Genomic DNA, 56,573 nt, shown 5'->3' on the forward strand with positions numbered 1-56,573 from the left:
CGGGCGAGCGCTGCCTGCGCCTAATCTGCTGCACGGCGTCTTCGATTCCATCCAGACCCGCGCGCACCGCCGCATAGAGGATCCGCCCGTCGGGGAGAATTTCAACGCCCCGCGCCCGCCGTGCAAACAATGTGACGCCCAAACGGTCCTCCATGCGTTTTATTTGATAGCTGACCGCAGGTTGCGTCATGCCGAGTTCACGCGCTGCAAGGGTCAGATTTTCCAATCGCCCGACCGCTTCGAAAACGCCAAGGCTGCCAAGATCCCAAGATGGAGAAATCATAAAGAGCCTTTATATCTTCGATAAAAAATGAATGGGTTTTTCCTTAGCGCAAATGGTGTTTTCCTGAAAGTCGAAATGAAAGCCATAACGGCTTTTGATTGTACGAGATGCGGAATGCATCCATCAACGAGGGGTCTCCGATGCGTTATTTGGCGATGACTGCACTGGCGTTTGCGGCGTTCACGGGGCTGGCGGGAACGGCTTATGCTGCCGACCCGGCTGCATGCGAAACCATCCGCCTGTCCGATCCGGGCTGGACCGATATCACCTCGACCAATTCCATCGCGAGCGTGCTGCTGACGGGGCTTGGCTATAAGCCCGATGTGAAGACGATGTCGGTCCCCATAGGCTATAAAGCGCTGAAGACCGGCAATCTCGATGTCTTCCTCGGTAACTGGATGCCAGCACAGCAGAAATTCCGCGACGATCTCGACAAGGCCAAAGCGGCTGAGGTGATCGTCAAGAATCTGGAGGGCGCGAAGTTCACGCTCGCAGTGCCGGATTATGTCGCGAGCGAAGGCATCAAGGATTTCGTCGACCTTGCCGCGCATGGCGATAAATTTGGCAAGGAGATTTACGGCATCGAGCCGGGCGCTCCTGCTAACCAGAATATCCAGAAGATCATCGAAGATCCAAAGTTCAAACTTGACGGCTGGAAGATCGTGGAATCCAGTGAGCAGGCCATGCTGGCGCAGGTGGACCGCAAGAACAAGGACAAGGGCTGGGTCGTGTTTCTTGCCTGGGCTCCGCATCCGATGAACACCAAGCTGAAGATTGAATATCTGTCCGGTGGCGATGATTATTTCGGCCCGAACTATGGTGGCGCCGAAGTCTACACGCTGGCTCGCACCGGCTGGTCGGCGAATTGCCCGAATGCTGCAACTTTCTTCAAGAATCTCACCTTCACCGTCGATATTGAAAACGAGCTGATGGGCAAGATTCTGGAGGATGGTGCGGAAGGCCCTGCGGCTGCGAAGCAATGGCTGAAAGCCCATCCAGAACAGATCGACAAGTGGCTGACCGGCGTGACCACGCTGAAGGGCGAACCCGGCGCTGCCGCCGTCAAGGCAAGTCTCGGTCTCTGATCGTCAGAGTAAAGGTTGCAAGGCGGGCATTTCGATGCCCGCCATTTCGCGTTTCACTTATGCCAGATGGTTCCGCCCAGATGAAAAAGCCGAATATCCTCATTCTCATCGTCGACCAGTTGAACGGGACGTTTTTCCCGGATGGTCCAGCCGACTTTCTGCATGTTCCGCATTTGCGCAAGCTTGCCGAGCGCTCCACCCGTTTTGCCAATTGCTACACGGCGAGCCCGCTTTGCGCTCCGGCGCGCGCTTCACTCATGTCGGGCCAATTGCCATTCCGCACCGGCGTTTATGACAATGCAGCCGAATTCTCGTCCGAAATTCCAACCTATGCGCATCATTTGCGCAATTCCGGTTATCAGACCTCGCTTTCCGGCAAGATGCATTTCGTCGGCCCGGATCAGTTGCACGGCTTCGAGCAGCGTCTGACGACGGATATCTACCCCGCCGATTTTGGCTGGACGCCGGATTATCGCAAACCGGGAGAGCGCATTGACTGGTGGTATCACAATCTGGGTTCCATCACCGGGGCCGGTTCTGCGGAAATCACCAACCAGCTCGAATATGATGATGAAGTCGCCTATCAGGCAGAGGCGAAGCTCTATGATCTGGCGCGGGGCCATGATGAGCGTCCGTGGTGTCTGACCGTCAGTTTCACCCATCCGCACGATCCTTACGTGGCGCGCAAGCGCTTCTTCGACCTTTATGCGGATATTCCCGAACTCGATCCGAAGATCGGTCCTCTGCCGGAAAGCGAAATCGATCCGCATAGCGAGCGGCTGCTTCGTGCCTGCAAAGCTGAGGACTATGAGCTGACGCGCGATCAGATCAGGGCGGCGCGGCAGGCTTATTTCGCCAATATTTCCTATGTCGATGAGAAAATCGGCGGTCTGCTGGACGTGATCGAGCGCTGCAACATGGCGGATGATACAATCGTCATTTTCACGTCCGACCATGGCGACATGCTGGGGGAACGCGGCATGTGGTTCAAGATGAGCTTTTTTGAGGGCTCTGCACGTGTGCCCTTGATGATCGCCGCGCCGCAAATGCCCGTAGGCCTGATCGTTACGCCAGTATCAACGCTGGACCTGCTGCCGACATTGGCCGATCTGGCCGGCATCGACCTGAACGGCATCATGCCCTGGACGGATGGCGTTTCGCTGCTGGAAGTTGCGGCTGGCACCAAGGAACGCGGCGCGGTGCCATGCGAATATGCGGCTGAAGGCACGGTCGCGCCAATGGTTTCGCTGCGCGACGGACAATGGAAGATCAATCTCTGTCCTGTTGATCCGCCGCAGTTGTTCAATCTCGCTGACGACCCGGATGAGCTGCAAAATCTGGCGGAGCGCCCGGAGCATCGCGCGATGCTCGAACAACTGACGGACAAGGCACGGGGGCGCTGGAACCTTGGTCTCTATGATGCAAATGTCCGCGCAAGCCAAGCCCGCCGCCATGTGGTCTATCCGGCCCTGCGCAACGGCGCTTATTACCCGTGGGATTACCAGCCGCTGCAAAAGGCATCCGAACGCTATATGCGAAACCACATGGACCTGAACGTGCTGGAGAATAACCAGCGTTTTCCACGCGGCTAGCATCAGGTCGAAGCCGGGCATCTCGTCCGGCTTCTTCTGTCATGGAGCTTACAAATCGACGGGGCGGCCTGAGGCTTCTTCCTCAAGCGTAACGGCGACATCGGCATTCGCCGAAAGCCTGACCTTTTCGCTTTCGATATCGGCGACGAAGCCCAGCTCGATATAGTGATGATGGTCGCTGTGTTGTCCGGAATTATCGCTCTTCTTCAGCTTGATTCGGTTTCCCTCGAGTCGATCCACTGTCCCGACATGCACACCGTCTGCGCCGATTACTTCCATATTCTCATGAATTCTGTGCTGCATAGCGATTTCCTCTGCTTTGGCTTCAGATGAATCTAGCAAATTGCCAATGGGATTGCCGTTCCTAAACTAGTGCGCCTTTTGCGTTTGGCCATGGCCACGGGTGGTGGAAAACTGGCCGGGCACTATCAGATGAGCACTAATCGTTAGGTAAACCTAGCCGTCTTTGTGCTCTGCCTGATCCCTGAGTATCTGCACAGCTCTTGCTCTGTAGTTGTCTTTCACTTCGTCGGAGACACCGCCGCCCACACTGGCACCGCTGACGATTTTGCCAACGGTTGAATCCCAGTCCAGATCGAGATCCGGATTTTCGCGATCAAACAATTGCTTCGCGAGTTCTTCAATCTCGAGCTGCTTTTCAAGTTCGCCACTCATGTTTCTCTCCTCCTGCAAATTGACATTCAGGGTAGTCGCCCGCTGCCATCTTCGTGATGGCGGACCATATATTTGCGAATGAGCAGATCGAGCGCATCTCTGGCCTCCGTCTCCGTCAAGCGCGCCTGAACGTGACCTTCGATTGAAACAACTTCACCGCTGAACTTATCAAAAACGGACCAAGTGCCGTCGCGCTCCCGCCGAACATCAAAACCGTTTTCAATCATGGGGTGCCTCCATTCGCTACATCTGCCGCCCGTCCTGTGCCTGTAGCTCTTTTTCTTGTTGAACTCGCCGAAGGATCGTAAAGGCCGCTTGGCGGCCTCCTCAGTTAACGCGATTTGCAGCCGACCTTTGAATGTGATGGGGTGCTGGGTTGCGCCATCCACCACTGACCAAGTGCCGTTCCCGCATCTCAATGTTTTATAGCTGGTTGTCATTCTTCCCTCTGGCCTGCTGTTCTGAGCCATTATCCGCTCCCGCATGTTCCAAGGCGCTTGTACACACTTGATCGTTCTGTTGTCCCAACACGCCGCAAAGCTCGTTGTTACAACACCGCTGGCGCCAAATTGTTTCTCTTGAACGGACATTATATGAACGCCTCATGAAACCCTGCGCGGTGAAAATCTGAGATAAGATAACGGGAAGACGGCCTTGTTGTTATTGCTTATCCCCAGTGTCGCCCTGTGGGGCGATCGATTTTCCGTTCGAGAAAAGAATGAGCGTAAGCAGCGCAAAGGCCATCACAATAACTGCAACGTCAAAGGCATTTACAGCGCAGGCAATGCCAATGGCGCCTGTCGCCCAAAGGCTGGCAGCGGTGGCGGTACCCTTCACCGATGAGCTTAAACGAAGGATGGCACCTCCACCGATAAAGCCCATGCCTGTGATGACGCCCTCAATAATGCGGGCGAGCGCTTCAGGATTGTCGGTCGTAATCCCTTCTGTTGCCTGGATAAAGCCGCAGCTGGCTACTGCCACGAGGGGAAATGTTCGAAGGCCAGCGCTTCGTTCTTCTCGTTCTCGATGCCAACCTATCGGCAGTGCCAGAATATACGCGGCTGCCAACGCGATGACGTGTGGCCAAACGTTGAAATTGTCGGACTTTAGCGCCTCTTGAAGTGCGGTTTGGAGCTGATCCATGTTTCTCGTTCGCTTAGAGGTGACGGCCTCATTAAACGAACGTGTTTGGATTACGTTCCGAAGCCATTCAAATGGCGCGGCGGGTTCAGCGAGGCGACAATGTGGCGCGGCGGCAGCTTTGGCACAGACCGGCGTTAGCTCTCAACTTTAATTATCACGCTATCTGTTGATTGTTTTCAACTTTTAAACCAAATTTATGATGAGTTGCGACCTTAGCGTTACTAAAAAATGGGAGAGTAATCCCACTTCCTCTCGCGAGATTTAAATCGTGGTGCTCTTTCGGACAATTAACGGCGATTCGATGACAGACTGCTGGTCCGAATCAAGAAGCTGTCCCATTTCACTCATCGTCAGTATCTCTATTGCTCGCTCGACCATTTTTTGGCCGTCATGCACGAGAGTGGTAAGATTGTAAGCGGCCCAACCCGCTTCCGCTATATTATCGTAACCACCAACGATGATGTCATCGGGGATACGAACGCCCACTTCTTGACGTAATGCGTCCATGGCGCCAAGCGCTAACAGATCGTTTGCACAATAGATTGCATCTGGCAGTTTTGTTGCTGAGCCTAGCATGTCTTTCAGCTGTCTAATTGCGGCGTAACCCGCTTCGTAGCGATAGTCGCCTTCCAAAATGAACGGTGCCTCAAATCCTGCTTCATCAAGGCGCTGACAAAAACCAAGCTGTCGATCAATGTTGGCCTGACTGTCAATTGGACCAGTTATATAGGCAAATTTGTGTGCGCCGCGCGCGATGAAGTGCTCTGCCATGACGCGCGATGCGCCCACGCTGTCACAGCTGATTGAATAAACCCAATCACCAGAAAAGCGGGTATTGAAGGAAATAACCGGTACACGCAATTGCGATAGCTGCTCTAGCGCCTCCGGGCTCAGAACTGCGAGTGCGCTGACGATTGCATCGACCCGGTACCCTGCAAGCATGGGTACTATGTCATCGAAGGTGTGGCCACTTTCGACATGTACCAGCAGAATGCGCCAGCCTTCCGCTTGAAGCATTTTGGAGAAGGTTTCGAGTACTGATGTGTAGAATGGATTGTAAAGCCCACCTATCACGACCGCGACCAGGCGCGAGCGATGGCTTAACATGATGCCTGGGATAAAGCTTGGGCGATAGCCAAGCTCTTCCGCAGCTGCCATGACCTTTTTGCGTGTTTCAGGAGACACGCTAGCCCCTGGCTTATAGGTTCTCGAAACCGCGGATTGCGAAACGCCCGCCAATCTTGCCACATCTGTAGAGGATGCGTAGGGCTTGTCACGTTTCATTCCATATCCTTTGTGGTTCATGTCCAGTTTTCTGAACAATCATATGATTTCGTTTTGCCATTATGCCCGAACGCTTTCAAGGATTTGAACACGCTTTCGAGCCGCAGGATAAAATTCCAAAAGTTTTCTATTGACGATGGATCATCTCTCTGCATAGCTATGCAATACTAGTGACTAGCTAGTCAATGCGTGTTTGGGAGGAAAAACGCATGAGCCTAATTCGTACGACGCCATTCAGCCGGCGGGCCTTTATTAAGGGTGCTGCAGGACTTGGTGCTCTCTCAGCTTTTGGTGGATTGTCTTCGCTGCGTGCGCTTGCCGAGCAGAAGCCGACGCTGGTCAATGCTATTCGTTCGCTGTCAAATCCGTATCACGCCGCATGGAACAAAGGCGGCGAGGCTTTTGCCAAGGCGCTTGGTCTCGAATATGTGACGCTTGTTACAGAAGGCGATAGCGAGAAGGGCATTGCGGATATTCGCGCAATTTTGGCACGCACCGGCGGCAATGCGGTTATCAATGTCGATCCAAACGACGCTGCCGATGCACGTCCAATCGTCGAAGCTTGCGCAGCCGCCAAGGCTCACGTGCTGACACAATGGAACAAGCCTGCCGATTTGCATCCGTGGGATCACGATCCATACTACGTCGCTCATGTGAGCTTCGACGGGCAGCGCTATGGCGCAGAAACCGCTGAAATCCTGATCAAGTCTATTGGTGGGAAAGGCGGAATTCTGGCCCTGGGTGGAACGCTGTCGAACACCGTTGCAATCGATCGTCGTCAAGGTCTGGAGAAGGCTCTCGCAGCTCACCAAGATGTACAGCTTCTTGATTTTCAGGTTGCCGATTGGCAGTCGAGCAAAGCGTTTGATGTTGTGAGCGCGTGGCTGACCCGTTTTGGTGATGACATCAAGGGTATCTGGTGCGCCAATGACGATATGGGCATCGGTGCGCTGGAAGCACTGCGTGCGGAAGGTCTTGCCGGACAGATACCCATCACAGGCGTTGATGGTATCGGAACAGCGGTCGAAGCCGTCAAGAATGGTGAATTTGCAGCGACTGTATCGTCCGATCCGTTCTGGCAGGGCGCTATGGGGCTGGCAATTCCATACAGCGCGCGGGCCGGCGTCTTTGATCCATCGAAAGAGCCCAAAGATCATCGCGAGTTCTACGGCACGGCTTTGGTCGTGACCAGGGACAATGTCGAAGATTTCTACGAAAACAATATCAAGAATACCCCAAATCTTGATTTCAAGGACCTTTGGGGGCGTGCAAGCGGACAGATTCGCGAGGGCTGATACGCCCCGCGGTCTGAAGTCTCCCGTCATACTCGGCGGAACATTGCCTGACAGGAAGAGCAGATGAGAATTGCGAGCCAGGATTTCAGTCCGGCTGACGCTAAAGGCGTAGCCATATCTAAAAACGGCGTTCAAGGCCGATTGCCAGGGCTGATGCGCCGGCTCGCGCCGCTCATCGTGTTGCTCGTGCTATGCATAGGTTTGGGACTGATTAGCCCGAACTTCTTCTCGGTCAATAATTTCGCCCGTATCGCATCAGCTTCGGCTATCCCGGTCGTGCTGACGCTGGGCGCAACATTCGTGATCCTGCTTGGCAGCATCGACCTTTCCGTAGAAGGCGTCATGGCATTGGCGGGCGTAGTGCTGGCATCCATGGTTGCGGCCGATAGCTCATGGCTTAGCAGTGTGCTTGGCGTGATTGCGGCAATTACTATTGGTGCTGCAATGGGAGCATTTTCAGGCCTGCTGCATGTCATCCTGCGCATACCATCTTTCATGGTGACGCTTGGCATGTGGTTCATCGGGCTTGGCATTGCCACTTTGATGGTCGGCGGCGGCACAATTGCTATTCGCGAAGCGGCGGTCCGCGGTTTCGCTCTTGAACGTTTTGCCGGTCTTCCTTTCACCGTCTGGATTGCACTTGCTGCTCTGTTCGTGGCATGGGTCGTGCAGAACCACACGCGTCTCGGTCGCCACATCTATGCGCTTGGCGGCGGCGAGGATATCGCGGTGCTGTCCGGCGTATCCGTGCTACGCACCAAGTTGCTCGTCTTTGCAATGGCAGGTGCATTTTACGGACTTGGCGCAGTGCTCGCTGCAGCCCAACTTGGCCAGGGCAATGCCGATATCGGCACTGGACGGCTGTTTACGACGATTACGGCGGTCGTTGTTGGCGGAACCTCGCTTTTGGGAGGGCAGGGCGGTGTCCTGCAATCCTTGATCGGTGTCCTCATTGTTTCTGTTCTTGCGAACGGCATGGTTTTGCTCGGCATTCCGCCATATCTGCAACAGGCCTTTCTCGGTCTGATGATCATCGGAGCCGTTGCTTATGCCACACGCCGCACACGCTTCAAGATTGTGAAATAAGCCATGTTGACGATCAGCGGACTGACAAAATCTTTTGGCAGTGTTCATGCCCTTAAGGGCGTGGATTTGGAAATTCGCCCGGGCGAAGTGGTTGGGCTTGTAGGCGAAAACGGCGCGGGTAAATCCACGCTCATGCGTATTCTCGCCGGCACACAGCGCCCAAGCACAGGCATGATCACCCGTAACGGAAGGCCTTTTGCCGTCAACTCGCCGCAACAGGCGAATGAGCAAGGCGTTGCAATGGTGTTTCAGGAGCAGTCGTTGCTGCTGAATCTTTCCATCGCGCAGAACATATTCTTAGGGCAAGAGCAGCGTTTCATCCGCTTTGGTCTGGTTAATTGGCGGAAGATGAATGAAGCCGCCGTCAAGCATTTGAAGCAGGTCGGTATTCGTGCTGATCCGGCGACGCTCGCAGGTGATCTTTCTTTTGCCGAGCGTCAAATGGTGGAACTCGCCAAGGCGCTTTCATGGGCGGATCGCGTTGAAGGCGATCTGATCATTTTGCTCGATGAGCCCACATCGGTTTTGGAGCAATCAGAAATCGACATCCTGTTTGAGCGTGTTCGGGCGCTTAAATCACGCGCAAGCTTCGTCTTTGTTTCGCACCGCCTCGATGAGGTGCTGGAAATCAGCGACCGCATCTATGTGATGAAAGACGGGCAGGGCGTTGCCACGATGGATGCGGAGGGTGTCAACGGCGCTGATCTTCACCGCATTATGGTTGGTCGCGAGATGCACACCGAATATTATCTGGAGTCGGAGCAAACCGAACCCAGTACGCGGATTGCGCTTGAAGCACGTAAGCTGTCCTGCACCGGCAAATATCATAATATCGATCTGACGCTTCGCGAGGGCGAGATACTTGGCATTGCAGGCGTCATTGGCTCTGGGCGTGAAGAACTGATCCGCAGCTTTTTCGGTTTTGAGACCCCGACATCCGGCGAGATGCTGCTGAAGGGTAAGGCGGTAAAACTTGCCAATCCGACAGAAGCGGTAGCACGAGGCATTGGCTATATTCCAAGTGAGCGCAGGCTCGAAGGCCTCGTCATGATGATGCCGATTGCTTCGAACATTACGCTGTCGCGCCTGGATGTTGTCGAAGGTCCCCTTGGCATCCAGCATGGTCGCGAGACTGCTCTGGCTGAAGACTGGATCAAGAAACTCTCCATTCGGGCGCCGGGACCTCATGCTGTGTGTCAGGCACTGAGCGGCGGCAACCAGCAAAAGGTGGTTCTGGCCAAGTGGCTGACAGCTGGTTCGCGCATTCTGATCCTTGATCATCCAACGCGCGGCGTCGATGTGGGCGCAAAGGAAGAAATCTTCCGTCTGATGCGTCAGTTAAGCCGCGAGGGCTATGCGATCATCCTCATCGCTGACACGCTCGAAGAGACCATCGGCCTTTCGCACAATATTCTTGTCATGCGCGATGGCGAAATTACCGCACGCATTCCTGCTCCGACTGGCGCCAAGCCGTCTCAGGTGCAGCTCGTTGAACATATGGTCTGATCATGAACGAGAAAACCGCTCTCCCCAACGCTTCCGGCGCGTCCCGTCTATTGAACGCAGCGCAGCTACGCCAATATGCGCCGCTTGCCTTTCTGGTCGTTATGGTGGTGCTTATCTCGGCCTACTCGCCGGGTTTTGCCAGCGTCAATACTGGGCTGGTTCTGCTAGCAGATACCATGGCGCTGTTCACACTTGCTGCTGGTCTGTCTTTTGTCATTGTGATTGGTGGCATAGATTTGAGCTTGCCTGCGGTCGCATCGCTTGCAAGCGTGGTGACGGCGATGCTTTTGCCAGAAATTGGGCTACTGGCCTTTCCAGTTGCGCTTCTCTGCGGCGTTGCTGCCGGTCTTTTCAGTGGCCTTGTCCATGTGCGCTTAAAAATTCCGTCCTTTATCGCAACACTTGCGACTGGCGGTGTGGTTTCCGGTATCGCGCTTTATATCTCCAAAGCACGTAGCATCGGCATCAGCGCGGTCGACCGTCCAATGCTTAACTGGATTGCCGGTACGACGTTTGGAATACCAAACATCATTCTTGTCGGGCTACTAATGTGCCTTATTGGCATATATATCCAGCGCTATACGCGCTTTGGTCGCTATTGCTATGCCATTGGTGCCGGTGAGCCTGCGGCAATTGCGGCCGGTATTCACGTGGATCGTCAGAAAATCTATGCATTTGTCCTGTCTGCATTCTACGCAGCAGTTGCGGGCATCATGCTTGCAGCGCGCATGACAAGCGGTTCACCAACGGGCGCTAGCCAGTTGCTTCTTCCAGCTATCGCCGCTGTCCTCGTTGGCGGAACACCGATCACCGGCGGGCTTGGCGGCGTCGGACGCACGCTGGTCGGAGCGCTCATCGTGTCGGTCGTGCGTATAGGCATGACATTTGTCGGTATCGACATCTTCGCACAGCAGATCGTCTTCGGCGCTGTTCTCATTCTCCCCGTCGCTGTCACCATGGATCGCGACAACATCCTCATCGCAAAATAAGCAGCCGTGCGGCTGTATCGCAGGAGTTATTATGGATCTGCAATTGAAGGGAAAGACCGCCGTAATCACCGGCGCGTCGGTCGGGATCGGTTTGGCCATTGCGGAAGGATTGGCGGCCGAAGGTACGAACCTTGTGCTGGTAGCGCGTGGCAAAGAACGTGTAGAAGCTGAAGCGCAGCGCATTGCTGAACAGTATGGCGTCAATGCTATCGGTGTGGCGGCAGATGTGTCGACCGTGGAAGGCACTAACGCTGTTATCGCCGCCGCAGCTTCCGCAGGCGGCGCCGATATTCTCATCAACAATGCGGGTACTGGTTCAAACGAGACCATCATGGATGCGCCGGACGAAAAGTGGCAATTCTATTGGGATTTGCACGTGATGGCGGCTGTGCGCCTTGCGCGTGGACTGGTGCCACAGATGAAGACCAAAGGTGGCGGCGTAGTGCTGCACAACGCTTCGATCTGTGCTGTACAACCGCTCTGGTATGAACCGATTTACAACGTCACCAAGTCCGCTTTGATGATGTTCTCGAAGACGCTTTCCACCGAAGTCATTGGGGACAATATTCGCGTCAACTGCGTTAACCCAGGTCTAATCCTAACGCCTGATTGGGTGAAGACTGCCAAGCAGCTCACAGCCGATAAGGGCGGCAACTGGGAAGGCTATCTTCAGGACGTCGCCAACGAACATGCTGCCGCCAAGCGCTTTGGTACGCCCGAAGAGCTCGCGCATTTCTTTGTCTTCCTATGCTCGCCCCGTGCAAGCTATAGTGTTGGTTCAACCTATTTTGTCGATGGAGGTATGCTCAAGACACTTTGAGAATTCTCTGCCTGGAGAAATGCTGGCCGGAATTGCTCCTACAATTCCGGCATTTTTTTATCCATTAGATCGGCTGCATCTTGCGCATATCACTGAGCAAGCGCTTCATGCGATGAATACGGTCATGCTGGTCCGTTGGACGGCGCATAGCAACGCTGGTGGAGAGAATATCGATAACAACCAAAGCGGCGATACGCGAGATGGTCGGGGTGTACATATTGGTGTTTTCAAGTGTCTCAACGATAAGCGAAACATCGCAATAGTTAGTCAACGGCGAGTCTGAACCTGTCATCCCAATGACAGAAGCACCGTTTTCGCGGGCGATGCGGGCGATTTCGATGATTGAACGTGTGGTACCAGTATTGGAGATGACGAACGCGACTGCGCCCGGCTTCATCATCGATGCCACCATCAATTGTTGGTGCGAATCCAGCTCGGCACCGCATGGCACACCGAATAGTGGAAATTTCTGCTGTGCATCGCGTGCTACGATGCCCGAAGCGCCGAAACCGAAAAACACAATTGAATTGCACTTTGTCAGGATATCGATTGCTTTGTGAAGAGCTTCCTTGTCCAATCGCGACCGCGCCCAGTCGAGGCTGGTCATTGTATAATCGAAAATCTTTTCCGCCACCACTTCTGGCTCATCCGTTTCAACCAGCACGGAATGCGTGGCGGGTGTACCGAGCGCCAGACTTTGCGCGAGCCTGATTTTCAGATCCTGGAAGCCGGAACAGCCGATGGCCGTCGCGAAACGCAATACCGTTGGCTGGCTGACGTCGGCAAGCGTTGCAGTTTCGCTGACGGTTGCATTCATGATGCGGTGAGGGTCGTCAAGGACAACGTCCGCGACTTTGCGATCCGATTTCCGCAGCTCCGGGCGCATTGTGCGAATGACTTCAATAATATTGCGACCATTCAGGCCACGCGTTTCACTACGCGCATCATTATCCATTCAAGAAAATCCCTCTGACGGCTCAAGAGCCGGATCGCTTTTTCAATATGTTAGCGTATCGGCTCCAAAACCGGAATCGATTTTTGGCAAGCATCACGCATGGTTTCAATAGGTTAGAGCACTGCTTACAAGAGCGACCTGAATGCGTGCACGGTGTATATGCAGATCACCACCAGATCGAGCCGCAGCGTCAATGTTTTCCGGCGCTTCGGTGTTGAAGTCGAACAATCCATAATGATGCGCGACCAGGTCCGTAGCGCCTATCTGCTGTGCCAGCGTGATTGCTTCTGCAAGTGTGAAGTTGCCTGGAACACCGTTATTCGAAAGTTCGGGACTGCGGCCATTTACCGGTAATAATGCCACGTGGGGATTATAAGCGGCAACTTCGGCTTCCAATCCATCAAACGGTATGCAGTCACCAGAATGCCAGATGCGTAGTGCTCCGCAATCAAACACATAACCTAAAAATTTATGATCGCCGTTCTGGTCTGTTTCCAGCGCCTCATGGGCCGCGCGGGTTGCGGCAATCTTGATTGGCCCCAGCAAATATGTCTCTTGAGCGCCGATCAATGCAAGGCGCTTTTCGTCGACGCCCGAGCGCGTTAGAGCCTGTTCTTTCGTCGCCCGGGGAACAAGCAAGGTTGCGTCCGGGTTCTGCGTGAGAAGCGCAGGCAAAGTGCCGGGATCCATATGGTCGGTATGGGCATGTGTGCATGCGACGAGATCGACAAAATGAATGCCGTCCGGCGCAACGGGAGGGGGCATCATGCGTATATGCGGTCTGCTCGTGCCCTTATATTTCTCGGCCAGGCTATCGGAAAGATAAGGGTCAATGACAATGCGTTTCTCGAAAGCCTCAAGAACAAAGCCCGCTTGTCCCAGCCATAGAATACGGATGCCGGGTGTAGCGGGTCGGCGCAGATAATCCTCCAGTGGAAGCGTTTCGGCAATTTCCTGCAAGCATCCCGGCATTTCGAAGTCCTTTAGTTTTTGAGTGCAGCGACCAGATTGTCCGCTGCAATCTTGGTGGCTCTGTCTACGCTTTCCGCAGTGAAACCACCGATATGGCTGGTTGCTATGACCCTTGGATGCGCAGCTAGCTCCAGGGAGAGCGGCGGCTCCTGCTCGAACACATCCGTTGCATAGTTTGACAGTTGGCCACTGTGCAAGGCGTCGATAACGGCGCGGTCGTCGATCAGTTTCGCGCGCGCCGTATTCACGAGGATGAGACCCGGTTTTGCTGCGGCCAACCGCTCGCGCGAGATCAGGGTCGAACCGTCGCGAGGTGCAGGGCAATGTAGCGTGATGATATCGGCTTGCGCGATGATATCATCCACCTCGGCAAAACTGAAAGCGCCTGTAGAGAGGCCAAGGTCGGGTTTGAGCGGATCATAGCCCAGAACCCTTGCGCCGACCGCGACAAGCATGCGCGCAACCTCGCCGCCAATCGCACCGCAACCGATCACGCCGACGGTGCGGCCACGAATTTCGATGCCGCGCTGGCGTGGCCATCCACCGGCTTTGATACCGGTATCTGCCTGGGGTATGGAGCGTAGCGCGCTGAAGATCAGGCCAATCGCCAATTCGGCAACCCCCAGCGCGTTTGCACCTTCTGCAATGAGCACTTTGATGCCGCGCTCGGTGAGCAATTCAACCGGAAGATTATCGGTGCCCACCCCGTTTCGGCTGATGGCTTTAAGCGCTCGTGCGGCTTCGATGACACGCGGTGAGACCGGTTCAACACCGGCGAGCCAGCCCGAAACATCGCTCACGAGACGAACAAGCTCATCCTCGTCCGGTGTTTTACCCGGCGTGGAGTAGACGATTTCGAAACCTGAATTGCGCAGGCTTTCGATATGCGGATGCGGCTCGGCTGTGAGCGAGCGTGGCGTAACGAGAATACGCTGTCCCATTGCTACCGTCCTGCCGCTTCGATGGCGATTTCCGAAATACGGTCGAAAGCAGGCCCGCTCGTTGGAATGTCGATATGGAAGACTTCCGCGATGACCTGTGTCCAGCCGTGGATAAAGTAGGTCCAGCCGTCGACCACATTGAGCGACTTGGCCTGTTCCTGCGCGCGCGCTTGATCAAGGAAAACGAGATTGCCGCGATAGTTGAGGTCCCAGACCACCGCCTTCTCAGGAAAGACCGCTGCATTGGATAAAGGCGAGCCGGGCGCGTCCTTGCCGAGGCCGGTCGCATTGATGATGAACGAACCAGGCTTGAGCCCGTTGAGAACCGCGTCGTTGTCTTCGGGGCGTGGAGCTAGAATATACTCTACCGCCACGTCGCTCGCGACTTCCGCATGGATGCGCTTGATTTCATCAAGACGATGCTGGCTGCGATTGGAAACAATGATACGGCCCGGCACATTCTTGCCGCGCGACTTGCGCATCAGATGCCATGTGATCGCGATGGTGGAACCGCCTGCGCCCATCGAGAAAAGATTTGCCCCGGTGCGCTCGAAATAGTCTGCGCCCAAAAAACCATCTATCGCGAGACCCGAGGAGATCGGATCCTTTGCATGGCAGATGAGTTTGCCGTCTTTTTTGGATATGCAGCTCGTCTCATCCATCAGCAGCGCATGCGGGTCGATCACGTCGAACATATCGCGGCAGGCGTGGAAGAGATCGATCTTGTGTGTGGTAACAAGCGCACCCATCGAAAGCGGATCGTTGCGAATGAACTCAACCGCTTCGCGGTAAGCCTCCGGATCGTCGTGCAACTTGAAGTCTATACCCTTGATGACAGCGTCTTCAAGGCCGAGATACTCGGCCCAGGCCGGAAACACCTTCATGATCGAGCTTTTGCCGGTGGTTACGCCGATAAAGTACAGCGTCGGCTGCGTAGCTGGCTGATACTTGCTCATGCGCGCTTCTCCAGCGCCTGGCGCGCCACATTCACAGCGCTGGCGGCATTTTTCTTGATTATATCAAAGCGGCCCTCGCGAATGTCGTCGGTCTTGGCGATCCAGGTGCCGCCGACGGCCACAACCTGCCTGATCGCGAGCCAGTCGCCGATCGTCTCTTGGGTGACGCCGCCGGTCGGAATGAAACGCACGCCGAGATGTGCGAATGGCGCGGCAATACCCGACAGCGCTTTCGGGCCGCCTGCAACCCCTGCCGGGAAGAACTTTGCCAGACGGACGCCCTGTGCTGTGGCGAGCGTCAGATCCGTTGGCGTCATGATGCCGGGGCAGAAAGGCAGACCAGCTTTGGATGCTGCCTCGACGATCCGTGGATCATAACCTGGCGCCAGACCAAAGCGCGCGCCGCTTTCGATAGCTTTGTCGAGATTGGCAGTGTCAAGAATCGTGCCCGCACCAATGCAAAGTTCTGGTCGTGCGTCGCGGATTGCAGCCAGTACCTCCGCAGCAGCTTCCGTGCGGAAGGTGATTTCTGCAACCGGCAAGCCGCCCTCAAGCAGAGCGTCGGCGAGAGGAACGGCGTCTTCCGCGCGTTCGATTGCGATAACAGGAACGACGCCAAGGCTAGCGATAAGGTCAATAGGATTGCTCATGGCAACATCCTTCAGATTGAATTTTCCACTGATTGTTTTCACGTGCTCAGGCATATTCACGCATGACGGCATCGACGGTTGCTGGATCGCGCGGTTTGTAGCGGGGGTTTTCGACGAGCTCCCAGCCGCCGCCTGTCTTGGCGATCACGCGATGGCGCATTCCATTGGACTTCTCAATGATTCCGTAGTCCTGGCCGCTGTCGGATGGATAGGCGAAGACCATCACGAGATCGGTGTCGCCCACGTTGATCGAACGATGGATCCAGAATGGCGGAACATAGCAAATCGTCTGAGCGGTGATTTCGATGATCCGGGTTTCGCCGTCTGGTGATTCGAGCTGCATCAAGCCCTGGCCGCTTTGGCCGTAGTAAATTTCCGGGCGGTCCGCCTTGGCATGAATATGACCGCGGGTGAGGAAGAATTCATTCCCGACACGTCCCGGATTCATGCGGGTGACACCATAGATCAGATCGCCGCTATGAGCGCCCGGTTTAAAGTCCTCAACGTCATAAACCACCGTGTTTCCGTGCGTTTCGCGCAAGGCTTCGAAAGCCTTCGCGTCGCCGTAGAGCCCTACGAGATCATTCAGGCGCTTTTCGTAGCGGCCGGTATTGCCGCTCATGCCGCCAGACTTCGGATTGACGACGCTCACTACAGGTTCGCGTAACATATATTCCTCCATTACGTAGTGAAATTACATAAAATATGATATGAGCACAATCAAGTGGGTAATGACGGATAAATTTTCGGTAAAAACGTTACAAAAATGTCGTTATAATTATTGACGATGCAAATTTGTGTAATTATGCTACCCAAATATCTAATAAGGTCGGTAGGAGCCGATCATTCCAGGAGGAGATTTCCGAATGCAGGGCTTGAAATCCGTAACGTTGAAAATGGCGCTTGTTGCGGCGTCGTCACTGTTGGCGCTCTCGGTTGCGCATGCGGCCGATTGCAAGATTGGCATTTCGATGAAGACGCTCGATGCGCCTTACTTTGCAGCGCAGGAAGTTTCGGCGAAGAAGCGGGCGGAAGAGCTGGGTTGCGAAGTCCTGACAGCCGACGGGCAGAACGATCTCAACAAACAGGTTTCGGATGTGGAGGATATGGTTGCGCAAGGTATCAACGCGCTCATTATCAATCCGCGTGACAGCAAGGGGCTTGTTCCGGCTGTGAACGCTGCGACTGCAGCTGGCGTAAAAGTTTTCGTGGTTGATTCCACGCTTGATCCGTCGGCCAATTTCGTCACGCTGGTTCAGTCATCTAATGCAAACAACGGTCAGCTTGTCGGTCAGTGGCTTGCAGACCAGACCAAGGGAAAAGACCTCAAGATCGCTCTGATCTCGGGCGATAAGGGCAATGAAGTTGGTCAGGAACGTCGGCTTGGCGTGCTGGCCGGTCTCGTTGAAGGCCAGTTGCGCAATGAAGGCCGCGTCCGCTTTGAAGTTGTCGGCCAGGGTTGGGGTATGTGGAACAACGAAGGCGGCCTAAAGGCCATGGAAGATCTTCTGACGGCCAATCCCGATATCAATGTGGTTCTTGGTGAGAATGACTCGATGGTTCTTGGTGCGCGTAAGGCGTTGGAACAGTCCAATCAGCTCGATGGTGTACTTCTTCTCGCAGCGGCCGATGGTCAGAAAGAAGCCATGGCGATGATCAAGGAAGGTAAATACGGTGCAACCGGTCTGAACGATCCGGCACTCGTAGCTGCGACCGCTGTTGACCTTGCGAAGAAGGCGGTTGATGGCACCTTGCCGGCTGATACGTCGAAGATCACCTATACGACGCCTGTCGCAATCACCAAGGACAACGTGGACAAGTATTACAAGCCAGACGCGGTGTTCTAAGATTATCTGCCTTCATAGTGCAGCCAGTCTGGTCGTAAAAGTCTGGCTGCACTATGGGATTGTCCGAGAAGGCGATTCAGTCCGATGCATGGCATCTGGCAGGTTTCGCAAGCGGTCGCGAGGTGACCATTTCTTACGGACTGAACTGAAATTCGGGTGGAGCGTCCTGGGTCTTGAAGATCTGGAATGATTGAAATGGAAAATCTTGTAGAGCTGTCCGGCATAGCGAAGTCTTTTGGCGGCGTTCATGCGCTTCGTGGTGTCGACTTCGCGCTTCGCGCAGGTGAAGTTCATGCTTTGCTCGGTGAGAATGGTGCCGGCAAATCGACATTGATGCGCGTTCTCGGCGGGGAGTTTTCGCCCACGCGTGGCGAAGTCCAAGTCGCGGGCGAAGTGCAGCATTTTCGCGGACCTATGGATGCGATGTCCAAAGGTATCGCCGTTATCCATCAGGAAATGGCGCTGGCAACCGATCTGACCGTTGCCGAGAACATCTTTATGTGGATGCTGCCATCGGTCATTTCCTGGCCCGATCTCAACAGCCGTGCCAAAGAACTTATTACGAGCCTTGGATTTTCCATTTCTCCCAGTGCTCTTGTCGGCGATCTTCCCATCGCGCATCAGCAGGTAGTTGAGATCGCGAAAGCCCTGTCGCGCAATGCCCGCGTGATGGTGTTTGATGAGCCGACTGCGGTGTTGTCCGCGCGCGATGCAAATCGTCTCCTCGACATCATCCGTACACTGCGCGAGCGCGGCGTCGGCGTCATTTATATCTCGCATCGCCTCGATGAAGTGTTCAGCATCGCCGATCGTATTACGATCATGAAGGACGGCGCCTCCATCACCACGACGGAATGTGCGTCTGTAACGGTCGATGATGTCATTCGTCTTATGGTCGGTCGCCCGCTGAAGGCGCTTTTCGGTGAGAATATTGAGCGAAAAGTTGGCAATGAAGTTCTGCGCATCGAAGAGCTCTCGGACGGCTCCCGTATCAAGGGCGTGTCACTGACGGTCAAGGCTGGTGAGATCATCGGTCTCGGGGGCTTGGTCGGGGCAGGGCGTACAGAACTTATGCGATTGGTTTTCGGTGCGGAGCGCGCGAAATCGGGACGGATTTTCATCCACGGCAAAGAAAAAATCATTCGTAATCCGCGTGAAGGCGTGAAGGCTGGTATCGGTCTTGTACCCGAAAGTCGCAAGGATCAGGGTTTGATCCTCGACTTCCCGATCCGCGTTAATTCCACCATGGCGAAGCTTGCCCCTTTGGTGAACTTTTTTGGTTTCGTAAAGGGCGGCGCGGAGCGTTCCACCGTTGAGGCGCTGTCAAAACGTCTGCGTCTAAAGGCGGGCAGTATCGAAGACCCGGCATCGAGCCTGTCGGGCGGCAATCAGCAGAAGGTTGTTCTTGCCAAGTGGTTTCATGCCGATGGCGACGTGCTGATTTTCGATGAGCCCACCCGTGGTGTCGATGTGGGCGCCAAGACGGAAATCTATTCGCTCATCAAATCGCTTGCGGCTGAGGGCCGGGCGGTCGTGGTGATTTCCTCCGAACATCTTGAGCTTTTCGGTCTTTGCGACCGGATCGTGGTCATGCGCGAAGGCGCCGTGACGGGTTCCTTGCAGCCGGAGGAATACTCTGAAGAAAATCTGTTGAAGCTTGCCATGGTCAATACGGCCAGAACTGTGCCTTCTGCAGCAGTTAATTGATTGGGTAAAACTGTGACCGAAGTTGTTGAAACGCCGAAGAAAAACTTCAATGCCGGAGCTCTTCTCAACCGGTATGGCACCGTTGCCATTCTGATTGCAGTTCTGATCGTTGCTGCGTCCTTGTCGAATGTGTTCCTGACTGAACGCAATATTATGAATGTGCTGCGTCAGGTGGCAGGCCCGAGCCTTATGGCGGTGGGGATGCTGTTTGTCATTCTGACGCGGGGGATCGATTTGTCGGTCGGGTCTGTGGCTGCACTGGGCAGTGTGTTGTCTGCCATACTCATCCAGCAATATGGAACAGGAATGGCTATCGGCGGTGTACTACTTGCCGGTGCTGCATGTGGTCTCGTATCCGGTATTCTGGTGGCTTATCTCAAGCTGCCGCCTTTCGTGACCACCCTTGCGGTCATGACCATCGCGCGCGGCCTTGCATTCATCTTCTCCTCCGGCCAGCCGATCATGATGGGTGAGGCCGGTTCGGCGGTAACAGCCTTCGGTTCAGGTACGCTGGGCAGCATCCCATATCCGGTCATCCTCATGATCGTTGTTTTTGTGATTGCCGGTGCGGTTCTCACCTTTACGCGCTTTGGTCGCCTGGTTAAGGCCATAGGCTCCAATTCTGAGGCCGTACGCCTGTCGGGTATCTCGGTCTCTTATTATACGCTGTCGGTCTATGTGATTTCCGGAGTTCTGGCTGCTGCTGCCGGTATCATCTCCACAAGTCGTACCGGTATCGGGTCGGCCAATATCAGCGTCGGTGCCGAGCTTGATGCAATCGCGGCGGTTGTTATCGGTGGCGCGAGCCTGATGGGCGGTCGCGGCGGTGCGTTTAACACCTTCATCGGCGTCATCATTCTTGGGATAATCGCAAATATGATGAACCTTGCTCGCGTTCCGGGTTATCATCAGCAGGTCTTCATGGGCTGCATCATCATTGGCGCGATGCTTCTGCAATATGCGTCAAGCTGGCTGCGCAAGTCGTAAGGCGACCACCCTTCCTCCCAAAACTTGATGACGTGTTCCATGCCAAATGAACTCTCACTTGCAATCGACGTCGGAACGGGCAGCGTACGTGCTGCCCTCATGGATAGCCGTGCAACGATAGTCGCGGTTGCCGCCCGTGAGCACGAACAGATTGTGCCGCAATTTGGCTGGTCGGAGCAGCGTCCAGCTGACTGGTGGCAGGGCGTGATCGCGTCGATCCGCGATGTACTGGACAGGGTGCCGGACGCGCGCGACAGGATCGTAGCCGTCGCTGCCTGTGGGCAGATGCATGGAACGGTGCTGGTTGGTGATAAGGGTGAACTGGTGCGCGACACTGCCCCCTTGTGGAACGACAAGCGGACCGTCGATTATGTAACTGCCTTTGAAGCAAAGCATCATCCGGCAGATTATCTGGAGCACAGCGCCAATCCCGCAGCGCCCTCATGGCCGGGCTTCAAATTGCAATGGTTGCGCGATCACGACGCACAGGCCTTCGCGCGCGCCGCCGCCGTCTTGATGCCTAAGGATTACATCAATCTGAAGCTCACTGGCAAAATTGCGATGGACCGCAATGATGGTGGCGCCAGCTTCCTGATGGACCCACGGACGGGTGACTGGTCGCAACATATGGTCGACTTGCTTGGCCTAAATCGCCAGCAGCTTGCACCATTGCGAAACCCCACTGAGATTCTCGGCAGTGTTACGGCAGAAGCAGCACGGGAGACAGGTCTTCGTGAAGGTACGCCGGTTCTGGTTGGCGGAGCGGATTATCCGGTCGCCTTGCTTGGTTCCGGTGTTTGCCGTCCGGGCGTCGGCTCGGAAGTGATGGGCACCTCTGCCATTATCACGGCGATTGCGGAAAAGCCCTTGCTCGACCCATCTGTCTGCAATGTCGGTACGGTAGAAGGAAACTGGGGCGCGTTCATGTTGCTTGAATCCGGCGGCGATGCAATGCGCTGGGCCCGCCGCGCGTTCCACGACAAACAGATTTCCTACGAGGAAATCGTGGCCAAGGCAGCAGAGGCGCCTGCGGGCTCCGACCGTCTATTCTTCATGCCCTATCTTACGGGCGAGCGCCTTGGCGAACATCGCAACGCGCGCGCACAGTATTTTGGCATTGGTGCTGCTCATGGTATTTCGCATCTCCATCGCGCGGTATTGGAGGGCGTGGCCTTTGCCGTGAAACGCCATATCAATATTCTCGACAGTATTTCCGGCTCCAGGCTTGAGCGCGTGATCGCCTCTGGTGGTGGTGCGAAGACGGAATTGTGGCTGAAAATCAAGGCAAGTGTCTATGGTATTCCCATTCTCGTGCCGAAGGAGGCCGAGTGCGGTCTGGTCGGTTGTGCGATCATGACAGCAGCTGCAACGGGGCGTTACTCAAGTGTTGAGGATGCTGCCGACGCGCTTGTGCAATATTCGACCGAGATCAGGCCAGATCCGCGATGGTCAGAAGTCTATGCTCCAATGCAGGCCTTCTTTGAGAAACTCTATACGCATAGCCAATCGCTCTATGACGATCTCGACGGGTTGCCGCAATGAGTGCGCATGCGGTTCTGTTCGATATGGACGGCACACTGATTGACAGTGAGCCCTTTCACTATGAAACGCTTCTAGGGGCGATTAACGCCCTCTCAGGCACGGTTCCGGAGAACTTCGAAAACCGCGTAACTGGCACAACTATCGCCGATTGCCATGCCATGCTCCGGAATGAGACGGGTATGACGGCCGATCTGGGAGCCTTTATCCAAGCGAAATATGCAGCTTATGTCAGTGGAGCGACCCGCTTGAAACTCCGCGCTGGCGCGGCGGAGGTGTTGGCCTATCTCGATGAGGCGGGCATTCCTTACGCGATTGTTTCCAATTCGGACCGTATGCTTATGGACGCAAATTTGCGGGCAGTCGGGTTGCAGCGCCCTGATTTCATCAGTGTATCGCGCAATGACGTTCGTGAAGGCAAGCCAGCGGCGGAGCCCTATTTGCGCGGTGCTTATCTGCTTGGCATCGAGCCGTCGCAGTGCATCGTTGTCGAAGACAGCGTGCCGGGCGCTTATGCAGGTCTTGCTGCCGGCATGACTGTTATCGGGTGGCCAGAGCCGCACCGCACTGATCTCATTTTCCCGAACGGCGTTGTAACCGCCGATCCTGAAAACCTTCTTTCCAGTTTGCAGCCGCTTTTAAACGCGGTTGCCCAATAGCAAGCCAGACAAGGATAGCATTTCCATGTTTCTCGAAAAGTTCAGAATTGACGGCAAAATTGCGGTCGTCACGGGCGCCGCGCGCGGCATAGGCCTTTCTGCCTCTGAAGCGCTGGCGGAAGCTGGTGCGAAGGTAGTGCTCACCGATATGAGCCAGGAACTGCTGGACAAGGCTCTCGCTGAACTCGCCGCCAAGGGCTACAGCGTCGAGGGCGAACTGCTGGATGTTACGGATGTTGAAGGCGTTCAGCGCGTGCATGATTTAATTATTGCGCGACATGGCCGCGTCGATATCCTCGTCAACAATGCCGGTATCGCGATCAGCAATCATCCTGCTGAAACCATGGCCGATGATGTCTGGAACAAGGTGATCGACGTCAATTTGAATGGCGTGTTCTGGTGCTGCCGCGCGTTCGGTAAGTCGATGCTGGAAAATGGCTCCGGCAATATCGTCAATGTGGGGTCCATGTCCGGTTTCGTGGTCAACCGCCCGCAGGAACAGGCGAACTACAACGCATCCAAGGCCGCAGTGCACCACCTGACACGTTCGCTGGCTGCTGAATGGGGCGCACGTGGGGTTCGCGTCAACTCGGTAGCGCCGACCTATATCGACACAGAAATGAACAAATATGTCTATGATGATCCTGAAATGTATCGTCATTGGGTTGGTGGCACACCAATGAACCGTCTTGGGCGCACGGACGAAGTCGCCTCTGTCATTCTTTTCCTTGCAAGCGAGGCATCAAGCCTCATGACCGGCTCGATCGTTCTGGCCGATGGAGGCTATGTATGTTGGTAAATGCAGTTTCAACCGTGCGCGGTGCGCGCTTTCCCGGTCGGTACATTCAAGGCGCAGGCGTTATCGCGCGTCTTGGAGAAGAGGCAGCAAGCTTCGGCGATAAGGCAGTCGTTCTTCTCGATAATGGTATTTTTGACATCCTGGAGCCAAAGGTCGATGCGGCTTTTGCCTCTGGTCCAGAGGCGCGCATCGTGCGCCATGGCGGCGAATGCTCCGAAAGCCAAATCGCGGCTCTCGTTGCACAAGCCCGTGAAGCAGGCGCGAAAGTCGTTATCGGGGTTGGCGGCGGCAAGGCGTTGGATACGGCGAAAGCTGCGGCGCGCGATCTTGCCCTCCCATCGATCATCTTCCCGACCATTGCGGCGTCCGATGCCCCATGCAGCGCGCTTGCCGTTGTCTATAATGACGATGGTTCGGTGGCTTATGATACGTTTCTGCCAAGCAACCCTAATCTGGTTCTGGTCGATACAGCGCTGATCGCACAGGCTCCGGCGCGCTTCCTCGCTGCTGGTATCGGTGATGCACTTGCCACCTTTTATGAAGCAGACTCCTGCCGCCAGTCCGGCGCTTTCAACTGCATGAAAATGCAAGGCGTCAGTCTTGCTTATGAAGTTGCACGTTTCTGCCGCGATACGATCTTTGAATTTGGCGCAGCGTCGCTCAAGGAGTGCGACGCCAAGCAGGCAGGTCCAGCGATGGAACGCGTGATCGAAGCGAATATCCTGCTTTCGGGCGTCGGCTTTGAATCAGGCGGGGTGGCGGCTGCTCATGCTATTCATCATGGCCTTTGCGAGTTGGATGATGTTCATCACCATCTACATGGTGAAAAAGTCGCCATCGGTGTTCTCGCTGGCCTCAAGCTGCACGGTGCGGAAGAAGAATTCCAGAAGGTTCGCGAATTTTGTCTTTCCGTGCGGTTACCAACCCGTCTTGCCGATATCGGCATCGAAGACGCGACGGACGAGAAACTGGAAATCGTCGCCAAGCGCGCCTGCCGCGCCGGTGAAATCATTCACAATGAGCCGATCAAGGTAACGCCGGATATGGTCGTCGCCGCATTAAAGCAGCTCATCTAGCGTTTATCGGGAGGTTATCATGCAGGAAGTTATTTCGTCTTTCGCCAAAGACCTGTTTGCAGGCAAGCGTGTTTTGGTTTCGGGCGCAACGAGTGGCATCGGTCTTGAAATGGCGCGCGGGTTTGCAGCGCTTGGTGCTTCTGTCGCGGCCAGCGGAAGCTCTGTAGCCAAGATCGAAAAGGCTGAGAAAGACGATGCCAACAAGGGCATTGAGTTCTATGAACTCGACGTACGTAGCAATGACGATGCCATTGCCTTCATGGAGAAGCAGACACGGATCGATGTGCTGATCAACGCGCAGGGCGTTGCCCGTGACACGTCAGAATGGGAGAACGATGTGTTCAACGATGTCATGGACATCAACTTGAACAGCATTTTCCGCCTCACCATGGCCGCATATCCAAAGCTGAAGGAAAGCAAGGGATCGGTGATCGCGATCGCTTCGATGTTGAGCTATCTCGCCGATACAGGTGTGCCAGCTTACACCGCAAGCAAGACCGGTATTCTTGGGCTTACGCGCGTTCTTGCGCATAAGTTTGGTCCAGATGGTGTGCGCGTGAACGCTATCGGACCGGGCTATCATCGCACGGATATGACGCGTGCTCTGTGGGAAAACCCAGCTACCGAGAAGCCTATCGCGCAGCGCGCAGCCCTAAAACGCTGGGGAGAAACAGAGGATTTGGTTGGCGCAGCTCTATTCCTTGCGTCGCCTGCGGCTTGTTTCATCACTGGTGTCACACTGCCCGTAGATGGTGGCTTTCATACTGGTTGTCTGTAAAAAGACGCCGCTAATCTTTACGTCATGGAATGATCATATCATGTTCCATGAGAAGACTATAAATAGCTAAATCAAGTAAATCCGGTAAGTCGGAATCCTTGGTCAAGTCTCGATGGTGTCATTGGCTAAGCCGGCGGCACTATCGGCGTTTCCTAGAAGAAACTTTTACTTTGTTTTCCATCTTTTTGTAATTTTAATACGCATTATTTTACTATTGAAGAGATATTTGTCTAGAAAACGCCAAATAATATCGTTGACATTTATTATTATGAATATTTACTACACTTATGACGATTTATATACCGCAGCCATTTCCGGGGCGGTGTAGATGGGCGGCAATGGGAGGTTGAAATGGGATTGTTTTCACGCCGTTTAGGGATTGGGCTTGTTGCGATTGCAGTGACATCCGCGGCAGGTTTGACTGCGGCAAGCGCACAAGCACCGGCTAGTGCTTGCGTTATCACAAAGACGGATACCAATCCGTTTTTCATAACTATGAAAAATGCTGCGATCGAAGAAGCCAAGAAGCAGAATATCAAGCTCTCAATGTATGCCGGTCGCGATGATGGTGACAGTATCAGCCAGATCGAAGCGCTTGAAACTTGCATTCTCGCGGGCGTGAAGGGCATCCTGATCGACCCATCGGACAGCAAAGCAGTGGTTCCGGCCATCCAGAAAGCTCGCGCAGCAGGTATCATGGTTGTTGCGTTCGACAGCCCTGTTGAACCTTATGATGCAGTGGATGCCACTTTTGCTACCGACAATTTCAAGGCAGGCGAATTGATCGGCCAATGGGTCAAGGCGAAGCTCGGGGACGAAGCTTCCAATGCGCGTATTGCGTTTCTTGATCTTAATGCCTCCCAGCCGACGCTGGATGTTCAACGCGATCAAGGGTTCATGACCGGCTTCGGGATTGACACCAAAAACGTTAATGTCATCGGCGATGAAGATGACAAGCGGATAATCGGTCACGACGTTACGAATGGTAATGAAGAGGGTGGCCGGTCTGCTATGGAAAATCTGCTCCAACGCGATCCGTCTCTCAACGTGGTCTATACGATCAATGAACCTGCTGCTGCGGGAGCGTTTGAAACACTGAAGTCGCTCGGCATGTCCGATAAGGTTTTGCTCGTTTCCATTGATGGTGGCTGTCAGGGTGTGAAGAATATTAAGGCTGGAACACTTGCTGCGACGTCACAGCAATATCCAGACCGAATGTCTATCCTGGGAATTCAGGCAATTCGCAAATGGGTTGATACTGGCGAGAAGCCGAAGCTTGAAGACGGTGCACATTTCTTCGATACGGGCGTTTCGCTTGTGACCGATGATGCGGTTGAGGGTGTCTCTTCAATCAGCGTTGCAGAAGCCCTGGAGAAGTGCTGGGGCTGAAAAACCTTCGCTATCCAAGAAGATTCGGGCGTGGCATCGGGTCTTCATGGGACCACGTAGTTCCAGCTTTCTGATAGGACCAATGTCAAATTGGCTCCGCGCTGGAAGAGTTCATGGGCAAGATCATGACACAAGTAGACGACTTTGAGAGCGTGATACGTAACAGTGATACACGCATTGCAAAATTCCAATCAAAGCGATCCTTTGGACGGTTTGTTCAAGATAGCGTCCACGGCAATCCAGCAATTATCCCGTTATTGATTCTGCTGTTGACCGTTACCGGCTTCGGCCTGTTGACGAGTGGCCGGTTTTTCTCGGCTTTCACTTTGACCCTTATTCTCCAACAAGTAGCGATCGTCGGAATTGTCGCTGCCGCGCAGAGCTTAGTCATTCTCACCAAAGGCATTGATCTCTCGGTTGGTGCAATCATGGTTCTCACGTCGGTTGTGATGGGGGCCTGTGTTTTTCGTTATGGCCTTCCGGCGCCAGTGGCAATTTTGATTGGGCTGGCTCTTGGTGCTTTCTGTGGTTACATCAACGGCATTCTTGTTTCCGTTGTGAAGCTACCAGCCTTTATCGTGACGCTTGGTACATGGCAGATATTCCTAGCCAGCAACTTCATTTACTCGGGCAATGAGACCATACCCAGTGCGCGAATATCGGAAACGGCACCATTGCTGCAGTTTTTCGGACAATCAGTGCAGCTTGGGGGGGCAGTCTTTACCTATGGTGTGATTGCCATGGTGTTACTCATAAGCTTGTTATGGTATGTGCTTAATCATACCGCATGGGGGCGGCATGTTTATGCCGTGGGCGACGATGCGGCTGCGGCAGAACTGGCAGGCGTTCGGGTTCGCCGCATGTTGATAAGCGTTTACATTCTCTCCGGTGTCATCTGTGCATTTGCGGGTTGGGTTTTGATAGGCCGTCTTGGGTCTGTCACGCCGACTGCTGGACAGTTCACCAATATTGAGTCGATCACTGCGGTTGTAATTGGCGGCACATCGTTATTTGGCGGGCGAGGTTCCATCCTTGGCACAATCTTCGGTGCGCTTACGGTAGGTTGTTTTTCGCTGGGGTTACGGCTGGTTGGAGCCGATCCACAATGGACTTACCTGCTCATCGGCGTTCTATCGATTGTCGCCGTTGCCATTGACCAAGGATTGAGAAAGGTCAATCTGTGATGTCTGCAAATCCGATTTTCAAAGCACGTGGTTTGACGAAACGCTACGGCCATGTTGTGGCACTGGATGGAGCGGATTTCGATCTCTATCCTAACGAAATCCTCGCGGTTATTGGGGATAATGGTGCGGGTAAGTCCTCATTAATCAAAGTTCTCTCTGGCGCGACGAAACCAGATGCAGGCGAGATCGAATTGATGGGAAAGTCAGTTCATTTCCGTTCAGCACTGGAAGCGCGCGAAGCGGGCGTTGAAACTGTGTACCAGAATTTGGCGCTTTCCCCGGCTCTGTCCATTGTGGATAATATGTTTCTTGGACGCGAAATCCGTAAAACTGGCTTTTCAGGCCGATTTCTTCGTCGCCTTGATCGCAAAAAAATGCGCGAAGTCGCTCGCGAAAAGCTCTCCGAACTGGGATTGATGACGATCCAGAATATTGACCAGCCGGTGGAAGGGCTCTCAGGAGGGCAAAGACAGGGAATCGCGGTCGCCCGTTCGGTCGCGTTCGCTTCGCAAGTTATCATTCTTGATGAACCGACGGCCGCTCTCGGTGTGAAGGAGTCGCGCAAAGTACTCGACCTCCTATTGGATGTTAAGAAACGCGGGCTGCCGATCGTACTGATCAGTCACAATATGCCGCATGTTTTTGAAGTTGCCGACCGTATTCATATTCAGCGGCTTGGAAAACGCGCGGCTGTCGTGAAACCATCAGAGATTTCCATGTCCGATGCAGTCGCCATCATGACTGGGGCTAAAACTTTATAAGCCTATATTATCGAACTGCGGGGAAAATAGCCGGGTGCTATCAAGTGTAGCACTCGGCCGGCGTCTGACTTAGTGAAGTCCAGGAATCGCAGCAACCAGACTGCGAGTGTAGGCATTGGCCGGATTGCCGAAAATTCGGCTCGGCGGACCAGATTCCACGACTGTACCGCGATGCATGACTAAAACATCATCGCAAATTTGGCTGGCAACCCGCAAGTCGTGCGTGATGAAGATAATCGCAAGGTCACGGTCCTTCTGCACTTTTTGCAATAATTCAAGAATCTGGGCCTGTATCGAGACGTCGAGAGCAGAAACCGCTTCGTCGGCAATTAGAATTTCTGGGTCTAGCATAAGGGCGCGTGCAATGCCGACGCGTTGTCTCTGCCCGCCTGAGAACTCGTGGGGAAATCGTTCCATGGCACCGCGATCAAGACCGACCAGTTCGAGTGTTTCCAGTGCACGCTTGCGAACCTCTTTGGGTTCTTGCCCATGGGTGACAGGACCCACCATCAGGGACATGCCGATCGTATGACGCGGATTGAGGGAAGCGAAGGGGTCTTGAAATACCATTTGGATGCGGGGGCGAAGCGGACGAAACTCCGCTTCCGATAGTGGAGCAATATCTTTCTCCTCGAAGAAAATGTTTCCGGAATCGACGTCCGTCAGTTTCATGAGAACGCGTCCGAGAGAGCTTTTTCCTGAGCCACTTTCGCCAACGACACCCAGAGTTTGTCCCCGCTTTAAAGTGAAACTTACTTCCTGAAGTGCTGGGACGACACGCTTTCGGCCAAACATGCCTGAACCAACGTGATAGGTCTTCGTCAGTTTGGATGCTTCAAGTATAATATCTGATTGTCCGGCAGCTGTTCTATCGTCTTCGCGCATATGAGGAACGGCTGCGATGAGACGCTGGGTGTAAGGGTGCTTCGGGTTCACGAGCACGTCTGCGGCAGAACCTTGTTCAACCAGATTGCCCTTTTCCATCACGATCACGCTGTCGGCGATTTCAGAAACCACGCCGAAGTCGTGCGTGATAAACATGACACTCATGCCTTTACGTTTTTGAATCTTGCGTATGAGGTCCAAAATCTGCGCTTGCGTCGTAACATCGAGTGCTGTCGTGGGTTCGTCAGCGATCAGGACATCGGGGTCGAGCGCCAAAGCCATTGCGATCATGACACGCTGACGCTGTCCACCTGACAGTCGGAGCGGATATTGGTGTTGAATGACCTCCGGGTCAGGCAGTCCAACTTCGGTCAGAAGTTCCACAATTTTGGCCTTGCGTTTCGCAGCGTCACCATAATCATGGGCGACAAGAACCTCCTCGATCTGGTCGCGAATAGTCATCAATGGGTTGAGGGACGACAAAGGATCTTGAAATATGATCGATACGGATTTTCCACGCAACAGCCTGCGCTGGCGCTCAGGCATTTTGAGGAGGTCCGACCCCCTGAAGTCGATTTCGCCTCCTGAAATTTGCATGGTGGATGGTAGCAGCCCCATGATCGTATTTGCGGTGACTGATTTTCCAGAACCGGATTCGCCGATGATGCAGAGGATTTCACCAGCCCGGAGCTCGAAGGAAATATCGCGAACAGCGAATTGCCTGTCCATGCCCTTGGGCAGCCCAATGCTTAAATTACGCACTGATAAAATAGCATTGACCGACTTGCTGTTGTCCGTAGCTGAACCTGTGCTCTGCATCATCGTTGTTCCCGAAAATCAATTGTAGTGCGAGGGGCTTGGAAGCCTCATTTTGTTGGGATGCTTTGCATCCTGGAGAGAGCCGCAAAATTTGCGGCCCTCGCGTCGTGAATGCTGTCAGCCTTGAATATAGACCACATGCGTTTCAGTGAATTCATACAGGCCATGTTTGCCGTCGGCGCCACCTATGCCGGATTTGCGGCGACCCGCGTGAAAGCCCTGCATCGCTTCAAAGTTTTCGCGATTGATATAAGTTTCACCGAATTTGAGTTCACGGCTGGCCTTCATCGCGGCATTGAGATTGGATGTGTAGATGGACGAAGTCAGGCCATAGTCGGAGTCATTGGCAAGCGCGATTGCTTCATCTAGGCTATCGACGATCTGGATTGGCAGCACGGGGCCAAACGTCTCTTTTCGCATGATGTCCATGTGGGACTGTGCGTTGACGATCAGTGTCGGTTCGTAGTGGAAGCCTGACGGGCGGTCTGCAATCTTGCCGCCAGTGACAATTTTTGCACCATCAGCTACCGCTATTTCGACGGCTCGGGAAACCTTGTCGAGACCGGCCTGATTGATCAGTGGGCCCATCTCTAGGTCGGTTTCTTGTGATGGGTCGCCATATCGAGTGGCTTCAAAGAGAGCTTTGAGCTTTTCCACCAGCGCGTCGTGAACCGGACGCTCCACATAGACCCGCTCGGCACAGTTGCAAACCTGTCCGGTATTGATGACACGTGAAGCGTAGATGGCTTTGGCTGCGAGATCGAGATCGGCGTCGGCCAGAACAATCGCCGGCGCTTTGCCACCCAGTTCGAGATTAACGCGTGTCAGATTTTTTCCTGCGGCCTGCATGATGTGCGAACCGGTCGCAACGCTGCCAGTAAAGGTGATTAGATCCACGTCCGGGTGATTGACGAGCGCTTCGCCCGAAGATGCGCCGCGACCGCCCACCAAGTTGAACACACCCGCGGGCAGATCGGTTTCGGCCACGAGTTGCGCGAAGATGAAGGCGTTGATGGGCGTTTCTTCGCTGGGCTTGATGACAATCGTATTTCCCGTAGTGAGCGCGGGGGCCAGTTTGCGCGCGATGAGGAAAAACGGAAAGTTCCAGGGCAAGATACCTGCGACCACGCCGATTGGCTTGCGCAGCAATAGCATTGTCTCGTTCGGGCGATCACTGGTCAGGATTTCGCCTTCGAGACGGCGTGCCCATTCTGCCATATAGTCGATATAGTCGGCGGTAAAGTCAACTTCGACCTGGGCGAGGCCAGCCGTCTTGCCTTGTTCCTTGATGATGACATCGGCAAGCTCAATGCGGTGTTCCCGAATCTTCGCCGAAATCTGGCGCAGGTATTGAGCGCGTTCGATAGCGGGAAGTTTCTCCCAGGAGGTTAGCGCCTTGCGGGCCGCTTTGACAGCGTGATCGACATCAGCTTCCGATGCATCTGGAACGCGCCCCAGCAGGTCGCCCGTCGCGGGATTGAACACATCGATGTAATTGTCGGCGATGCCAGTAAAGGCACCATCGACATAGTTTTGATAATCGAGAGGCTGCGAGGAAAAATTTGCGGAAACAGATCGTTTGGATGCCATGATTGAACTCCTCCAGAGAATTAGTCTTCTGCCTGGTCGTTTTAAGCGACACTGCTTTGAGTCCCGGTAGATCTTTGCATATCTGCCGGGACTCAAAACTCACAGGTCAGGGCTTGGGAACGACGGTTGCCACCTTGCGCAGAGGGGTGAGTACGTCGAGCGTTATGGCCACACCTTTGGCGATACGCACGATTGAGCCTTTTGAAACCTTGACCGGTTCAGAACCGTCGAGGCTGCACATGGCTTCGCCTTCGATGATGACGAATGTTTCATCAAGATCACGCGCTGGATAGGCGTAAAGTCCGGGCTCCGCCTTCCATACAGCGACCTTGGTGCCGTTTTCGATATCGTCTTCCCAAATCATACGCGCATCGGAACCGCTATCGCGACCTTCCGCAGGGCGGCTCGGTTTGAAATCGATGTCATCGGCGGTGTGGGAGATTGTAAGGCGCATGAATCCAGTCCTTTGGTTGATTGGTGGTTGAAAGTGTCTCAGCCCTGGTCCGAACGCGCATCCAATGCGTCTCGCAGCCCGTCGCCGACAAAGTTGAAACCGGCAACGGCGACAGTGATGGCTACACCCGGCACGATTGCGAGCCATGGCGCCGAGGTAAGGTATTGCTGTGCGCCATTGAGCATGTTGCCCCAACTTGGAAGGGGAGGCTGAATGCCATAACCCAAGAAACTGATATAAGCTTCCAGAAGGATGGCCCGCGCAATGGTAAGTGTTGCGGCTACGATGATCGGCCCGACGATATTGGGCAGAATTTCCCGAAACATGATCCAGCGTCCACGCAGCCCCAGCATTTTGGCCGCGAGGATGAAGTCGCGATCACGCAGCGAGCGCGTTTCCGCTTCCACAATACGTGCAACTTCCATCCAGCTGGTTACTGCGATGATGACGGTAATCATCAGTGGGCTTGGCTTGATGAACGCAGCGAGAGCCAGCAGTAGAAATATGGAAGGGAAGGACAGGAAGGCATCGACGACGCGCATTAATGCCGTTCCCAAAAACCGTCCATAATAGCCCGAAACGACTCCGACCACGGCTCCGATACAGGTTGAGAGTACCATTGCCGAAAAGCCGACCAGTAACGATATTCGTCCTGCCTGAAATAGTCGTGCGGCTATATCGCGCCCGAGAGGGTCTGTTCCGAAAATATGTGCACCTGTACCGGGCGGGGCGAAGCGCGCTCTCAAGTCAATGTAGAGTTCGTCGAACGGTAACAGATAAGGCCCGATGATACAGGCAAGCGTGAGCAGTAAGATCATGCCAAGGCCCACGAGAGCCAATCTGTTCTTCATAAAGCGCCGAACCACGCGGCTTTTCCACCAGCGAGGATGATCGAGATTGGGAATGGCTTGTACTGATGTGTTCATTGTGTTCCCTCAATCCAGTCTGACGCGCGGGTCGACAAAGGCCACAAGCAGATCGGCGACGAAGTTGCCGATCAGAACGAGAACGGCTGAAAACATCAGCAAGCCCATCACGACCGGGTAGTCGTTGTATCCAAGGCTATCGAGGAATAGACGCCCCATACCCGGCCATGTGAACACGGTTTCGGTAACCAGTGCGCCACCCAGAATGGTGGGCAACTGAACACCGGCAAGGGTGATCATGGGAACCATGGCATTGCCGAGTACATGTTTGATCAGGATGCGTCGGGACGTCAGGCCCTTGGCTTTCGCGGTACGAATGAAGTCCTGGTGGATGACATCTAGCGTGGCGCTGCGCATATAGCGGCTCCAAATCGCCACATTGACGAGTGCCAATACCAAACTGGGCAAGATCAGATGCTTGACGTAGTCAAGAAACGATCCGTCACCGATAGTGAACATGTTGCCGGCCGGCAACCATTGCAGTTTCAGCGAAAAAATATAAATCGCCACAAGACCGAACCAGAAAGTCGGAATCGACAGGGCAATCATCGCCGCAATGGTTGCGATGTAGTCGAAGACCGAGCCGCGTTTGAGGGCCGTGTGAACGCCTAGCCATGTTCCAATCAGAATAGAGAGAAGGGTCGATCCACCCATCAGCAGCAAGGTTGCCCAAAGGTGTTCGGTTATGATCTGAAGCACGGGTCGGCCATCGCGATAAGAACTGCCCCAATCACCCTGCAAAAGTCTCCACAGCCAGTCTAGGTACTGAACGGGAAGAGGGCGGTTTAGTCCCATCTGTTCTGCAATTCTGTCCAGAGCTTCCTTGGTCATGCCGGGTGTCAGTGTGTATTGTGACAGGGGACCGCCGGGTGCGAGATTAAGCACCATAAAGCCGATGACAGAAACGATGACGAGCAGTATCAAGCTCTGCCAGAGTCGTCGTAGAGTGTAAAAAAACATAGATACCTCCGCCGGAAGCGGGCGAATTATCCGGCACGTCGACTAATAGGTCGGGGGGCGGGCCGGGTCGCTTGGTGTTATTCTTGCCGGAGCATGAACAAACGGTGTGTTCATGCTCCGAAGCAATGAAGGCGCGGTGAGAAGGATCAGGCCCAGCGCCAGCTGCGGATGTTCCAGGTGTCGATGCGATTATTGATGTTGCCCTGGAAACCTTCCATGCCAGCTTTACGTCCGCGAACGGTTGCATATTGGAACATCGGCAGCATCGGGAGGTCCTTGCGGATCAGTTCCTGGATCTTGAGATAGACCGCGCGGCGCTCTTCCGGGACAAACAGTTGCCCGCCTTTATCGAGCAAGGCGTCAACTTCGCTGTTGGAATAGACCCAGGTGTTCTGACCCGTACCGCCTTTTGCTGGCGAGGCTGTGGATCGGAAAAAGTCGGAGCAGTCCGGATCTGGCCCGGTTAGTGGTGTTAGTCCCACCAGCACGGAATCGAATTTCGACATCATCCAATATTCGCCCCACATGACAGCTGGGGGCAGATTGCTGATGCTCATATCAATGCCGATTTCCCGGAACGATTGCTGAATGAACTGCTGAGCTTGCTCACGGAGATGATTGCCGGATGTGGTCGAATTGCTGAATGCCAAGCGTACTCCATCTTTTTCGCGGATACCGTCCGCACCTGGCTTCCAACCGGCCTGGTCGAGCAATTCCTTGGCTTTGTCTATATTGTATTCATGCGCCGGCAGATCGCCATTGTAGTAATAGGATTCCTTAGGCATGTAGGACTCGGTGACCTGCGGCAAGCCATAATAAAGCGCATCGATGATGGATGTCTTGTCGAGGGCGAAATACATGGCCTCGCGAACGGCAGCATCTTTGAAGAATGGCCGATCCATGTTGAGGGTCAGCGACTCGATGACAGCTGTTCCGAATATTTCGACATTTTTACCCGGCAGATCTTTTGCTTCTGCATAATGGTCGGGTGTGATCCACTGTAGTCCTGCAACGTCGATATCACCGGTCTTGAACTGAGTATACAGAACAGTCAGGTCGGGAATGTACTTGATGATGACTCGTTCCAAATATGGACCATCACCAAAATAGTCGGCATTGGCTTCCAGTTCGATATTGTCGCCAGCAACGCGGTTTTTCCATTTGAATGCGCCCGTGCCGATGGGCGCGTTGTTAAATGGAGCTGTATTCTTGTCCGCGACCCCGTCAAACGCATGCTTGGGAACGATGAAGGTCGATGCCAGAATTGCTGCATAGGGCGCGAGAGGCTTCTCCATGCGCCAGGTAATTTCGGTTGGCGATACAACGGTAAGATCACGGATTAGTTCGTGTCCTGTACGGCGCCAGCTGCGGAAATCCTTATCCGTCAAAAGTTCGAGGGTGAACTTCACATCTTCTGCAGTAAAAGGCTTGCCGTCGTGCCATTTGACGTCATCACGAAGCGTGATTTTCCAGTTCAGGCCATCAGCTGAAATGCCGCCGTTTTCAACGGTCGGAACTTCCTTCGCCAGAAGCGGATAAAATTTGCCCTCGGCGTCTACGTCGAAGAGTGCGTCAAAGACTGCAAAATGCACACCTTCATCTACTTCCACATGAAGAAGATGTGGATTGAAGACCGTTGGCTCTTGAGAAAACCCGACGACGACCTGCCCTTTTCGGGCTTCTTGCGCCAGCGCTTTGCTGCCAAAGAGGCCGGGGGTCGCAACTGTCGCCAGTCCCGCTGCACCCAGCATCATCAGTGCTTGGCGCCGGGTCGGTCGGGTAAAACTGTTATTGTTTTCTGACATTTAATTTCCCCTTGTTTCGCTGTTCTGCCGTTATTTTTGGCGGTTTCGGCATGGTTTTCACTTGACCGTCCCTGCCCAACGGTCGGCACTCACACTCAAAATCCGCTGATGAGTTCGATCTTCGAACCGTCCGAGAACCGGTTGAAACGGAAGTCTTTGGCATCGACCAGATGAGGACGACCGAGCACCATGTCGGCCATCAGTTTTCCTGCCGCAGGTCCAATCCCAAAGCCGTGACCCGAAAATCCGGTTGCGATGAAGAAGCCCGGAATCTGTTCCAGCGGAGAAATGACAGGCACGGCGTCGGGCGTGACGTCCATATATCCGGCCCAGCGTTGGGCGATCTCAGCCTTTTCGAATGCCGGGAATGCCTTTTTGACGTGGGACAGCGCATTGTCTGAAAGGCGCTGATTGGGTTTTGGATCGAGCACGCGATTGTATTCGAACGGACTTGGCTCATCCAAAGCCCATTTATTGGGGAGCCGCGCCTCGTCGAGGAACCGGTAACCGAGGCGAAGATTGAGCGAGCGCCATTCCTTCTTGAGTGCCGGAAGAAAATCCAAAGCGTATCGAAAGGATTTTGGCACGATGGGAACGACGTTTTCATGGCCCGAAGCAATGGTGTAGCCACCGTCCTGGCGTTTGCGTAACGCAAAGTGGCTGGACCAGATGGCTTGCTCGGGTCCACCTTCGATCGGCTTGGTGCGCAGGACCGAATTCATGACTTTGAGCTGCGGCAGGCTGATGCTTTTGTTGCCAAGGAAAAGATTGGACCAAGCGCCGCCGGCAAGAACAACGGCCTGACACTTGATGTAGCCGCGTTCAGTAACAACGCCGCAGATTTTGCCACCGGCGGTGTCGATACCTCGCACGGCGCATTCGGTCATGACGTGCGCACCGCGATCACGTGCAGCTTCCGCTATCGCGGGCGCTGCCCTTTGCGGTTCAGCTCGACCATCGGCTGCCGTATAGAGCGCACCTTTGATGGAAAGCTTCGAGCCGGGGAACATCCTGTCGAATTCCTGGCGTGAGATCATGCGCGATTCAAGTTGATAGCCCTGCAGATTCTCATTCCAGCGTTCGTGCTGGGCGTAATCCTGATCGGTTGCACAGGTAAAAATGATACCGGCGCGCTTGTAACCGGTGTCGCGTTGGATACGTTTATCGAGCGTTTGCCAGATGCGGATCGCCTCTGCCATCAGTGGCACTTCCCGCGGATCACGGCGTGATATGCGCACCCACCCCCAGTTGCGACTTGATTGTTCGTGACCGATGCCACCCTTTTCACAAAGTGCGACACGCAGTCCACTGTCGACAAGTTCGAGCGCGGTGGAAGCACCTATAATTCCACCGCCGATGACAACGACATCGACTTCCGAAGGAAGTTCGGTATCTCCATGAAATGGAACAATAAAGGGTCCCGGCATCTGAAAACTCTCTTATGTGGGCTGTCAAATAGAACGTGGCCAATGTGCTTTTTTCTATGCACGGGCGCCGGTTCGTCGTTCGAGTGCGTTAAAGTGCTGTCATTTCCAATTCTCGCGCAGCCGGATGTAGGCGCGCTTGAGGATGTCCATGAGGATCTTCTGCTCGTTTTCGGGAATGATCTTGAAGAAATCTTCCGACTGCTGCGTAACGATGGTGCGCACTTTTTGCGCAAGCGCGGCGCCTTTTTCAGTCGCGTAAAGTTCTTGTGCACGGCTGTCTTCTTGCGATGTTCTTCGCTCGATCAAACCCTGCTTTTCGAAATGATCAAGAATGCGCCCCATAGCGGAACGATCTTTCATCGCAAGTTCGGCCACGACAGAGGGGCGAATGCCGGGATGACTGTCTATAAGAAAAAGAGCCGTTATTTTCCCTTTTCCTTTCGCAACCTCGAGTTTTTCAAGGCGTTCATCAAGATCACGCGAAACAGAAGAATCTATAACGCGAATATAGAAGCTCAGAGTATTCTCCAGAACATCGATATCAACGTGATCTATTTCGGTTGGAGGCGCAACGTATCCTTTTGAGGTAGCTTTTTTTGCCACTCAATTCCCCAATTCTATTATTCTTCTATAGATGTTCCATTCGGTTTCCATCAGCTAATTACATTTAGTGGATAAATGCAACTATTATAATGGACAAACACAACTATTTTTTTAAGAGTGGAGCGAGCACATAAGTTCGGAAGTGCCGTTGCGGGCCAGGCTATGTCGGTCTTGCGGCGGAATCTAAAGCTGAAAATCGCGACGAGGGGTCGCTGGAAATAACCAATAATCATCGGATCTGCCGAAGCAGGTTCTTGAAAGGGCCGGTGCAGGCCGGATGGGAAACGCAATGGGTAAATTCTCGCCATTTGATACCACGCTTTGGTTCGCTACAGCGGCAAGCGCTCCAACAACACAGCGCTTACAGGAGCAGATTCAAGCCGATGTTTGTATTGTCGGTGCCGGCTTCACAGGTTTAACAACAGCGCTGGAGCTAGCGCGCGAAGGTATGAGTATTGTTTTACTTGAGGCGCAAGAGGCTGGCTTTGGTGGCTCGGGGCGAAATGCAGGTCACTGTACACCGACCTTCAGTTACTACAGTCTTCCCAAGCTTCGTAAGATGCTCGGTGAACCTTGGGCTGAGCGTTTGATAGAACGGCAAACCCGTGCCAATGATCGGGTTAAAGATATTATATCGCGCTATAACATTGATTGTGAGTGGGTTCAGAATGGCTACGTCATGGGGGCGTTGCGGCCCGGTGCAATGGCGGGAATAGAATATAAAAATCAAATCTATTCTGAAGTCGGCGCCCAGTGCCGAGTGCTGGGCAAAGATGAGATCGAGGCTATGACGGGCAGCCAGAGATTTTATGGTGGCTGGTACCACGCAGAGGGCGGGCACATGAATCCGCTATCTTATGCGAGGGGGTTGGCGAGAGCGGTGTTACAGGAGGGCGGTCGCATTTACACTGGTTCCGCTGTTGGGGACGTCAGTCGGAGGAATGGCAAGTGGGTGGTCAAAACTGGTAGTGGGTCCGTGATGGCCGATAAGGTCATTTTCGCAACCGGTGCCTATACTGTGGGCGGGTGGAAAAACCTAGACCGCAGTTTTCGGATCATGAAGGTCTTTGTGGCAGCCACGCAGCCGCTTGAGCCCGAAACACGCAGACAGGTTCTGCCGAACAACACAACCATGCACGATGGGCGCGGCGATATTTATGTTTACAAATACAACCGAGAAGGGCGCATTGTTGCTTCGATGTTTCCGATGGGGAAGCGCGGTGTCGATCCTGTCTATACCCGTCAGGTCATGACCGACCGCCTCACGTTTCTGCATCCGCAAATCAAAGAGCCAATTCGCTGGGAATATTTCTGGTTCGGTGAGCTCGATATGCAGCAGCGAACGGTTCCGCGCCTTTACGATCTTGCGCCGGGCATTGTCGCCTGCACCGGGCTGTCAGGACGCGGCGTGCCGACGGGCTCAATGCTTGGCGGCATTCTGTCCGAATGGGCTCTGGGTAAGCCGGATCGCGAGTTGTCATTGAAGCTTGAGCCGCTGCATCGGGCACCGTTTTATATGTCCTTCGCGCCCCAGATGCAGTTGCGCTATTTCCGATTTAGCGACACGCGTGCCGCCCGCAAGGAAGGCGCGGTTCTTCCCCCTCATGCCTGAGATCAAGGAAAATACGACATGGAAAAGAAACGAACGGTTTTGATTTCCGGAGCCAATCGCGGCATCGGCGCAGCAACGGCAAAGGCGTTTCTGGCGGCTGGCTGGAATGTGTCACTTGGTATGAGAAATCCTGAGACGCCCCACTGGGCTGATGAGACCGCAACGCACATTCACACCTATGATGCCAGTGATCCGGAAATTGCAGATTTATGGGCCAAGGCCGTAGTTGAGCGCTTTGGACGGATAGATGCGGTCGTAGCAAATGCCGGAATTATGATACGGACATCCGTCGTTGAGGCCAGCGATGAGGATTTCTCTGCTCTGATAGACGTGAATGTCAGTGCGCCGCGACGGCTTGTTAAAGCTTGTTGGAGTGAACTGGTTAAAACAGGAATGGGAAGAGTTATTATCATTTCTTCCCTATCGGGCAAACGTGTGAAGTCGGCTGCTTCCGGTGCATACTCGGTTTCTAAATTTGCCGCACTTGGCTTGTCCCATGCGATACGTCATGCAGGTTTTGAACACGGGGTACGTTCGACTGCAATTTGTCCAGGACTGGTGGCGACCGACATGGGTAATGCCCTCGCAGTGAAGTCCGATGAACTAACCCGCCCGGAAGATATCGCAACTTCTATAGTGCACATCGTTGGTTTACCAAACAGCGCAAGCGTCTCGGAGTTCTGGGTTAATTGTCTTCTTGATGAATCTTACTGAAGATCGAATCTCAAAAAAGGAATCTATATCCGCGTTCAGATAAGCTCGCTGTTCTATCCCAGTCTCACATATGGCAAAAACCCCATTTTGCCATATGTCACGAAGTCGTCTTCCATTGCCCAATCGATTTAGCGGTAGCTTTTCCCGATTGGCGATCTTTAAAGAAATCGACTCGCTTTTGAGTGCCTTGCAATAAGCTCAAAAACCGGAGGCAGGTGGCCATCCCACAACAAAAGAGAATGGAATCCTACCTCGGTTTCGTCGCAATCGCTGCAGTCAAACTGTGGATACTCTTTGTCTACGAGCGCTGGCCAGCCTGTCGACAAACGCTGTTTGCCTGAACAACCGGAGATACTCTCTCTGATAGGGCTCATCAAAGGTCTCCACTATGCAGGAATTGCTTTGGTTGTCTGTCAGTCAGGCCAAGCCAACGCCGACGAACTGCTCTTTCCCGGCCGCATAAGCGCATAATCGGGCCGTGTGTCCGCCAACGTCTTCTTCAGTGCTTCTGCGACGATTTCGGCTTCGCCTTCATGCAGGTTGCAGGGGTCGAGATAGAAATGGTCGCGCTCGACTTCGTGATTGCGCACGATGATCGGCGGTTCGGCGAGCGACAGCGCTTTTGCGAAGCCCGCCGCCGAGAAGCCGGATTCGGGCGTGACGCGAATTTCCAGTCGGTCGAGCGGATTGTCGGTCGGGTCGGGCACAATGTCGGCTTTGATGCCCTTCTGGTCCTCGAGTGTGGCGCGCCAGAGCTTCAGCGCCGCTGTTTCCCGTTCGCGGATGCCCGCGTGATCGCGGCTTTCCCAGGCTTCCAGCGCTGCGATCACTCCGGCAATGCTTTCCTTGCCGACCTTCATGCCGCGGCCTATGCCGCGATTTTGCAAGAAGGCCGCGCGCACCAGATCCTTCCGGCCCGCCACGACGCCGGTGGTCGGTCCGCCCAGAAACTTGTGGCCGCTATAGATGACAATATCGGCTCCCGCCTTGAGGAACCGTTGAAGGTCGTATTCGGAGGCCGCATCCACGATCACGGGCACGCCTTTGAGGTGGCAAATTTCGGCGAATTGCTCCAGCGACAGCATGCCGTATTGGACGGTATGGTGGGAGACGACATAGAGGGCCGCCGCCGTCTTGTCGGTAATTGCGTTCGCGACATGGTAATCATGTGTGACACTGACGGTCCCAGCTTGTATGACTTTGCCTCCCGCAAGCCGGATCGATTGGTCGATATTGCCGCCGAAATTCACAAGATGACCGAGCTGGACGATGATCTCATCCTTAGCGCCGGGAGCGACGTCAGGCAGACGTTCGATGGCGAGGAGATCGGTTCCGGTGATCGCGCCAGCCAGCGCCAGCGATATGCCGCTGGCGCAGGACGCGGTGACGAAGCCTGCTTCGCCACCGGTCAGTCGCGCGACGACGTTGCTCGCGGTGCGGTGAAGGTCGTCCATCTCAACGAATTGTGGCGCGATCTCGGCCATGGCGCGGATGGCTTCAGGAACGATGATGGACGCGCCAAGCGCTGTCATCGTGCCGGAGACATTGATGATTGGGCGCAGGCCGAAGCGTTCGCGGATCGTCTGGTTGGGACGTGGAGGATTAGTCTTATCCATTGCCGTGTCTTTCATCGTGTTCTTTAGGAAAGATTTCGACGATCGCTTCTATTTCGACCGTGATGTTGTTGGGCAGCGAGGCGACGCCGATGGACGAACGGGCGTGCACACCGTCGTCGCCGAAGACCTCGACCAGAAAATCCGAACAGCCGTTGATGACGCGCGGATGTTCTTCGAAATCGTCGACCGCGTTGACGAAGCCGAACAGTTTCACGACCCGCTTCACGCGTCGCAAGTCGCCCAGATGCGCCGTCAGCACCGCGAGTAGGTTCAGGCCGACAAGACGGGCGTGTTGGTTCGCCGTTTCGGTGCTCACGTCGCGGCCAACCTTGCCTTTGTGCAGGACTCCTTCATGGTCCATCGGTCCCTGACCGGAAATATAGAGCATGTTACCGACCTCCAGCACGTTGCGAAACGTGCCAATCGGTTTGGGAGCAGAGGGAAGCTCGCGTTCTAGCGCGGCGTTGGGGCGATAACGGGGCATGCGCTCGCGGGTCCTAGTTGAAATGAGAGGTTCTGAAACGCGACAGAAAGGTGTTCAGCCGGTGGTTCTGGCCAGCCTGCGCCATCAGTTGCGCAGGGGCGCCTTCAGCCGCAACCCGGCCTTCGTCCATGAAGACGATGCGGTCGCTGGCATCGCGGGCGAAGGCGATCTCGTGGGTCACCATCAGCATCGTCATGCCCTCCTGCGCCAGCTGGCGCACCACGTCGAGCACCTCACCGACCAGTTCCGGATCGAGCGCCGAGGTGATTTCGTCCAGCAGCAGGATTTTCGGCTCCATGGCCACTGCGCGGGCGATGCCCACCCGCTGCTGCTGGCCGCCCGACAGTTCGGACGGCAGGTTGTCCATGCGGTGACCGAGACCGACGCGCTTGAGCCAGTGTTCGGCGATGGCGCGCGCTTCCGGCTTCGGCTTCCCGCGCACTTTCGTCAGGCCCAGCATGACATTTTGCGCCGCCGTCAGGTGGGGAAAGAGGTTGAAACCCTGAAACACCATGCCGGTTTCGGCGCGCATCCGGGCAAGGTCGGTTTCGCCTCGGCGCTTCCGGTTGCCAGTGTCAGAATAGCCTACTTCCCGCCCTTCGATTTGGATCGATCCGGTATCGTAAGTCTCCAGAAAATTCACGCAGCGCAGCAGCGTGGTCTTGCCGCTGCCTGACGGGCCGATCACTGCAACGACCTCTCCCTTCTTCACCTGCATGTCGATGCCCTTTAGCACCGATACGGCGCCGAAGGCTTTTTCCAGACGCTCAATTCTGAGAAGCGGCTTGTCAATTGCAGTCATGGCTTTAGTCCCGGATATAGGCGTAGCGTCGCTCTACTGAGCGGCTGACCAGCGAGAGTGAATAATTGATTGCGAAATAAATGAACGCGCCGAGCAGGTAGAGCGCCATGGCCTCATAAGTGCGACCGATGACTTCGTTGATCGACTGCATGAGATCGACCACGCCGAGGAGCGAAACAAGTGCGCTACCCTTGACCGCATCGGTGACGCCGTTGATCCATGGAGGTAAGAAGCGGCGGATGGCCTGCGGGAAAATCACGTAACGCAGGCGTGATACGAAGGTCAGGCCGATAGCCTTGGCGGCTTCCATCTGCCCCTTCGGGATCGAGACAATGGCGCCACGCACATATTCGATGACCTGCGCGGCCTTGAATAGTGTCAGCGCCACCACACCCGCCCAAAAGGAATTGATCGAAACGCCGAGCGGCGGAAAACCGTAATAGACCACGAAGATCAAAACGAGGATCGGAATGCCGCGTATGCAGTCGCTGAATAGGCGTATGAGCCATTGTAGAGGGCGTGGGCCATAGATTAACCCGACGCCGAGGATGACGCCGGAGACCAGCGAAAAAAGGACGACAAGCGCGGACACGAGCAATGTGATTGCGAGACCTTTGCCGAGGAAGGGAAGGGCGTAGAGGATGGATGACATGGTTCAGCGCTCCGCCCTGAAGCGGCGTTCAAGCTGGCGTAGGCCGAGTAGAATGCCATATCCTGTTATGAGATACATCACCGTCGTCACGATATAGACCTCGACGATCCGGAACGTATTGAAATTGATCCACTGCGCGCCGTAGGTGAGTTCAGGCACGGCGATCACCGACGCCACGGACGTATCCTTAAACAGCGAGATGAAGGTGTTGGACAGAGCGGGAAGCGTAATGCGCGTCATGGTTGGCAGACGCACGTAAAGCAGCCGCTGCCATGGCGTCAGGCCGATGGCCTTGCCGGCGTCAATCTGGCCGCGTGGAACCGCTTCCAGCCCAGAGCGAAATACCTCAACCAAATAAGCCCCGGCATAAAGCGACAGCGTGACGACAAAGGAAACGGTCGGGCTATAGGCGATGTTGACGACAGTAGGGATGCCATAAAAGACGATATAGACCAGCAGGATTAGCGGTACGTTGCGCAAAACCTCAACATAGGCCGAGATCAGCGCGCGCGCGACCTTGCCGGCCGACACATACCAGATGGCGAGCGCCAACCCGATGATCCCGCCGATCAGGATCGATAACACCGCAAGCTCAAGGCTGAGTACAAGGCCCTGCCACAGCTTGTCGAAATGTCGCCAGATCAAGTTGAAATTGATGTGATAGTTCATGGGCGGGCGCTTGCCTCCCGGCGCATTGAATCAGGATGGTTTCGGGTGCAAACCGCTTTCCGTTCCAGCTCCTTTCGGGAACGCGGATCGCAATGTGCGGGGGGCGCGCCCCAAAATGCTCGACCGCGGATACGGTCGGGCGCTCCGGACTCAGATGGACGGGAAGCCCGGCTTGCGTTCTGGCGGCTCCATGCCGAAATATTCCTTGAAGCCAGCATCGTACAAGGCGTTGTCATGGCCGAACATAGCAATAGAGAAAGCGGTGTTTACGAATGTCAGCCAGTCGATGTCGCCCTGGCGCACACCGCCGCCGTAGAGCATGGCGTTCCATTGCTTGCCAGCGTCGAAATAACGGTCCGGGTTTTTGGCGACCAGCCAGCGCACGTTTGACAGGTCGACGGCGGAGGCATCGGCTCGATTGGAGTCCAGCGCTTGGAACACATTGGCCTGCGTGTCGATCTGCATGACCTGCGCCTCCGGCAGCACTGCGTGTACCGTCGTTTCTGCGTCCACATTTTGCAGGATCGCGATGCGCGCGCCGCTTCCCTTGGCCTTCAGTTGATCGAATGTCTTGGCTGCGGCGTCCGGTTTGGTCAGAAGGGCGACGCCTTCGACGTAATAGGGACGCGTGAAATTAATGAGCTGGGCGCGTGCGCCGGAGATTGTCATGAACTGGAGCGTGATGTCGACCTTGCCGGTGACGATGTTGGGAATGCGCTGCTGTGCGTCTTGCTTCACGAATTCGACCTTGGTCGGGTCGTCAAACAGGGCCTTGGCGATGATGCGGCCCATGGTGATGTCCATGCCGACCAATTCGCCGGCGTCGTTTTCGAAGTGCCACGGAGCATTGGTACTACCGGTGCCGACGATCAGGTGTCCTCGATCCAGAACGGTGCGCAGCAGGCTGTCGCTCGCCGACTGCGCTGCCGCTTCCTTCGCATTCAGCGTCACGGCGGCAGCCGCTCCGAGCGCTACTCCACCCAGGCCGAGTTTAAGAAATTCACGCCGCTCATTACCTGCAGTCATTGTTGCCTCCACGTAAGTTTGTCTATCTGTTCCCTTGATATCTGCTGTAGTCTTATATATTGGACTACAATCTTATATTTAGGACGATATTATAAGACATGCGGTTTGGCAACCGTCATGGCACCAGAAAGGACCAAGGCATGAGTTCCGTGGAGATTGCAGCCAGCACACGCGTGGCACGGGGAGGGCGCGAACGCGGGATAGACCGCATTCTCAAGCTCTTTTCATATTTACAGGACCATGGCGGACCTGCGCGCCTGGCGGATTTGCCCAGGGCGCTCGACGCGCCGAAATCTACGATCTACGATCTGGTGAATATTCTGAGCGAGGCGGGCCTGCTCGAAATCAGGGACGCGCAGGTCTATTTCGGCAAAGTAATGCAACTTTATGGCGCGAGCTACCTGCGCGCCAACGATATCGTGGCGCGCGGTCGCGAGATGGTGGATCAACTGGTCAAGGAAACGGGTGAGACGTGCGAACTCTGCATCCGCCTGCGAGGCAAGCAGGTCATCATCCATGCCCGGCCCGGCTCTCGACCGCTGCGTATCAGCTCGGAAGTCGGGTCGCAGATACCGATCCCGTGGACGGCTTCGGGTCGATTGATGCTATCTGACTTATCGGGGGAAGAAATCGAAACAGTGCTGGAGGCCGAAGACCGTCTGCAACCAAATGGACACGCGGTAGATATCACCGCCTTCATCGCCGAGTGCCATGCGCATCGCAAACAGCAACTGGCTCGCACCGTCGGTGCCATCAACAATTTCACGCAATGTCTGGCGTCCCCTTTGGTCAATGCGCGTGGTGCGGTGGAGGCGACGATCTGCTTCGTTCTGCCCATCGATTTGTCGGAGGTCGAGCGCCAGAGGTTGGAAGCCCGACTTATTGAGGCCGCAAGCGAAATTTCCATCGCGGCCCACGGATGAGGTGAGAGGTGGCTCGGGAAATCTGTACAGCTAGGATAATTGGAATTTCTACCTGAGCTCGGCTTAGATACCTCCACGCCTACAAGATCGTGTCGGAGGCTCGCGTCGGAATTGGCTGCTATTTGAGCTTTTATAATAGCCGACGCCCACATTCATCTCTTGACCGGCAGACACCAGATCAGGTCTACTTCAACGCGCTGACGCCGATGATAGTGGCGGCATAATCGAGGCGGAAATCCACTTAGCAAAACGCCAGAAACTCTTCGGACAAACAGAGCCATCTCTGTTGGTAGCGCCAAAATCAATGTGTCCTCGGTGCCAGTCTGATTAGTCATCTAATTAGCTCCGTAGAGCCTACTAAAACCCGTGTCGCTTTAAAAAATCAACTGTCAATTGAGCAGTGGTCTGCGGGGATGTGGCTCCGAAAAATGTTCCAATCTTCATCCGTGATTTAGCTGTATCAGATCGGCTTGATGTTTATTCATGGCGTGTCCGAGAACTGTAAAAACGATTCATATTACACTGCCTATTGGCTTTAGTCTGGATTGATGACGCTGTAGATCATCGGTTAAGCTCAGAGATTAAGACGTTTAAACTGTTGAAAAATAACAAAAAGAGGGTCGATAAAGCGCCCATAAGAATGAAAAAATTTTGATGAAACGTTTTATTGACAGGTGCTTCCCTCGCAGTTATGGTCACAAGGTAGCTGGCAGTCAGGAGGAGACTTCGCGTTGGTAACAGGCGAAGCGACGATGCGGCTACACAATGGGAGGAGAAAACATGTCATTGCGTCTTGGTCGCCTTTTGGGCGGCGTTCTACTTGCGTCTGCAGCGTATACGAGCGTGGCGTCTGCTGCCTGTGAACTGAAGATCGGTACCCCGGCCGTTTTGTCGGGTCCGGCAGCCCAATGGGGCATTGCCTTGCGCGACGCCGTCAATTTTGTCGCCAAGGAAACAACCGACGAAAAGCGTCTGGTTATTGATGGAGCTCCCTGTTCGGTTTCCACTGTTGTGATTGACTCCAAATATACAGCTGAAGGCGCAGCGTCGGCGATGAATCAGCTTGCTGCTCAGGGGATCAAGGTCATTGTGGGGAGTGTCGGCTCGCCGGAAGTGACCGGTATGAAGCCTGTTGCAGCACGCAATCGCATGGTTGCTATGGTTGATAGTTTCGCCAAGAACGCAATTGGTCCTCAATGGCCGAGCATATTCCACATCGGTCCCGGACCGTCTGGTTGGGCCGGTCCCATCATTGATGCCGGTCGCGAGCGTTTCAAGTTCGACAGCGTAGCGATTGTGGCTCCGAATGATCAGGGTGGTACCGATGTTGCTGGCGTGAATGCGCAGATATTCAAGGAGAAGGGCGTTAATGTCTCCGAAGAATACTACCAGCGCGGAACCAGCAATTTTGCGCCGATCGTCACGCGTATAATGAGCGCAAATCCTGGGGCTCTGGATCTCGCTTCATCGCCAGCGGGCGATGCTGGCATCATCGTAAAACAATTGCGTCAGGCTGGCTTCGAGGGACCTATTTTCCGCCTGGGTGGTCCTGGTTTTGATGAAATTGCCCGCGTAGCCGGTGGCGTTGACGTGCTGAAGGATTTCCTCTGGTACGAGCCGATCTATATGGACGAGAACACGCAAGCTTTGGAAGACAAGTACAAGAAGCTGATGGGTTCACCACGCCCGGAAAATAGCGACTTCTTCCGATGGGTCTTTGCTGCCCGCATGATGATTAAAGCTGCGCAAGCTGCCGGTTCTGTCGATGATTCCGAGAAGATCGCTGCCGAAATGCGCAAGCTTTCCGTGGAAGACGAGAACATTGGCAAGGGTCATTGGATCGGCCAGTCCTTCTTCGGTATCAATCAGGAAATGTCTTATCCGTTCGCTATCGGCATCGTTCAGGATGGCAAGAAGCAACCTCTGCTGCGCGCGGAAGCAGTCAGCGAAAAGTAAGGCACCGTATCATGGAAAGCTTCATCACGACGGGGCTGATTGGTATCAGTCTCGGCTCACAATATACTTTGCTTGCGCTTGGGTTCACACTGATTTTCGGGATCCTCGGCGTGGTGAATTTCGCTCACGGCGGCTTCTATGTAATGGGCGGCTACGTCGCCTATTACTGCACTACAATGCTCGGATTGCCTTATCCTGTGGCGGTGTTGATAGCCCTTGTGGCGACGGCAGCGCTCGGTTGGTTGTTCGAAGTAATCATTCTTGAAAGAGTAATTGAAGATCATCAGGCGACATTGATGGTCACGATGGGCTTCTATCTCGTCCTGGCCACTGCGATCCTAGTAATTTTCGGGGCTGAATCGCCGCAATTCTCTTTCCCTGTAACCGGGGTCTGGCGTTTTGGTGGCATCTATTTCCCCTATGCCAATATGATCGTGCTCGCCGCATGTCTCGTGGCTATCGCATTGGTCTATTGGCTGATCTATCGCACCAATGTCGGGCGTGGTATGCGAGCAATGGCCGAAGACCGGGCGGTAGCCAGCGCGCTCGGCATGCGGACCAAGGCGCTCTTTCCTTTTGCATTTGCTCTCGCCACCGGGCTTGCTGGGGTGACGGGTGCGCTGGTCACGCCAATCCTGTCACTCGCACCGCATGTTGGAGATGCGACGCTCGCTTATTCGTTCATTACCGTCATTCTGGGTGGCCTTGGGAGTGTCACCGGCGCCACCGTCGCTGCCTTCATTGTCGGTATGGTTGAAGCTTATGCTGCCGTCTATCTCGGCGGATCTAAAGGTGCGCTCACGCTTTTTGCAATCGTCATGGTGACGCTTGTGGTTCGCCCACAGGGACTTTTCGGCAAGGAGGTCCGCCGTTCATGAGCCGCACCACCATTTCCTCAGACATCACCATTGGACGTCAGCCATTCTTCAGTATTCCTGATTGGATTACACTCGGCCTGGTGCTTCTGTCCTTTATCGTGCCACTTGTCAGCACCAATCCGCAGGTCTTGTCTCAGACCAATTTGATCCTGATCGCGGCAACGGCGGCACTCGGCGTCTATATTATGCAACGGCTCGATCTGATGAGCTTCGCCGTTCCAGCTTTCATGGCTGTCGGTGGCTATACCGTTGCCATATTGAGCCTGAGGCTTGGCATTACCGACATTTTTGTCCTCTCGGTCGCAGCCTTTCTCGTGCCGGTGCTCTGTGCAATTCCGCTCGGCTCGTTGATATTGCGATTAAAGGGCGTCTATTTCGTGCTGGTCACTTTTGTGCTGACCGAAATCGTCCAGCTCCTGCTGTTTGAAGCTGAGCCGTTGACGGGTGGAGCAAACGGACTCGTCGGCATGTCACCGGTGACTCTATTCGGCATGGACCTGTGGGACAATTCCCACGTTGTGCTCACCACCTGCGCACTCGCCTTCGCCGGTTTCCTGATCACTGCCGCCTTCACACGTTGGTATCGCTACGAATTTGCAGCCATTGAGACCAACGATGTGCTGGCGGAAAGCCTCGGCCTCCCGGTCTGGAAATATAAGGCGATGGCGTTCTGCGTTGCAGCTGGCGTGTCGGGCTTCGCAGGCTTTGCGCTCGTCAACATGCTCTTGACCGCCCATCCCACGTCCTTCGCTCCAATGTCATCAATCACCTACATCACTTACGCGATCGTTGGTGGAAAGCGGACCATTTTGGGCTCGCTTGTGGGTGCTATCGTTCTGGTCTCGGCGACCAATTACTTCGCACTTTCCGGTGAACTGTCACCTGGTCTCTTCGGTGTGCTGATCATTGTTGTGACGCTTGTGGCGCGCGGCGGTCTGGTCGGTATCGCAATCACGCTCATCAAGCGTCTGCGCGGCACAGATGGTGGCTCGGTTGGGAAAGATCGGACTAAAGCGGCGGTGCATGAAGGCAATCTTGCTATTGGGGAGAATGGTCGATGAACCAAACTTCAACAGATGCCCTGAAAGCGGATCGCATCTCCAAGGCATTCGGCGGACTGAAGGTCTTCACCGATGTCAGTTTCACCTTGCCAGCTGGCGGACTTCTCGGCGTCATCGGACCGAACGGTGCTGGCAAGACCACGATGATCAATATCATCTCGGGTCGACTGAAGCCAAGCTCGGGCCGTGTTCTTCTTGGCGACACGCAGATCGACGGCAAGCCTGTCTATGAGAATGCTGGTCGAGGTCTGGTGCGCAGCTTCCAGCAGACCGCAACCTTCAATGGCTACACCGTCGAGGACAATCTTCTTTCGGCGCTCCGCTTTTCAAAGAGAGGGCGGTCGGCACTCGAACAGCTGTCTCCGCTGCTTGATCAGTTTGGTCTCGTCGAAAACTGGACGCGCAGTGCGGAAATTCTTCCCTACGGACTTCAGAAGATGCTGGGTCTCACCATGGCACTTGCAACACAGCCAAAGGTGCTTCTGCTCGATGAACCGGCGGCAGGGTTGGAAAAATCCGAGCGCACCAACATCGATACATATGTGCGTTTCGCTCAAGAAGCCTTCGGCTGCGGTGTGCTTCTGGTTGAGCACGATATGGAGTTGATCAAACGTCTGTGTCCGTCGGTCATTGTTCTCGATGGCGGCAAGCTCATTGCAGAAGGGCCGCCGGAAACGGTGCTGACAAATCCGGATGTAATCAATGCCTATCTTGGGGGCAGCGATGAGGAGGAAGACGATGCTCAGCATTCGTGATTTGCATGTGACCTATAGCGGCACGCACGCATTGTCTGGTGTCGATATCGCAGTCGAAGCCGGCCAGACAGTACTTCTCATCGGGGCCAATGGTGCGGGGAAGTCCAGTCTGATCAATGCTGTTATCGGGCTCGTCAGAGCGACTCGTGGCCAGATCAGTTTCGATGGCCGTGATATTTCCGGACTTTCGAGTGACGCGCGCGCCAGGCTTGGTATTGGCTACTCACCCGAGGGACGACGCGTTTTTCCAACCATGAGTGTCAAGGACAACGTGCTGGCTGGCGCCGGTTCGCTTGGCACACGTGATCAGTCGAAGGCCTGGGATCGTCTTGTGGCGAGTTTCCCTTTTCTGGCTGAACGTCAGGCCCAGCCAGCAGGTCAACTTTCGGGTGGCCAACAGCAATTGGTGGCGATTGCCAGAGCGATGTGCGGTGGCCCGAAACTATTGCTTTTGGATGAGCCGTTTCTGGGTCTCGCCCCGGTCTGGATCCAACAGATTTCGACCGCTGTACGTCAGATGCAAGAGGACGGTATCGCAGTGCTCATGACCGAGCAGATGGCGCGGCCAGCACTCAAACTTGCGCATAGCGGACACATCATGCGCGGCGGTCTCATCCGCCGTTCGGGAACGACCAATGAAATCAGAGGTGCCGCACTGGCGGAAGAATATCTCTGATCCGTTTGGTCTCCGAAATTCGACAGGAGAATTATTTTGGGTAAATCCGCACCACTTCACGGTCTTACCGTTCTCGAGCTGGGGCACAGCGTGGCCGCTCCCTATGCAGGCCTTATTCTGGCAGAGTTGGGAGCACGGGTAATCAAGATTGAAAACCCTTCCACTGGGGATTATGCGCGCGGTTGGGGTCCCCCCTTCTTCAAAGAAGACGCCACCGCATTTCACGCTCTAAACCGGGGAAAGGAAAGTCTCACACTCGATTTTTCAGACCCAGAACAATGTGCGCATCTCAAGAAGCTGATCCTTGGAGCTGATGCTGTTATCCAGAACCTGAGACCTGGTCTGCTTACCAAATTTGGTATTGATGTCGACGAGATGCGGCGGCAGGCGCCTGGTATGATCTGGTGTGATATCGGCGCTTTTGGCAAAACTGGCCCGCTGTCGCGCAAGCTTGGTTATGATCCGCTGGCGCAGGCTTCGTCTGGCATCATGTCCATCACTGGCGAGGCGGATCGTCCTCCCGTCCGGGTCGGTGTGTCGCTCGTGGATATGGGGTCGGGGATGTGGACCGTCATCGGCCTGCTGGCAGCCCTTCTTGAGCGCAATAAAAATGGCGAAGGCGCACATATAGCAACCTCTCTGTTTGAGACCGGGCTTGCCTGGATGACCATTCCGCTTGCCGCGCATGCGGTTGCAGGCGAAGTGCGCAAGCCTCATGGTTCCGGCCTAGCTGAAATTGTGCCCTATCAGGCGTTCGAGGCAGATGACGGCTGGGTGATGATCGCAGCGGGCAATGACCGGTTGTTTGCAAAACTCTGCCAGGCGTTACCGGGGCTGGAGCATCTGGCTAAAGATCAGAGGTTTGCGCAAAACCGCGACAGAGTGTTGCTGCGCGACGAGTTGATACCACAGATCGCGGCCGCGGTGGCGAAACTCACGGTCAGCGAACTCGGCGAAAAACTCGATGCTGTCAGTGTGCCGAATTGCCCGCTTTTGACCATCGACAAGGTTTGGACCCATCCGCAGACCGAGGCTGTCGGTATTGTAGCGGAAGCTGACGGGCAGAAATGGATCGGCCTCCCATTCACCATTGACGACGCTCGCCCAACGTCGGGCGGTTCAGCGCCCACACTTGGAGCGCACAACCAGACAATTCGACAGGAAAGCTGATGGAACGCACCTATGAAACGCTCGAACTGGAGCGCATCGATGACCATGTGCTGTTGGTCCGGCTCAATAGGCCGCAAGCAGCCAATGCGATGAACACCCGGATGGGCGAGGAACTGATGGACCTTTTCGAGAGGTTCCAGATCGATGTCGAAGGCGTGCGCGCGATTGTGCTGACGGGTTCCGGCGAAAAGGCCTTCTGCGCAGGCGGTGACCTTAAGGAACGCAATGGTATGACCGATGCGCAATGGTTGCGCCAGCATGCAATGTTTGAGCGCATGCTCCGCGCAATAATTGCCTGTCCGGTGCCGCTGATTGGTGCAATCAATGGTGCGGCCTATGGTGGGGGCTGCGAGATTACGGCAGCTCTTGATTTTGCCTATGCGTCTGAAAATGCGCGTTTCGCATTGACCGAGGTAACGCTCGGCATCATGCCGGGTGCGGGTGGTACGCAGAACCTGCCGCGCGCCATGGGGGAACGACGCGCCAAGGAAGTTATCCTCACTGGCCTGCCTTTCACGGCGCAAGAGGCATTTGAGTGGGGGCTTATCAATCGTGTGTTCCCGCAGGCCGAGCTTCTTAGTGCAGCACTTGCCACTGCGCGTCGCATAGCGGGCAACGCGCCTATTTCTGTGCGCCAGGCCAAGCAGTCTATTCATCGCGGTTTGCAAATGTCACTGGCTGACGGTCTGGCTTTCGAGATCGAATGCTACAACCGCATGGTGTCGACCGAGGACCGTCACGAAGGCGTGCGCGCTTTCAATGAAAAACGCCCACCTGTCTTCAGGGGAGTTTAGGTCATGGCAGAGCATGTGACCTTGCGCGAAGTGGGACTTCGCGACGGAATTCAGATGGCAAAACGCTTTCTCGAGACCGATCGCAAACGCGAATGGGCAAGGCGACTTATTGCGGCTGGTGTCCGCGAAATCGAACTGACTTCTTTTGTACCGCCAAAGATCGTGCCGCAATTTGCTGATGCAGACGTTTTGGCCACGAGCTTGCCTGACTTTTCTGGTGCGGTCTGTTCAGCACTGGTGCCCAATCTCAAAGGCGCCGAGCGGGCGCTTGCCGCTGGCTTTCGCCATATCAACTACGTGCTTTCAGTTTCTGAAGCCCATAGTCAGGCCAATGTCCGTCGTTCTACGGAAGAGGCGGTCGTGGAATTCGGACGCATCGTGGCGCTGAAACAGTCGGAGGCCGGTCGCGATATGGTGCTCGCCTGTGGGCTGGCAACCAGTTTTGGGTGCACGCTGCAAGGTTATGTCGCGCCGGAACGCGTGTTCGAGATTGCCCGCCGTGTGACGGATATGGGGGCAGACGAGCTGATTGTGGCGGATACGGTCGGTTACGGCAATCCGGCGCAGGTCCACGAAATCCTGCCGCCGATTGTCGAGATCGCAGATGGACGCCGCATCATCTGTCATTTCCACGATACGCGCGGCCTCGGCCTCGCCAATGTAGCAGCCGCGTTGGAAACAGGCGTCCGTGTGTTTGACAGTTCGCTGGCCGGACTTGGCGGATGTCCATTTGCACCGGGTGCAACAGGTAACATCAACACGGAGGATACAGCCTATATGCTTGAAAGCATGGGTTTTTCTACTGGTGTTGACATTGACGCCCTGCTGGATATCCGCCGCGATGTCGAAGCGTGGCTTGGCCAAGAAGAACGCTACAGCGGCGCGATAGCACGCGCCGGTCTTCCCAAAACATTTTCAGTTGCAAAGTGAGACTACGCTATGACCAATACTGTCGCTACCATGGAACTGGGCGAAGACTTTCCGGAACTGCGTGAATCGATCCGTCGTATTTGTGAAAACTATCCGCTCGATTACTGGGCAAAGCTTGATGAAAAATCTGGATACCCGTCTGAATTTGTACAAGAGTTGACGGATGGAGGCTTTCTGGCGGCGCTCATCCCGGAAGAGTTTGGCGGAGCTGGATTGCCACTGCGCGCTGCGGCTGTGATTTTGGAAGAAATCAATGCCTGTGGCTGTCAGGCGAGCCCTGCACATGCGCAAATGTATATCATGGGCACATTGCTGCGCCACGGTTCAGAAGAGCAGAAGCGCACTTACTTGCCTGAGATCGCCGCTGGACGGCTGCGCCTCCAGGCCTTTGGCGTGACAGAGCCGACGACTGGTTCGGACACGACGCAGCTCAAAACCCGAGCCGTGCGTGACGGTGATCACTATGTGATCAATGGCCAGAAAGTATGGACGTCGCGCGCGCTTTATTCTGATCTCCTTCTGCTTCTAGCCCGCACCACACCGCTTGATCGGGTTGCCAAGAAAACGGACGGCATTTCGGTTTTCCTGATCGATCTGCGCGAAGCGCGTGGAAACGGTGTTGATATTCGCCCGATCAACGCATTGATCAACCACAACACGACGGAAGTTTTCATCGAAAACCTACGCGTACCGGCGTCAGCGCTGATCGGTGAGGAAGGCAAAGGTTTCCGCTACATTCTGGATGGCATGAATGCAGAACGCATTCTCGTTGCGTCGGAATGTGTTGGCGATGGCCGCTATATGGTCCGCCGCGCGGTGGAATATGCCAAGGAACGTCGCGTTTTCAATCGCGAAATCGGCGCTAATCAAGGTGTGCAATTCCCCATTGCTCGCGCCCATGCGGAACTTGAAGCCGCCGATCTTATGGCCCGTAAGGCTGCTGCCTTGTTCGACGCGCACCAGCCCTGCGGTGGCGAAGCCAATATTGCCAAACTGCTTGCCTCGGAGGCGACCTGGAAAGCAGCTGATACTGCGCTGCAGACGTTTGGTGGCTTCGGTTATGCAGTGGAATACGGCATCGAACGGAAGTGGCGTGAGTGCCGCATTTATCAGACTGCGCCGATCTCGACCAACATGATCCTGGCCTATGTTAGTCAGCACATGTTGGGTCTCCCACGATCCTATTGAGGTCCATCATGGATAGCATCACGATCAAGGCCGCGGAGTTCATCAGGGATTTCGACCTCGCTCATGTTCCGGCAGAGGCGGTTCACGCCGCACGCATCGGTATCGTGGACTGTGTCGGCACTATGCTTGCCGGCGCGCGCGAACCGGCGGTCCAACTCGTCGCGACGATTGCAACGCCCGCCCGTGGGAGCAATGACGCACCCGGCGCCGTCAACGGCCAGCGATATGGTGCGGCGGATG

Annotated in this window: 57 protein-coding genes and 1 pseudogene (2 of these 58 only partly in view); 32 read left to right on the forward strand and 26 right to left on the reverse strand. The window is 54.8% G+C overall.

Features of this window, described 5'->3' with window-relative positions; translation table 11 throughout:
• On the reverse strand, positions 1–283 hold the 5' portion of the coding sequence (locus tag JAU75_RS09410) for a LysR substrate-binding domain-containing protein (RefSeq protein WP_199056244.1). Its footprint begins 614 nt before the window's first position; only the first 283 of its 897 coding nucleotides appear in the window; its start codon is at positions 281–283; its stop codon lies off the left edge, out of view.
• A 140-nt stretch (positions 284–423) separates the two neighbouring features.
• On the opposite strand from JAU75_RS09410, the gene choX reads away from it, so the two are divergent.
• Both choX and betC read left to right on the forward strand, forming a co-directional pair.
• Positions 424–1,368, forward strand: a complete 945-nt coding sequence (gene choX / locus JAU75_RS09415) for a choline ABC transporter substrate-binding protein (protein ID WP_199056245.1) — start codon at positions 424–426, stop codon at positions 1,366–1,368.
• 80 nt (positions 1,369–1,448) lie between these two features.
• Positions 1,449–2,960, forward strand: a complete 1,512-nt coding sequence (betC, locus tag JAU75_RS09420) for a choline-sulfatase (RefSeq protein ID WP_199056246.1) — start codon at positions 1,449–1,451, stop codon at positions 2,958–2,960.
• 48 nt (positions 2,961–3,008) lie between these two features.
• Here betC and JAU75_RS09425 read toward each other — a convergent pair whose 3' ends face one another.
• The 5 genes from JAU75_RS09425 to JAU75_RS09445 all read right to left on the reverse strand — a co-directional run bounded on the left by JAU75_RS09425 (position 3,009) and on the right by JAU75_RS09445 (position 6,083).
• Positions 3,009–3,263 (reverse strand): DUF2171 domain-containing protein, encoded by a 255-nt coding sequence (locus tag JAU75_RS09425; RefSeq protein WP_199056247.1) that lies wholly within the window; start codon positions 3,261–3,263, stop codon positions 3,009–3,011.
• Positions 3,264–3,416: 153 nt separating this feature from the next.
• Positions 3,417–3,635: a hypothetical protein gene (locus JAU75_RS09430; RefSeq protein ID WP_199056248.1), complete on the reverse strand. Its 219-nt coding sequence runs from the start codon at positions 3,633–3,635 to the stop codon at positions 3,417–3,419.
• A 26-nt stretch (positions 3,636–3,661) separates the two neighbouring features.
• Positions 3,662–4,105, reverse strand: coding sequence for a hypothetical protein (locus tag JAU75_RS24055; protein WP_247880431.1), 444 nt, complete (start codon positions 4,103–4,105; stop codon positions 3,662–3,664).
• A 190-nt stretch (positions 4,106–4,295) separates the two neighbouring features.
• On the reverse strand, positions 4,296–4,778 hold the full coding sequence (locus JAU75_RS09440; RefSeq protein WP_199056249.1) for an MgtC/SapB family protein: 483 nt from the start codon (positions 4,776–4,778) through the stop codon (positions 4,296–4,298).
• Positions 4,779–5,039: 261 nt separating this feature from the next.
• On the reverse strand, positions 5,040–6,083 hold the full coding sequence (locus tag JAU75_RS09445; protein ID WP_247880432.1) for a LacI family DNA-binding transcriptional regulator: 1,044 nt from the start codon (positions 6,081–6,083) through the stop codon (positions 5,040–5,042).
• A gap of 188 nt (positions 6,084–6,271) precedes the next feature.
• On the opposite strand from JAU75_RS09445, the gene JAU75_RS09450 reads away from it, so the two are divergent.
• The 5 genes from JAU75_RS09450 (at position 6,272) to JAU75_RS09470 (ending at position 11,758) form a co-directional block, all read left to right on the forward strand.
• On the forward strand, positions 6,272–7,357 hold the full coding sequence (locus tag JAU75_RS09450) for a sugar ABC transporter substrate-binding protein (RefSeq protein WP_199056251.1): 1,086 nt from the start codon (positions 6,272–6,274) through the stop codon (positions 7,355–7,357).
• A gap of 63 nt (positions 7,358–7,420) precedes the next feature.
• Positions 7,421–8,443, forward strand: a complete 1,023-nt coding sequence (locus JAU75_RS09455; protein ID WP_247880433.1) for an ABC transporter permease — start codon at positions 7,421–7,423, stop codon at positions 8,441–8,443.
• A gap of 3 nt (positions 8,444–8,446) precedes the next feature.
• Positions 8,447–9,949 carry a sugar ABC transporter ATP-binding protein gene (locus tag JAU75_RS09460; RefSeq protein WP_199056252.1) on the forward strand — a complete coding sequence of 501 codons (1,503 nt, stop codon included), beginning with the start codon at positions 8,447–8,449 and terminating at the stop codon, positions 9,947–9,949.
• Between the two features lie 2 nt (positions 9,950–9,951).
• Positions 9,952–10,938, forward strand: a complete 987-nt coding sequence (locus JAU75_RS09465) for an ABC transporter permease (RefSeq protein ID WP_371836137.1) — start codon at positions 9,952–9,954, stop codon at positions 10,936–10,938.
• A 31-nt stretch (positions 10,939–10,969) separates the two neighbouring features.
• A complete protein-coding gene (locus JAU75_RS09470) occupies positions 10,970–11,758 on the forward strand; it encodes an SDR family oxidoreductase (RefSeq protein WP_199056253.1) in 789 nt (262 codons plus the stop codon).
• Positions 11,759–11,822: 64 nt separating this feature from the next.
• Here JAU75_RS09470 and JAU75_RS09475 read toward each other — a convergent pair whose 3' ends face one another.
• From JAU75_RS09475 to JAU75_RS09500, 6 genes are all read right to left on the reverse strand, one after another.
• Positions 11,823–12,713 carry an SIS domain-containing protein gene (locus JAU75_RS09475; RefSeq protein WP_199056254.1) on the reverse strand — a complete coding sequence of 297 codons (891 nt, stop codon included), beginning with the start codon at positions 12,711–12,713 and terminating at the stop codon, positions 11,823–11,825.
• Positions 12,714–12,818: 105 nt separating this feature from the next.
• Complete coding sequence (locus JAU75_RS09480) at positions 12,819–13,673, reverse strand: MBL fold metallo-hydrolase (RefSeq protein WP_247880434.1); 855 nt, start codon at positions 13,671–13,673, stop codon at positions 12,819–12,821.
• 23 nt (positions 13,674–13,696) lie between these two features.
• Complete coding sequence (locus JAU75_RS09485; protein ID WP_199056256.1) at positions 13,697–14,626, reverse strand: phosphoglycerate dehydrogenase; 930 nt, start codon at positions 14,624–14,626, stop codon at positions 13,697–13,699.
• A 2-nt stretch (positions 14,627–14,628) separates the two neighbouring features.
• Positions 14,629–15,582, reverse strand: a complete 954-nt coding sequence (locus JAU75_RS09490) for a shikimate dehydrogenase (RefSeq protein ID WP_199056257.1) — start codon at positions 15,580–15,582, stop codon at positions 14,629–14,631.
• Positions 15,579–16,232 carry a bifunctional 4-hydroxy-2-oxoglutarate aldolase/2-dehydro-3-deoxy-phosphogluconate aldolase gene (eda, locus tag JAU75_RS09495; RefSeq protein WP_199056258.1) on the reverse strand — a complete coding sequence of 218 codons (654 nt, stop codon included), beginning with the start codon at positions 16,230–16,232 and terminating at the stop codon, positions 15,579–15,581. Before eda ends, JAU75_RS09490 begins: the two co-directional genes overlap by 4 nt.
• A 46-nt stretch (positions 16,233–16,278) precedes the next feature.
• Entirely contained in the window at positions 16,279–16,902 is a 624-nt protein-coding gene (locus tag JAU75_RS09500; RefSeq protein WP_199056259.1) for a glucose-6-phosphate isomerase, read from the reverse strand.
• A 226-nt stretch (positions 16,903–17,128) separates the two neighbouring features.
• Between JAU75_RS09500 and JAU75_RS09505 the strand changes: the two genes are divergently transcribed.
• From JAU75_RS09505 to JAU75_RS09555, 11 genes are all read left to right on the forward strand, one after another.
• Positions 17,129–18,079: a substrate-binding domain-containing protein gene (locus JAU75_RS09505; protein ID WP_371836145.1), complete on the forward strand. Its 951-nt coding sequence runs from the start codon at positions 17,129–17,131 to the stop codon at positions 18,077–18,079.
• Between the two features lie 195 nt (positions 18,080–18,274).
• Complete coding sequence (locus JAU75_RS09510) at positions 18,275–19,786, forward strand: sugar ABC transporter ATP-binding protein (protein WP_199056261.1); 1,512 nt, start codon at positions 18,275–18,277, stop codon at positions 19,784–19,786.
• Between the two features lie 12 nt (positions 19,787–19,798).
• Positions 19,799–20,773 (forward strand): ABC transporter permease, encoded by a 975-nt coding sequence (locus tag JAU75_RS09515; protein ID WP_036566922.1) that lies wholly within the window; start codon positions 19,799–19,801, stop codon positions 20,771–20,773.
• Positions 20,774–20,812: 39 nt separating this feature from the next.
• Positions 20,813–22,315: an FGGY family carbohydrate kinase gene (locus JAU75_RS09520; protein WP_199056263.1), complete on the forward strand. Its 1,503-nt coding sequence runs from the start codon at positions 20,813–20,815 to the stop codon at positions 22,313–22,315.
• Complete coding sequence (locus JAU75_RS09525; RefSeq protein WP_199056264.1) at positions 22,312–22,971, forward strand: HAD family phosphatase; 660 nt, start codon at positions 22,312–22,314, stop codon at positions 22,969–22,971. The genes JAU75_RS09520 and JAU75_RS09525 overlap by 4 nt, the downstream gene beginning before the upstream one ends.
• Positions 22,972–22,996: 25 nt before the next feature.
• Positions 22,997–23,770: an SDR family oxidoreductase gene (locus JAU75_RS09530; RefSeq protein ID WP_199056265.1), complete on the forward strand. Its 774-nt coding sequence runs from the start codon at positions 22,997–22,999 to the stop codon at positions 23,768–23,770.
• Positions 23,761–24,846, forward strand: coding sequence for a glycerol dehydrogenase (locus JAU75_RS09535; RefSeq protein WP_199056266.1), 1,086 nt, complete (start codon positions 23,761–23,763; stop codon positions 24,844–24,846). The genes JAU75_RS09530 and JAU75_RS09535 overlap by 10 nt, the downstream gene beginning before the upstream one ends.
• A 19-nt stretch (positions 24,847–24,865) precedes the next feature.
• Positions 24,866–25,624 (forward strand): SDR family oxidoreductase, encoded by a 759-nt coding sequence (locus JAU75_RS09540; RefSeq protein WP_199056267.1) that lies wholly within the window; start codon positions 24,866–24,868, stop codon positions 25,622–25,624.
• A gap of 351 nt (positions 25,625–25,975) precedes the next feature.
• Positions 25,976–27,013 carry a substrate-binding domain-containing protein gene (locus tag JAU75_RS09545; RefSeq protein ID WP_199056268.1) on the forward strand — a complete coding sequence of 346 codons (1,038 nt, stop codon included), beginning with the start codon at positions 25,976–25,978 and terminating at the stop codon, positions 27,011–27,013.
• Between the two features lie 113 nt (positions 27,014–27,126).
• Positions 27,127–28,197, forward strand: a complete 1,071-nt coding sequence (locus JAU75_RS09550) for an ABC transporter permease (RefSeq protein WP_199056269.1) — start codon at positions 27,127–27,129, stop codon at positions 28,195–28,197.
• Positions 28,197–28,958, forward strand: a complete 762-nt coding sequence (locus JAU75_RS09555) for an ATP-binding cassette domain-containing protein (protein WP_152850449.1) — start codon at positions 28,197–28,199, stop codon at positions 28,956–28,958. Before JAU75_RS09550 ends, JAU75_RS09555 begins: the two co-directional genes overlap by 1 nt.
• Before the next feature lie 69 nt (positions 28,959–29,027).
• Here JAU75_RS09555 and JAU75_RS09560 read toward each other — a convergent pair whose 3' ends face one another.
• The 8 genes from JAU75_RS09560 to JAU75_RS09595 all read right to left on the reverse strand — a co-directional run bounded on the left by JAU75_RS09560 (position 29,028) and on the right by JAU75_RS09595 (position 38,427).
• Positions 29,028–30,665 carry an ABC transporter ATP-binding protein gene (locus JAU75_RS09560; RefSeq protein WP_247880435.1) on the reverse strand — a complete coding sequence of 546 codons (1,638 nt, stop codon included), beginning with the start codon at positions 30,663–30,665 and terminating at the stop codon, positions 29,028–29,030.
• 114 nt (positions 30,666–30,779) lie between these two features.
• Complete coding sequence (gene aldA / locus JAU75_RS09565) at positions 30,780–32,252, reverse strand: aldehyde dehydrogenase (protein WP_199056270.1); 1,473 nt, start codon at positions 32,250–32,252, stop codon at positions 30,780–30,782.
• Between the two features lie 106 nt (positions 32,253–32,358).
• Positions 32,359–32,706, reverse strand: coding sequence for a cupin domain-containing protein (locus JAU75_RS09570; protein WP_199056271.1), 348 nt, complete (start codon positions 32,704–32,706; stop codon positions 32,359–32,361).
• 38 nt (positions 32,707–32,744) lie between these two features.
• Positions 32,745–33,632 (reverse strand): ABC transporter permease, encoded by an 888-nt coding sequence (locus JAU75_RS09575; protein ID WP_094514948.1) that lies wholly within the window; start codon positions 33,630–33,632, stop codon positions 32,745–32,747.
• Positions 33,633–33,641: 9 nt separating this feature from the next.
• Positions 33,642–34,592, reverse strand: coding sequence for an ABC transporter permease (locus JAU75_RS09580; protein ID WP_100648476.1), 951 nt, complete (start codon positions 34,590–34,592; stop codon positions 33,642–33,644).
• Positions 34,593–34,738: 146 nt separating this feature from the next.
• Positions 34,739–36,397 (reverse strand): peptide ABC transporter substrate-binding protein, encoded by a 1,659-nt coding sequence (locus tag JAU75_RS09585; RefSeq protein WP_199056272.1) that lies wholly within the window; start codon positions 36,395–36,397, stop codon positions 34,739–34,741.
• A gap of 95 nt (positions 36,398–36,492) precedes the next feature.
• A complete protein-coding gene (locus JAU75_RS09590) occupies positions 36,493–37,824 on the reverse strand; it encodes an FAD-binding oxidoreductase (RefSeq protein WP_199056273.1) in 1,332 nt (443 codons plus the stop codon).
• Between the two features lie 99 nt (positions 37,825–37,923).
• On the reverse strand, positions 37,924–38,427 hold the full coding sequence (locus JAU75_RS09595) for a MarR family winged helix-turn-helix transcriptional regulator (protein WP_371836138.1): 504 nt from the start codon (positions 38,425–38,427) through the stop codon (positions 37,924–37,926).
• A 289-nt stretch (positions 38,428–38,716) separates the two neighbouring features.
• On the opposite strand from JAU75_RS09595, the gene JAU75_RS09600 reads away from it, so the two are divergent.
• Positions 38,717–40,039, forward strand: coding sequence for an FAD-binding oxidoreductase (locus JAU75_RS09600; RefSeq protein WP_199056274.1), 1,323 nt, complete (start codon positions 38,717–38,719; stop codon positions 40,037–40,039).
• Between the two features lie 18 nt (positions 40,040–40,057).
• Positions 40,058–40,753, forward strand: coding sequence for an SDR family NAD(P)-dependent oxidoreductase (locus tag JAU75_RS09605; RefSeq protein WP_199056275.1), 696 nt, complete (start codon positions 40,058–40,060; stop codon positions 40,751–40,753).
• Positions 40,754–41,166: 413 nt separating this feature from the next.
• Here JAU75_RS09605 and JAU75_RS09610 read toward each other — a convergent pair whose 3' ends face one another.
• The 6 genes from JAU75_RS09610 to JAU75_RS09635 all read right to left on the reverse strand — a co-directional run bounded on the left by JAU75_RS09610 (position 41,167) and on the right by JAU75_RS09635 (position 46,002).
• Positions 41,167–42,369, reverse strand: coding sequence for an aminotransferase class V-fold PLP-dependent enzyme (locus tag JAU75_RS09610; RefSeq protein WP_199056276.1), 1,203 nt, complete (start codon positions 42,367–42,369; stop codon positions 41,167–41,169).
• Positions 42,362–42,853, reverse strand: coding sequence for a RidA family protein (locus JAU75_RS09615; protein ID WP_199056277.1), 492 nt, complete (start codon positions 42,851–42,853; stop codon positions 42,362–42,364). Before JAU75_RS09615 ends, JAU75_RS09610 begins: the two co-directional genes overlap by 8 nt.
• 13 nt (positions 42,854–42,866) lie before the next feature.
• A complete protein-coding gene (locus JAU75_RS09620; RefSeq protein ID WP_371836146.1) occupies positions 42,867–43,646 on the reverse strand; it encodes an amino acid ABC transporter ATP-binding protein in 780 nt (259 codons plus the stop codon).
• Positions 43,647–43,659: 13 nt separating this feature from the next.
• Complete coding sequence (locus JAU75_RS09625; protein ID WP_113534399.1) at positions 43,660–44,307, reverse strand: amino acid ABC transporter permease; 648 nt, start codon at positions 44,305–44,307, stop codon at positions 43,660–43,662.
• Positions 44,308–44,310: 3 nt separating this feature from the next.
• Positions 44,311–44,976: an amino acid ABC transporter permease gene (locus JAU75_RS09630; protein ID WP_199056279.1), complete on the reverse strand. Its 666-nt coding sequence runs from the start codon at positions 44,974–44,976 to the stop codon at positions 44,311–44,313.
• Positions 44,977–45,126: 150 nt separating this feature from the next.
• Positions 45,127–46,002, reverse strand: coding sequence for a transporter substrate-binding domain-containing protein (locus JAU75_RS09635; RefSeq protein ID WP_171318771.1), 876 nt, complete (start codon positions 46,000–46,002; stop codon positions 45,127–45,129).
• A 140-nt stretch (positions 46,003–46,142) separates the two neighbouring features.
• Between JAU75_RS09635 and JAU75_RS09640 the strand changes: the two genes are divergently transcribed.
• The 12 genes and pseudogenes from JAU75_RS09640 to JAU75_RS09695 all read left to right on the forward strand — a co-directional run.
• Complete coding sequence (locus JAU75_RS09640; protein WP_199056280.1) at positions 46,143–46,925, forward strand: IclR family transcriptional regulator; 783 nt, start codon at positions 46,143–46,145, stop codon at positions 46,923–46,925.
• Positions 46,926–46,993: 68 nt separating this feature from the next.
• A pseudogene (locus JAU75_RS09645) lies at positions 46,994–47,149 on the forward strand (integrase core domain-containing protein); the annotation flags it as partial.
• 556 nt (positions 47,150–47,705) lie between these two features.
• Positions 47,706–48,881 carry an ABC transporter substrate-binding protein gene (locus JAU75_RS09650; RefSeq protein ID WP_199056281.1) on the forward strand — a complete coding sequence of 392 codons (1,176 nt, stop codon included), beginning with the start codon at positions 47,706–47,708 and terminating at the stop codon, positions 48,879–48,881.
• Between the two features lie 11 nt (positions 48,882–48,892).
• On the forward strand, positions 48,893–49,759 hold the full coding sequence (locus JAU75_RS09655) for a branched-chain amino acid ABC transporter permease (protein WP_199056282.1): 867 nt from the start codon (positions 48,893–48,895) through the stop codon (positions 49,757–49,759).
• Entirely contained in the window at positions 49,756–50,820 is a 1,065-nt protein-coding gene (locus tag JAU75_RS09660) for a branched-chain amino acid ABC transporter permease (protein WP_199056283.1), read from the forward strand. Before JAU75_RS09655 ends, JAU75_RS09660 begins: the two co-directional genes overlap by 4 nt.
• The gene (locus JAU75_RS09665) at positions 50,817–51,575 is read left to right on the forward strand and encodes an ABC transporter ATP-binding protein (protein ID WP_199056284.1); all 759 of its coding nucleotides are present in this window, start codon (positions 50,817–50,819) and stop codon (positions 51,573–51,575) included. Before JAU75_RS09660 ends, JAU75_RS09665 begins: the two co-directional genes overlap by 4 nt.
• Positions 51,559–52,251, forward strand: coding sequence for an ABC transporter ATP-binding protein (locus JAU75_RS09670; RefSeq protein WP_199056285.1), 693 nt, complete (start codon positions 51,559–51,561; stop codon positions 52,249–52,251). The genes JAU75_RS09665 and JAU75_RS09670 overlap by 17 nt, the downstream gene beginning before the upstream one ends.
• Before the next feature lie 36 nt (positions 52,252–52,287).
• Complete coding sequence (locus JAU75_RS09675) at positions 52,288–53,421, forward strand: CoA transferase (protein ID WP_199056286.1); 1,134 nt, start codon at positions 52,288–52,290, stop codon at positions 53,419–53,421.
• Positions 53,421–54,215, forward strand: a complete 795-nt coding sequence (locus JAU75_RS09680) for an enoyl-CoA hydratase-related protein (protein WP_199056287.1) — start codon at positions 53,421–53,423, stop codon at positions 54,213–54,215. The genes JAU75_RS09675 and JAU75_RS09680 overlap by 1 nt, the downstream gene beginning before the upstream one ends.
• Before the next feature lie 3 nt (positions 54,216–54,218).
• The gene (locus tag JAU75_RS09685) at positions 54,219–55,145 is read left to right on the forward strand and encodes a hydroxymethylglutaryl-CoA lyase (protein WP_199056288.1); all 927 of its coding nucleotides are present in this window, start codon (positions 54,219–54,221) and stop codon (positions 55,143–55,145) included.
• Positions 55,146–55,154: 9 nt separating this feature from the next.
• Positions 55,155–56,333, forward strand: coding sequence for an acyl-CoA dehydrogenase family protein (locus tag JAU75_RS09690; protein ID WP_371836139.1), 1,179 nt, complete (start codon positions 55,155–55,157; stop codon positions 56,331–56,333).
• An 8-nt stretch (positions 56,334–56,341) separates the two neighbouring features.
• Positions 56,342–56,573: the start of an MmgE/PrpD family protein gene (locus JAU75_RS09695; RefSeq protein ID WP_199056289.1), read on the forward strand. The gene runs 1,124 nt beyond the window's last position; the window shows 232 of its 1,356 coding nt (coding positions 1–232); it begins with the start codon at positions 56,342–56,344; its stop codon lies beyond the right edge, outside the window.

This window comes from Ochrobactrum sp. Q0168, from assembly GCF_016427605.1.
GTDB lineage: Bacteria > Pseudomonadota > Alphaproteobacteria > Rhizobiales > Rhizobiaceae > Brucella.

Excerpts from the sequence above, each read along its gene's own strand:
- JAU75_RS09600 (WP_199056274.1), top strand. The coding sequence starts at position 38,717 with ATGGGTAAATTCTCGCCATTTGATACCACGCTTTGGTTCGCTACAGCG.
- JAU75_RS09605 (WP_199056275.1), top strand. The coding sequence starts at position 40,058 with ATGGAAAAGAAACGAACGGTTTTGATTTCCGGAGCCAATCGCGGCATC.
- JAU75_RS09660 (WP_199056283.1), top strand. The coding sequence starts at position 49,756 with ATGAGCCGCACCACCATTTCCTCAGACATCACCATTGGACGTCAGCCA.
- JAU75_RS09640 (WP_199056280.1), top strand. The coding sequence starts at position 46,143 with ATGAGTTCCGTGGAGATTGCAGCCAGCACACGCGTGGCACGGGGAGGG.
- JAU75_RS09690 (WP_371836139.1), top strand. The coding sequence starts at position 55,155 with ATGACCAATACTGTCGCTACCATGGAACTGGGCGAAGACTTTCCGGAA.
- JAU75_RS09670 (WP_199056285.1), top strand. The coding sequence starts at position 51,559 with ATGCTCAGCATTCGTGATTTGCATGTGACCTATAGCGGCACGCACGCA.
- JAU75_RS09455 (WP_247880433.1), top strand. The coding sequence starts at position 7,421 with ATGAGAATTGCGAGCCAGGATTTCAGTCCGGCTGACGCTAAAGGCGTA.
- JAU75_RS09590 (WP_199056273.1), bottom strand. The coding sequence starts at position 37,824 with ATGCCGGGACCCTTTATTGTTCCATTTCATGGAGATACCGAACTTCCT.
- JAU75_RS09630 (WP_199056279.1), bottom strand. The coding sequence starts at position 44,976 with ATGAACTATCACATCAATTTCAACTTGATCTGGCGACATTTCGACAAG.
- JAU75_RS09615 (WP_199056277.1), bottom strand. The coding sequence starts at position 42,853 with ATGCCCCGTTATCGCCCCAACGCCGCGCTAGAACGCGAGCTTCCCTCT.
- JAU75_RS09490 (WP_199056257.1), bottom strand. The coding sequence starts at position 15,582 with ATGAGCAAGTATCAGCCAGCTACGCAGCCGACGCTGTACTTTATCGGC.
- JAU75_RS09505 (WP_371836145.1), top strand. The coding sequence starts at position 17,129 with ATGGCGCTTGTTGCGGCGTCGTCACTGTTGGCGCTCTCGGTTGCGCAT.
- JAU75_RS09460 (WP_199056252.1), top strand. The coding sequence starts at position 8,447 with ATGTTGACGATCAGCGGACTGACAAAATCTTTTGGCAGTGTTCATGCC.
- JAU75_RS09545 (WP_199056268.1), top strand. The coding sequence starts at position 25,976 with ATGGGATTGTTTTCACGCCGTTTAGGGATTGGGCTTGTTGCGATTGCA.
- JAU75_RS09685 (WP_199056288.1), top strand. The coding sequence starts at position 54,219 with ATGGCAGAGCATGTGACCTTGCGCGAAGTGGGACTTCGCGACGGAATT.
- JAU75_RS09525 (WP_199056264.1), top strand. The coding sequence starts at position 22,312 with ATGAGTGCGCATGCGGTTCTGTTCGATATGGACGGCACACTGATTGAC.
- JAU75_RS09560 (WP_247880435.1), bottom strand. The coding sequence starts at position 30,665 with ATGATGCAGAGCACAGGTTCAGCTACGGACAACAGCAAGTCGGTCAAT.
- JAU75_RS09430 (WP_199056248.1), bottom strand. The coding sequence starts at position 3,635 with ATGAGTGGCGAACTTGAAAAGCAGCTCGAGATTGAAGAACTCGCGAAG.
- JAU75_RS09535 (WP_199056266.1), top strand. The coding sequence starts at position 23,761 with ATGTTGGTAAATGCAGTTTCAACCGTGCGCGGTGCGCGCTTTCCCGGT.
- JAU75_RS09655 (WP_199056282.1), top strand. The coding sequence starts at position 48,893 with ATGGAAAGCTTCATCACGACGGGGCTGATTGGTATCAGTCTCGGCTCA.
- JAU75_RS09550 (WP_199056269.1), top strand. The coding sequence starts at position 27,127 with ATGGGCAAGATCATGACACAAGTAGACGACTTTGAGAGCGTGATACGT.
- eda (WP_199056258.1), bottom strand. The coding sequence starts at position 16,232 with ATGAGCAATCCTATTGACCTTATCGCTAGCCTTGGCGTCGTTCCTGTT.
- JAU75_RS09540 (WP_199056267.1), top strand. The coding sequence starts at position 24,866 with ATGCAGGAAGTTATTTCGTCTTTCGCCAAAGACCTGTTTGCAGGCAAG.
- JAU75_RS09475 (WP_199056254.1), bottom strand. The coding sequence starts at position 12,713 with ATGGATAATGATGCGCGTAGTGAAACGCGTGGCCTGAATGGTCGCAAT.
- JAU75_RS09440 (WP_199056249.1), bottom strand. The coding sequence starts at position 4,778 with ATGGATCAGCTCCAAACCGCACTTCAAGAGGCGCTAAAGTCCGACAAT.
- JAU75_RS09665 (WP_199056284.1), top strand. The coding sequence starts at position 50,817 with ATGAACCAAACTTCAACAGATGCCCTGAAAGCGGATCGCATCTCCAAG.
- JAU75_RS09555 (WP_152850449.1), top strand. The coding sequence starts at position 28,197 with ATGTCTGCAAATCCGATTTTCAAAGCACGTGGTTTGACGAAACGCTAC.
- JAU75_RS09510 (WP_199056261.1), top strand. The coding sequence starts at position 18,275 with ATGGAAAATCTTGTAGAGCTGTCCGGCATAGCGAAGTCTTTTGGCGGC.
- JAU75_RS09580 (WP_100648476.1), bottom strand. The coding sequence starts at position 34,592 with ATGTTTTTTTACACTCTACGACGACTCTGGCAGAGCTTGATACTGCTC.
- JAU75_RS09450 (WP_199056251.1), top strand. The coding sequence starts at position 6,272 with ATGAGCCTAATTCGTACGACGCCATTCAGCCGGCGGGCCTTTATTAAG.
- JAU75_RS09610 (WP_199056276.1), bottom strand. The coding sequence starts at position 42,369 with ATGGATAAGACTAATCCTCCACGTCCCAACCAGACGATCCGCGAACGC.
- JAU75_RS09530 (WP_199056265.1), top strand. The coding sequence starts at position 22,997 with ATGTTTCTCGAAAAGTTCAGAATTGACGGCAAAATTGCGGTCGTCACG.
- JAU75_RS09425 (WP_199056247.1), bottom strand. The coding sequence starts at position 3,263 with ATGCAGCACAGAATTCATGAGAATATGGAAGTAATCGGCGCAGACGGT.
- JAU75_RS09650 (WP_199056281.1), top strand. The coding sequence starts at position 47,706 with ATGTCATTGCGTCTTGGTCGCCTTTTGGGCGGCGTTCTACTTGCGTCT.
- choX (WP_199056245.1), top strand. The coding sequence starts at position 424 with ATGCGTTATTTGGCGATGACTGCACTGGCGTTTGCGGCGTTCACGGGG.
- JAU75_RS09625 (WP_113534399.1), bottom strand. The coding sequence starts at position 44,307 with ATGTCATCCATCCTCTACGCCCTTCCCTTCCTCGGCAAAGGTCTCGCA.
- JAU75_RS09570 (WP_199056271.1), bottom strand. The coding sequence starts at position 32,706 with ATGCGCCTTACAATCTCCCACACCGCCGATGACATCGATTTCAAACCG.
- JAU75_RS09520 (WP_199056263.1), top strand. The coding sequence starts at position 20,813 with ATGCCAAATGAACTCTCACTTGCAATCGACGTCGGAACGGGCAGCGTA.
- JAU75_RS09680 (WP_199056287.1), top strand. The coding sequence starts at position 53,421 with ATGGAACGCACCTATGAAACGCTCGAACTGGAGCGCATCGATGACCAT.
- JAU75_RS09635 (WP_171318771.1), bottom strand. The coding sequence starts at position 46,002 with ATGACTGCAGGTAATGAGCGGCGTGAATTTCTTAAACTCGGCCTGGGT.
- aldA (WP_199056270.1), bottom strand. The coding sequence starts at position 32,252 with ATGGCATCCAAACGATCTGTTTCCGCAAATTTTTCCTCGCAGCCTCTC.
- betC (WP_199056246.1), top strand. The coding sequence starts at position 1,449 with ATGAAAAAGCCGAATATCCTCATTCTCATCGTCGACCAGTTGAACGGG.
- JAU75_RS09465 (WP_371836137.1), top strand. The coding sequence starts at position 9,952 with ATGAACGAGAAAACCGCTCTCCCCAACGCTTCCGGCGCGTCCCGTCTA.
- JAU75_RS09485 (WP_199056256.1), bottom strand. The coding sequence starts at position 14,626 with ATGGGACAGCGTATTCTCGTTACGCCACGCTCGCTCACAGCCGAGCCG.
- JAU75_RS24055 (WP_247880431.1), bottom strand. The coding sequence starts at position 4,105 with ATGGCTCAGAACAGCAGGCCAGAGGGAAGAATGACAACCAGCTATAAA.
- JAU75_RS09445 (WP_247880432.1), bottom strand. The coding sequence starts at position 6,083 with ATGAACCACAAAGGATATGGAATGAAACGTGACAAGCCCTACGCATCC.
- JAU75_RS09470 (WP_199056253.1), top strand. The coding sequence starts at position 10,970 with ATGGATCTGCAATTGAAGGGAAAGACCGCCGTAATCACCGGCGCGTCG.
- JAU75_RS09575 (WP_094514948.1), bottom strand. The coding sequence starts at position 33,632 with ATGAACACATCAGTACAAGCCATTCCCAATCTCGATCATCCTCGCTGG.
- JAU75_RS09585 (WP_199056272.1), bottom strand. The coding sequence starts at position 36,397 with ATGTCAGAAAACAATAACAGTTTTACCCGACCGACCCGGCGCCAAGCA.
- JAU75_RS09500 (WP_199056259.1), bottom strand. The coding sequence starts at position 16,902 with ATGTTACGCGAACCTGTAGTGAGCGTCGTCAATCCGAAGTCTGGCGGC.